The 57671-nt window shown below is 56.3% G+C and carries 51 protein-coding genes and 4 pseudogenes (1 of these 55 running past the window's edge); 25 read left to right on the top strand and 30 right to left on the bottom strand.

The features are described from left to right. Positions 1-508: 508 nt before the first annotated feature. Both LB462_RS17060 and LB462_RS17055 read right to left on the bottom strand, forming a co-directional pair. Positions 509-1699: an epoxide hydrolase family protein gene (locus LB462_RS17060; protein WP_224510509.1), complete on the bottom strand. Its 1191-nt coding sequence runs from the start codon at positions 1697-1699 to the stop codon at positions 509-511. 340 nt (positions 1700-2039) lie between these two features. Continuing rightward, positions 2040-2318, bottom strand: coding sequence for a hypothetical protein (locus tag LB462_RS17055; protein WP_224510507.1), 279 nt, complete (start codon positions 2316-2318; stop codon positions 2040-2042). Between the two features lie 166 nt (positions 2319-2484). Here LB462_RS17055 and LB462_RS17050 point away from each other — a divergent pair, with 166 nt between their 5' ends. Then, positions 2485-3213, top strand: a complete 729-nt coding sequence (locus LB462_RS17050) for a Crp/Fnr family transcriptional regulator (RefSeq protein WP_224510506.1) — start codon at positions 2485-2487, stop codon at positions 3211-3213. A gap of 547 nt (positions 3214-3760) precedes the next feature. Further along, a pseudogene (locus LB462_RS17045) lies at positions 3761-4053 on the top strand (putative quinol monooxygenase). A gap of 18 nt (positions 4054-4071) precedes the next feature. Here the strand turns inward: LB462_RS17045 and LB462_RS17040 are convergent. Continuing rightward, positions 4072-4425: pseudogene (locus LB462_RS17040) on the bottom strand (IS66 family transposase); the annotation flags it as partial. Between the two features lie 31 nt (positions 4426-4456). After that, positions 4457-5257 carry a DUF1194 domain-containing protein gene (locus tag LB462_RS17035; protein WP_224510505.1) on the bottom strand — a complete coding sequence of 267 codons (801 nt, stop codon included), beginning with the start codon at positions 5255-5257 and terminating at the stop codon, positions 4457-4459. Positions 5258-6338: 1081 nt separating this feature from the next. On the opposite strand from LB462_RS17035, the gene LB462_RS17030 reads away from it, so the two are divergent. Beyond that, on the top strand, positions 6339-6650 hold the full coding sequence (locus LB462_RS17030; protein ID WP_224510503.1) for a DUF736 domain-containing protein: 312 nt from the start codon (positions 6339-6341) through the stop codon (positions 6648-6650). A 98-nt stretch (positions 6651-6748) separates the two neighbouring features. Beyond that, positions 6749-6953, top strand: a pseudogene (locus tag LB462_RS31800) (hypothetical protein); the annotation flags it as partial. A gap of 300 nt (positions 6954-7253) precedes the next feature. Here LB462_RS31800 and LB462_RS17020 read toward each other — a convergent pair. After that, positions 7254-8456: a DUF1173 domain-containing protein gene (locus LB462_RS17020; RefSeq protein ID WP_224510488.1), complete on the bottom strand. Its 1203-nt coding sequence runs from the start codon at positions 8454-8456 to the stop codon at positions 7254-7256. A gap of 254 nt (positions 8457-8710) precedes the next feature. On the opposite strand from LB462_RS17020, the gene LB462_RS17015 reads away from it, so the two are divergent. Next, positions 8711-8935, top strand: coding sequence for a hypothetical protein (locus LB462_RS17015; protein WP_224510485.1), 225 nt, complete (start codon positions 8711-8713; stop codon positions 8933-8935). On the opposite strand, the gene LB462_RS17010 is transcribed toward LB462_RS17015, so the two are convergent. Beyond that, positions 8911-9291, bottom strand: coding sequence for a hypothetical protein (locus tag LB462_RS17010; RefSeq protein ID WP_224510483.1), 381 nt, complete (start codon positions 9289-9291; stop codon positions 8911-8913). The genes LB462_RS17015 and LB462_RS17010 overlap by 25 nt on opposite strands. 141 nt (positions 9292-9432) lie before the next feature. On the opposite strand from LB462_RS17010, the pseudogene LB462_RS17000 reads away from it, so the two are divergent. After that, positions 9433-9600: pseudogene (locus LB462_RS17000) on the top strand (thermonuclease family protein); the annotation flags it as partial. Between the two features lie 92 nt (positions 9601-9692). Here LB462_RS17000 and LB462_RS16995 read toward each other — a convergent pair. Continuing rightward, complete coding sequence (locus tag LB462_RS16995) at positions 9693-10082, bottom strand: hypothetical protein (RefSeq protein WP_224510480.1); 390 nt, start codon at positions 10080-10082, stop codon at positions 9693-9695. Between the two features lie 220 nt (positions 10083-10302). Between LB462_RS16995 and LB462_RS16990 the strand changes: the two genes are divergently transcribed. Further along, positions 10303-10776, top strand: coding sequence for a helix-turn-helix domain-containing protein (locus tag LB462_RS16990; RefSeq protein ID WP_224510478.1), 474 nt, complete (start codon positions 10303-10305; stop codon positions 10774-10776). Positions 10777-11207: 431 nt separating this feature from the next. Here the strand turns inward: LB462_RS16990 and LB462_RS16985 are convergent, their stop codons facing one another. Continuing rightward, a complete protein-coding gene (locus tag LB462_RS16985) occupies positions 11208-12194 on the bottom strand; it encodes a class I SAM-dependent methyltransferase (protein ID WP_224510475.1) in 987 nt (328 codons plus the stop codon). A gap of 257 nt (positions 12195-12451) precedes the next feature. On the opposite strand from LB462_RS16985, the gene LB462_RS16980 reads away from it, so the two are divergent. Beyond that, entirely contained in the window at positions 12452-13333 is an 882-nt protein-coding gene (locus LB462_RS16980) for a helix-turn-helix domain-containing protein (RefSeq protein ID WP_224510472.1), read from the top strand. 57 nt (positions 13334-13390) lie between these two features. Further along, the gene (locus tag LB462_RS16975) at positions 13391-14644 is read left to right on the top strand and encodes an MFS transporter (protein ID WP_224510469.1); all 1254 of its coding nucleotides are present in this window, start codon (positions 13391-13393) and stop codon (positions 14642-14644) included. Positions 14645-15306: 662 nt separating this feature from the next. Here the strand turns inward: LB462_RS16975 and LB462_RS31580 are convergent. Further along, on the bottom strand, positions 15307-15534 hold the full coding sequence (locus tag LB462_RS31580) for a helix-turn-helix domain-containing protein (RefSeq protein ID WP_224510549.1): 228 nt from the start codon (positions 15532-15534) through the stop codon (positions 15307-15309). Between the two features lie 266 nt (positions 15535-15800). On the opposite strand from LB462_RS31580, the gene LB462_RS16965 reads away from it, so the two are divergent. The 11 genes from LB462_RS16965 (at position 15801) to LB462_RS16915 (ending at position 26289) form a co-directional block, all read left to right on the top strand. Continuing rightward, positions 15801-16382, top strand: a complete 582-nt coding sequence (locus tag LB462_RS16965; protein ID WP_224510466.1) for a helix-turn-helix domain-containing protein — start codon at positions 15801-15803, stop codon at positions 16380-16382. Further along, complete coding sequence (locus LB462_RS16960) at positions 16379-17269, top strand: AraC family transcriptional regulator (protein WP_224510465.1); 891 nt, start codon at positions 16379-16381, stop codon at positions 17267-17269. The genes LB462_RS16965 and LB462_RS16960 overlap by 4 nt, the downstream gene beginning before the upstream one ends. Before the next feature lie 98 nt (positions 17270-17367). After that, a complete protein-coding gene (locus LB462_RS16955) occupies positions 17368-18177 on the top strand; it encodes an ABC transporter ATP-binding protein (protein WP_370637200.1) in 810 nt (269 codons plus the stop codon). Then, positions 18174-18851, top strand: coding sequence for an ABC transporter permease (locus tag LB462_RS16950; RefSeq protein ID WP_224510462.1), 678 nt, complete (start codon positions 18174-18176; stop codon positions 18849-18851). The genes LB462_RS16955 and LB462_RS16950 overlap by 4 nt, the downstream gene beginning before the upstream one ends. Before the next feature lie 10 nt (positions 18852-18861). Next, complete coding sequence (locus tag LB462_RS16945; protein ID WP_224510457.1) at positions 18862-19620, top strand: ABC transporter permease; 759 nt, start codon at positions 18862-18864, stop codon at positions 19618-19620. Continuing rightward, the gene (gene alr, locus LB462_RS16940; protein ID WP_224510454.1) at positions 19617-20798 is read left to right on the top strand and encodes an alanine racemase; all 1182 of its coding nucleotides are present in this window, start codon (positions 19617-19619) and stop codon (positions 20796-20798) included. The genes LB462_RS16945 and alr overlap by 4 nt, the downstream gene beginning before the upstream one ends. Then, positions 20795-21634: a transporter substrate-binding domain-containing protein gene (locus tag LB462_RS16935; RefSeq protein ID WP_224510452.1), complete on the top strand. Its 840-nt coding sequence runs from the start codon at positions 20795-20797 to the stop codon at positions 21632-21634. Before alr ends, LB462_RS16935 begins: the two co-directional genes overlap by 4 nt. Before the next feature lie 389 nt (positions 21635-22023). Further along, the gene (repA, locus tag LB462_RS16930) at positions 22024-23247 is read left to right on the top strand and encodes a plasmid partitioning protein RepA (protein WP_112532347.1); all 1224 of its coding nucleotides are present in this window, start codon (positions 22024-22026) and stop codon (positions 23245-23247) included. Beyond that, complete coding sequence (gene repB / locus LB462_RS16925) at positions 23244-24251, top strand: plasmid partitioning protein RepB (protein ID WP_224510449.1); 1008 nt, start codon at positions 23244-23246, stop codon at positions 24249-24251. Before repA ends, repB begins: the two co-directional genes overlap by 4 nt. A 159-nt stretch (positions 24252-24410) precedes the next feature. Continuing rightward, positions 24411-25691, top strand: a complete 1281-nt coding sequence (gene repC / locus LB462_RS16920; protein WP_224510446.1) for a plasmid replication protein RepC — start codon at positions 24411-24413, stop codon at positions 25689-25691. 115 nt (positions 25692-25806) lie between these two features. Next, a complete protein-coding gene (locus LB462_RS16915; protein ID WP_224510443.1) occupies positions 25807-26289 on the top strand; it encodes a class I SAM-dependent methyltransferase in 483 nt (160 codons plus the stop codon). Here LB462_RS16915 and LB462_RS16910 read toward each other — a convergent pair. Then, positions 26269-27141 carry an FkbM family methyltransferase gene (locus LB462_RS16910; protein ID WP_224510440.1) on the bottom strand — a complete coding sequence of 291 codons (873 nt, stop codon included), beginning with the start codon at positions 27139-27141 and terminating at the stop codon, positions 26269-26271. The two genes, LB462_RS16915 and LB462_RS16910, sit on opposite strands and share 21 nt — an antisense overlap. Positions 27142-27222: 81 nt before the next feature. Beyond that, a complete protein-coding gene (locus tag LB462_RS16905; RefSeq protein ID WP_224510404.1) occupies positions 27223-28959 on the bottom strand; it encodes an adenylate/guanylate cyclase domain-containing protein in 1737 nt (578 codons plus the stop codon). 164 nt (positions 28960-29123) lie between these two features. On the opposite strand from LB462_RS16905, the gene LB462_RS16900 reads away from it, so the two are divergent. Together LB462_RS16900 and LB462_RS16895 are read left to right on the top strand one after the other, a co-directional pair. Continuing rightward, the gene (locus tag LB462_RS16900; protein ID WP_224510401.1) at positions 29124-30218 is read left to right on the top strand and encodes a glycosyltransferase family 4 protein; all 1095 of its coding nucleotides are present in this window, start codon (positions 29124-29126) and stop codon (positions 30216-30218) included. Further along, complete coding sequence (locus LB462_RS16895) at positions 30208-30960, top strand: polysaccharide deacetylase family protein (protein ID WP_224510398.1); 753 nt, start codon at positions 30208-30210, stop codon at positions 30958-30960. Before LB462_RS16900 ends, LB462_RS16895 begins: the two co-directional genes overlap by 11 nt. Here LB462_RS16895 and LB462_RS16890 read toward each other — a convergent pair. After that, on the bottom strand, positions 30957-31787 hold the full coding sequence (locus LB462_RS16890) for an MBL fold metallo-hydrolase (protein ID WP_224510395.1): 831 nt from the start codon (positions 31785-31787) through the stop codon (positions 30957-30959). The genes LB462_RS16895 and LB462_RS16890 overlap by 4 nt on opposite strands. Before the next feature lie 215 nt (positions 31788-32002). Here LB462_RS16890 and LB462_RS16885 point away from each other — a divergent pair, with 215 nt between their 5' ends. Then, positions 32003-33772, top strand: a complete 1770-nt coding sequence (locus tag LB462_RS16885) for a metallophosphoesterase family protein (RefSeq protein ID WP_224510392.1) — start codon at positions 32003-32005, stop codon at positions 33770-33772. Positions 33773-33804: 32 nt separating this feature from the next. On the opposite strand, the gene LB462_RS16880 is transcribed toward LB462_RS16885, so the two are convergent. The 11 genes from LB462_RS16880 to LB462_RS16830 form a co-directional block, all read right to left on the bottom strand. Beyond that, complete coding sequence (locus LB462_RS16880; protein ID WP_224510389.1) at positions 33805-34269, bottom strand: cyclic nucleotide-binding domain-containing protein; 465 nt, start codon at positions 34267-34269, stop codon at positions 33805-33807. 88 nt (positions 34270-34357) lie between these two features. Beyond that, positions 34358-37072: an ABC transporter ATP-binding protein gene (locus LB462_RS16875; protein ID WP_224510386.1), complete on the bottom strand. Its 2715-nt coding sequence runs from the start codon at positions 37070-37072 to the stop codon at positions 34358-34360. 203 nt (positions 37073-37275) lie between these two features. Beyond that, a complete protein-coding gene (locus LB462_RS16870; RefSeq protein WP_224510383.1) occupies positions 37276-38406 on the bottom strand; it encodes a glycosyltransferase family protein in 1131 nt (376 codons plus the stop codon). Further along, positions 38403-39647 carry a glycosyltransferase gene (locus LB462_RS16865; protein WP_224510381.1) on the bottom strand — a complete coding sequence of 415 codons (1245 nt, stop codon included), beginning with the start codon at positions 39645-39647 and terminating at the stop codon, positions 38403-38405. Before LB462_RS16865 ends, LB462_RS16870 begins: the two co-directional genes overlap by 4 nt. Before the next feature lie 10 nt (positions 39648-39657). Beyond that, the gene (locus LB462_RS16860) at positions 39658-40869 is read right to left on the bottom strand and encodes a glycosyltransferase family protein (RefSeq protein ID WP_224510378.1); all 1212 of its coding nucleotides are present in this window, start codon (positions 40867-40869) and stop codon (positions 39658-39660) included. Positions 40870-40956: 87 nt separating this feature from the next. Then, positions 40957-42132, bottom strand: a complete 1176-nt coding sequence (locus LB462_RS16855) for an ABC transporter permease (RefSeq protein ID WP_224510375.1) — start codon at positions 42130-42132, stop codon at positions 40957-40959. Continuing rightward, positions 42129-43127: an ABC transporter permease gene (locus LB462_RS16850; RefSeq protein ID WP_112532361.1), complete on the bottom strand. Its 999-nt coding sequence runs from the start codon at positions 43125-43127 to the stop codon at positions 42129-42131. Before LB462_RS16850 ends, LB462_RS16855 begins: the two co-directional genes overlap by 4 nt. A 4-nt stretch (positions 43128-43131) precedes the next feature. Next, a complete protein-coding gene (locus LB462_RS16845; protein WP_224510372.1) occupies positions 43132-45057 on the bottom strand; it encodes an ABC transporter substrate-binding protein in 1926 nt (641 codons plus the stop codon). Then, positions 45051-46940: an ABC transporter ATP-binding protein gene (locus LB462_RS16840; protein WP_224510370.1), complete on the bottom strand. Its 1890-nt coding sequence runs from the start codon at positions 46938-46940 to the stop codon at positions 45051-45053. The genes LB462_RS16845 and LB462_RS16840 overlap by 7 nt, the downstream gene beginning before the upstream one ends. A gap of 194 nt (positions 46941-47134) precedes the next feature. Continuing rightward, positions 47135-48073 carry a polysaccharide lyase family 20 protein gene (locus LB462_RS16835; RefSeq protein ID WP_370637208.1) on the bottom strand — a complete coding sequence of 313 codons (939 nt, stop codon included), beginning with the start codon at positions 48071-48073 and terminating at the stop codon, positions 47135-47137. Between the two features lie 17 nt (positions 48074-48090). Next, the gene (locus LB462_RS16830; protein ID WP_224510365.1) at positions 48091-49434 is read right to left on the bottom strand and encodes an adenylate/guanylate cyclase domain-containing protein; all 1344 of its coding nucleotides are present in this window, start codon (positions 49432-49434) and stop codon (positions 48091-48093) included. A gap of 433 nt (positions 49435-49867) precedes the next feature. On the opposite strand from LB462_RS16830, the gene LB462_RS16825 reads away from it, so the two are divergent. Then, on the top strand, positions 49868-51205 hold the full coding sequence (locus LB462_RS16825) for a nucleotide sugar dehydrogenase (RefSeq protein WP_224510361.1): 1338 nt from the start codon (positions 49868-49870) through the stop codon (positions 51203-51205). A gap of 12 nt (positions 51206-51217) precedes the next feature. On the opposite strand, the gene LB462_RS16820 is transcribed toward LB462_RS16825, so the two are convergent. Continuing rightward, a complete protein-coding gene (locus LB462_RS16820) occupies positions 51218-52372 on the bottom strand; it encodes a DUF3095 domain-containing protein (RefSeq protein ID WP_224510544.1) in 1155 nt (384 codons plus the stop codon). A gap of 312 nt (positions 52373-52684) precedes the next feature. Here LB462_RS16820 and LB462_RS16815 point away from each other — a divergent pair, with 312 nt between their 5' ends. After that, positions 52685-53476 (top strand): helix-turn-helix transcriptional regulator, encoded by a 792-nt coding sequence (locus LB462_RS16815; RefSeq protein WP_224510358.1) that lies wholly within the window; start codon positions 52685-52687, stop codon positions 53474-53476. Between the two features lie 3 nt (positions 53477-53479). Here the strand turns inward: LB462_RS16815 and LB462_RS16810 are convergent, their stop codons facing one another. The 6 genes in view from LB462_RS16810 to LB462_RS16785 are tightly spaced (at most 38 nt apart) and all read right to left on the bottom strand, a layout consistent with a single transcriptional unit that may run on beyond the window. Beyond that, entirely contained in the window at positions 53480-53911 is a 432-nt protein-coding gene (locus LB462_RS16810) for a BspJ family T4SS effector nucleomodulin (protein WP_224510355.1), read from the bottom strand. A gap of 26 nt (positions 53912-53937) precedes the next feature. Further along, the gene (locus LB462_RS16805) at positions 53938-55002 is read right to left on the bottom strand and encodes an EscU/YscU/HrcU family type III secretion system export apparatus switch protein (RefSeq protein WP_224510352.1); all 1065 of its coding nucleotides are present in this window, start codon (positions 55000-55002) and stop codon (positions 53938-53940) included. 17 nt (positions 55003-55019) lie between these two features. After that, positions 55020-56048, bottom strand: coding sequence for a flagellar motor switch protein FliG (locus LB462_RS16800; protein WP_224510349.1), 1029 nt, complete (start codon positions 56046-56048; stop codon positions 55020-55022). Positions 56049-56086: 38 nt separating this feature from the next. Next, entirely contained in the window at positions 56087-56440 is a 354-nt protein-coding gene (gene fliN, locus LB462_RS16795) for a flagellar motor switch protein FliN (protein ID WP_224510329.1), read from the bottom strand. A gap of 18 nt (positions 56441-56458) precedes the next feature. Beyond that, complete coding sequence (locus LB462_RS16790; RefSeq protein WP_224510326.1) at positions 56459-56917, bottom strand: BAB2_0123 family type IV secretion system effector; 459 nt, start codon at positions 56915-56917, stop codon at positions 56459-56461. Next, positions 56898-57671, bottom strand: the 3' portion of a protein-coding gene (locus LB462_RS16785) for a FliM/FliN family flagellar motor switch protein (RefSeq protein WP_224510323.1). The gene runs 165 nt beyond the window's last position; only the last 774 of its 939 coding nucleotides appear in the window; its start codon lies off the right edge, out of view; the stop codon is at positions 56898-56900. The genes LB462_RS16790 and LB462_RS16785 overlap by 20 nt, the downstream gene beginning before the upstream one ends.

Below are 57671 nucleotides of genomic sequence, written 5' to 3'. Positions count from 1 at the left end.
TTTCGGCCACAACAACCGGAGTGAAATTCATCATACCAACAAAAAGGCGGTGGACTTTCGAGCACCGCCAATGTGGATAAGGTATGCAATGTATCGATTTCATAAATGTGCTGTAGCTGCTCTTCTTAAACGCCCGGTCAACTGGAGTCTCAAGGGTAGCTAACCTTGCTCTTGGCCTTGGGGCCCTTGCCGACGGGGGGCGTCAGCATCCTCAAGGCTAGCATTAATCAGACGACGCGAGATCGGACTAAAGGCCTACGAGCAAAAATCAAAAGACCTACACATCCTTATGTATGCGCCCTTGGATTACCAAAAACATCGGTTCTGAGAGTTCTGAAAAAGCTAACAAGCAATTACGACAAGAGCGGTATTAATTTCCCATCATTGGTTTCCACAGATTCCACAAACGGATAGGAAACTTGTCTCGGAAACCTAAACGCAAACGATTTGATAGCAACACGGGTGAGCCCAGGACGGCGTGATGTAACCCGCCGTCCCACACTTCGTGTCAACGCAGCGATCGGAATGCTGTCCAGAGGTCTTTGGACAGTAGCGTCGGCTGTTCCCAAGCAGCAAAGTGACCGCCCTTTTCAACTTTGTTGTAGTGGATTAGGTTTGGATATGCCTTCTCCGCCCAGCTGCGTGGTGTCTGGTAGAGTTCGTTTGGAAATGCGGTCACGGCGACCGGAACCTTTACGCCCTTGGGAGTGAAGAATGGAAGCTTATTCTCCCAGTAAAGCCGAGCGGCTGAAACGCCCGTATTTGTCAGCCAGAACAAAGTGCAGTTGTCGAGAACATCGTCAGGCGTCATGCCCTCAGTCTGTCCGTCGAACGAGCGCGCGATCATGGCCAAGCTCTCGTGATCATGGTCAATCAAAAAGGTTGCCAAACCAATGGGTGAGTCCGCAAATGCGACCCCTGTTTGCGGGCGCGTTGCCATCCAAAATGCATAGTAAACCTTCTTATAGAACGAGACGAGCTGATTGTATGTGCTGGTCTCCTCATCGGTAAGACCAGCCGGTGCTGGTGCTCCTCCGAAAGCTGCCCCGTTGATATCTTCAGGGACGGCTCCCGGCATGTTGACGTGAATGCCGGCCAGTTCCGGGGGAGCTCGCACACCGATCATTTCGGTAACGACTGCGCCCCAATCGCCGCCCTGCGCCACATACTTCTTGTATCCGAGCCGCTGCATTAAAGTGATCCAAGCGTCGGCGATGCGCTCTGGTCCCCAGCCGGTTGTGGTCGGCTTGCCGGACAAGCCGTAACCCGGCATTGAAGGTATGATCACATGAAAGGCATCCTCGGCACGCCCGCCGTATGCAGTCGGATCTGTCAGCGGACCGATAAGCTTCAATTGCTCGATGATGGAGCCGGGCCATCCATGTGTGATAATTATCGGAAGGGCATCTTCGTGCTTCGAACGAGCATGGATAAAATGAATATCCAGTCCGTCGATTTCAGTAAGGTAGTTCGGCACGGCGTTGAGCCGGGCTTCAACCTTGCGCCAGTCATATTTGTCGCGCCAGTGAGCCAAGAGCTGCCGGACAGTTTTGAGCGGCACGCCTTGGGAAAAGTCGTCAACGGGTTCCTCCTCGGGTAGGCGCGCCTGGGACAGCCGCCGTTTTAGGTCGGCGAGTGCCTCATCCGAAAAATTCACTTCAAACGGTCGAAGAGCTTCAACTACTGCTTGGTCTGCCATTGGTATGCTCCTGTCGGTCGGGCCAAAAACAGAGAGACATGTTCCTCACAACGAACGCCCGTAGCATCTCATGTGCTCGGTGGATGTGGCCAGTGGAGGTCCGCGCCGAGATGCTGATAGACGGTCTGAGCGGTGTGGGCAGCACGATGGTCTTCTAGTGGACAAAACACAAGGATGTTACAGTAACATCTGTGTCGAATTGGAAGTAGACCCAGCCAAGCTTTGCATAGCCTCAAAGTGCGAGAGGAACGTAAATTGGCGTTTTAAATCAATGGGCGCCACAGCGCTATGTGCGCGGAAGTAGGACCGAGGCTATAAAGGCCGTTGCAACAATCCCATTTCAAATGACAGTTCCCCACGCCTCGTTCCAAAGCGCGAGATCGTCGATAATGATGATAATCTCGCGAAAACCGTAATTGTCTCTAACGTCAATCGCCCGTTCGAGTGCCAGAGGCACGGGCGTGGCATAGAAATAGTCGCCTTTGTCGGTAAGGCTGTTTTCCGGCCACTCGACTTCGGCGAGCGGTCGTCCAGCTTTTTGGATTACCCGTATGCATACCGCGTCAAGGGGTATATCATCCTCCTTGAGGAGCCTGCGATATGTGGCGTTTCGATCCATCCTGACCTCAGGCGCGGCAGCTCCGTTTTACCGACATTCTCCGAGTGGCCTATATTCCCGGATTGTCCTCTGGAGGACATACCATTGTTCCCGGTTTTTATCTTGATATTTATAGTTTTTTTGAAAGCGCTGGATCGTCACCTTGTTCCTCGCGGGAAGGAGCAACATGACCTTGGTTCAATCCGCTGTTCAAAACAAACTCCTTAGATTGTTGTCACCGGCTGATTTCCAGCTGCTCGCTGCGGATCTCGAATACGTAACTTTTTCCCTGCGGGATCCGATCGAGAGTCCGGGGGAGCCTATTGACGCCGCGCTGTTTATCGAGGACGGCATAGCATCGATTGTAGCAAAAAGCCCTTCCGGCGGCGATATCGAAATTGCTTTGGTCGGCCTGGATGGAATGACAGGGACCTCGCTCGTCCTCGGCAGCCCCAGCGCGCCGCTCTCCATCTACATCCAACTTCCCGGTTCCGGCCACCGGATTGCTGCCGGCAGATTGCTGGCGGCGATAGAGCAAAGCCGATCGCTGCAGCGGGTGTTTCTTCTTTATGTACAGACGATGTTTGTTCAAACCGCCACGACTGCTCTGGTCAACGCTCAGGCCGAAGCGCGGACAAGATTGGCCCGATGGCTGCTGATGGTGCATGACCGCACCTCGGGCCATGATCTATCCCTAACCCATGAGTTCATGGCCGTGATGCTGGGCATGCGGCGTCCCTGGGTGACAGAAACGCTGCATTCACTTGAAGCCGAAGGCCATATCCGCGCCACCCGCGGCAAGGTCGCCATTGTTGATCGCGCGGGTTTGATGGCCGAGGCTAACGGTTTTTACGGTGAAGCCGAGCGTGAATATGAAAAACTCCTCGGAGAACGGCTGTCGCGACAACAACGATAAGGTGTGCGGAATAGCATCTTCGGCATATTCGTTCTTGACGACTTAGGACTGTGTTCTCAGTTTGTCTTATGGCAAGAACAATAAAGACATTGGGACAGGCTGCTCGCCACGGCATGCTCGTGCGATCCCGCTGCCGCAAATGCAGCGAGACAGCCAGCTTTACCGCGGGAAGCGTTGCCGGGATATTTGGCCATGGCCGCGAGATCAGAAGCGTCAAGTTCAGGTGCAAGGACTGCAACAGCACGGATTGTGAGGTGCTTCCGTACGAAGACACTTTTGAACGGAAAGCGAAGCCGCAAGCCGTTAAAGGTAACCGCGGGATCATGACCGCGATTAGGGGCACACGTTCAACGGGAGCTTCAAAGTTGTCTGTTGTTTCGACTTGAATTCGGCGTGAGCAACTCTCAATAGCGATTTGGGGCGGATTTATGGGAGTGCCGATTTCTTGGCCATTGCGTCGCTGGACTTCTATCATATTCAAAGCTAGCGGATAAAAGACAACTGTGGCAGGTCGAGTGAAGCACAACCCAAAATAAGATGGTGTAGTATGAATGACAGAATAGGTGCGGTTAAACTGTCCGGTTTCCTACGTTGCGGATCGATAAGGATATCGACCTGGTTAAGCAGTATCTTCCAGATCATCTTCGTCTTACCAGAGCGGAGCCGGGTTGCATCTCCTTTGATGTGTCGCAGACCGATGATGCTCTGGTGTGGCGAGTGGAAGAGCTTTTTATAGATCGTGCTGCCTTCGATTTCCATCAGCAACGGACCCGCGCGTCCGAGTGGTTCTCTGCTACGTCCACTATTCCGCGTGACTATAAGATCACGGCATCTGAGTAGAATCCGTAAGGAATCGGGTCATGCCGCGATCTTGATTGCAGATAGCTGCCAATTCCACGGGAGCAGCTCGCTGATCCGATTGATCGGATGGTCGGCGATACGGTTGATTACATCGGCCAGCCAAGCCTCGGGATCAAGGTCATTCATCCTAGTTGTCTCAATAAGGGTATAGATGGCAGCAGCGCGTTTGCCTCCAGCATCGGAGCCGGCGAACAGATAGTTGTTCCGGCCCAGAGCCAATGGGCGGATCGAACGCTCAGCAGCATTGTTACTCATTTCGAGACGGCCATCAGTCGTATAGCGTGTCAGTTGATCCCAACGCAGTGCGGTGTAACGAATTGCCTTTGCCAGATCGGTCTTGCCGCTGATGCGGGCAGCTGATAATCGAACAGCTTAGCGGCAATCACTTTCCAATGGCGCGCTCCTGCGACTCTTCGCCGACCAGGCAATTATAGGGTTGTGGGTGTTGCACGAATGCGGCGGCCAGCTGGCGCTCGTGAAGTTCGCTGAGCTTGAACCCCGAGATCTCGATAACGAGCTTGTTACGAATTGCCTCGGCAAATTGACTGACGTCTGTCACCTTCACCAAAAATGCCCCGTCTCCCCCGATGACACACGCCTCGTAATACGCATCAAGGTCATGGATCGCTGCCGGATCCGGTCCGGTCGTCAACATGATCGGGAGACCATCGACGGTGATTCCATCCGCAATCGCCGCATCGCGGGCAACGGGCACCGGCGCTCCGGCATTGTTGGGCCCGTCGCCCGAAACATCGATGACGTGTCGGCTCGCCGAAAATCGATTGGTTCGGATAAGCTCTCGCGCGAACGCCAGCGCATTTGAGATCGATGTAAAGGATATCCGTCTTATCGGCTGCCGGCGCAGCTCCTCGGCAAATTGGGCAGCGGACTGCGGACCGTCAATCAAAGTCCACGGCACCACCTGAACCGCTGAGCCACCCCACTCGACGAACGTCACTGCGGTCTTTCCCCGCGGTCCGCCGAGCACGGCTCTGACGACCTCGGGGGTTCCAAAGGCATTCACATAGCCTTCTCTTTGAACCCTCTGTTCCTCGCTATCGATCGAATAAGAGACATCAACCGCAATCACCAGTTCCAGATCGACGGCCACGGGAAACGGCTGGGCAAAAGAACCTCCGCTTAAAACACAAAAGCAGGCAACAAGCGGCCATTGCCGTCTCATTATCTTATCTCCAGTTACCTCATTCAGCCATCTGGCAGCAGAGCCCTTGGTGTCAAACGAGCCGCGAGCACCGAGTGTATCTCCAATTGGTAATGCTGCCAGCCTCTGTTTCATCCCAATGGAAGTCGATCATCGTGCGGCGAAGCAAGGACAAACGTGTCATTTTGACGGCCGAGCAATATCGAAGGCTTATCAGTCGTTCCCACACACAGCCCTGCGACATGTTCGAGCGCTGGAAGACATTCATTAGGAATTGATGACCGGTCTTGGCGATATTATCGGGACTGACGATGCTTGAGCCTGGGACAGATCGTCCGGTTATTTTAATCGTGGAGCCGGCAGGCGGCGGGAGAAGAGCCGGGCCGCTCGGCGAGAGCGGTTTGTGTCGTCGTTCCCACCGTCGCTGTGCCGGGCGTAATGTTTCTGTTTCACCTCACGTCGCAATTGCCCGACACCGCCCGGGTGTCCCTTGCCATCAGCCAGATCGTCGCGCCGGACTGGATTCTCCCTGCTGGATCATTCTCGACGAGTGGTCGGTTGAACTGGACAAGGCAATCGATTTCGAGACGATCACGCCGATTGGCAGCTTTAGCCCCGCCTTTCTCAAGTCCATCGCCAGCACCGTCAAACAGGCGGCGCCCCGGAAACTCGCAGGCGTGCGTCGCGCGTTGGTAATGTCAATCAGCTCGCTTCAAGGGAGGCAAAGATATCGATGGGCGGCAGAGTCGCTGGCGGAGTAACGCCGCGGCCCGCCATTGCCTCGCCTTTCTATATGGGCGTGGCACGTCCCCCGCGGTCTCGATGGGGCATGTCTGACCGAAGGGCGCCTCACGCCGTTCAGCTCGATCGGTATCCGCAACGGCCGGCTCGTTTTCTTCCCTTGGCCGCAACCACCCCACATGACAGGCCATGTGAGGACCCCGGTTCGCGTCCATTCCTCGCGAAACAAGAAAGCCTCGTCCTAAGGCCGTCCTCCACTTCGTTTCGGCCTTTTCAGGTGCGGGCCGATCGCCCCCGGTCTGATCGACAACCATCGAGGCCGCGATGGGCGCGGCCCGAGCAACTGAGAAGGATCAAGACAATGGCAACCATCGGCTCTTTCACCGCTTCGGAAAACGGCTTTTCCGGCACCATCAAGACCCTCAACCTCAACGTCAAGGCAAAGATCATCCGGGTCGAACGCACTTCCGAAGACGCTCCCGACTTCCGGGTCCTTGCCGGCAATGTCGAGTTCGGCGCAGGCTGGCAGAAACAGGCCCGGGAGACCGAGCGAGACTACATCTCGGTCAAGCTCGACGACCCGAGCTTTCCTGCCCCGATCTACGCGACGCTCACTGAAGTCCAGGGCCAGGAAGGTCTGCAGCTCATCTGGTCGCGCAACAGCCGCAGCTGATTGGCAACGAAGCCCCGCTCGATCCGAGCGGGGCTTTCATCAGGTTGCTTGTTGAGCGCATCCTTCAGCGCCTTGGCTGGTGTGAACGCCAGCTTTGTGGCGTTTCCAAAGCTGGGCAAACCGATATCCGAAGACTGCTGACTATGGGGGCCATGTCCCGTCTGAACTGGATAGGCCGAAATCGATTTCGGAAGTTCCTGGCTGGCGCAGATGATGATGCGCAAGCAGCGGATGCTCGTGGCAATCGCATCAGCCAACAAAATGGCCAGGACACAGCCTGACCAAAGGGCTGCGCAAGGCTGACGCCGGGATAAGGGGGTGAAAGAAGGCGACCCGAACGGGCAAAGTGATCGAACAGATCTGGATCAGGAAAACCAGTCAAAACTCGTGAGGACCTAAGTTCGACAATGGGATTTGGACCTGATCTGCCAATCACCATACCTGCCAACGGCTTCTGGGAATGCCGTAGATACAGGTCTTACAGAAGTCCGCACTTGATCACCCGCACATAATCAAATCTTCCTGCATCACGGGCGGCACCCACAGAAGAGTTTTCAATCGGTCGCCGGGGATCGGTTCACCGCAGTGATATCAAGACGCTTGCTACCCGATAGGAAAGGGAGGCATCTCACCTTCGGCCACACGCCATATCCAGGGTTCGACATCGGTCCGTGCCGCAATCACATCCGCCAGCGCGGCCTCGAATTCTTCGTCGGCATCCGGCGGTACGATATAGAGCGCTACCGGCGCCGGCCGACGATGGGGAAGGGTGGCCGCTGCAATTGGCTGGTTGCAGGACAGGTTGAACCGCAAGCCCTTGACGCTTTTCAGACTGAGCCGTGACAAGCGTTCGACCAGTTGTTGTTCGTAGGCATTCTCGATCGGGAGCCATTGCTCACTTGTCGACATCAGGACGATCTCGTCGATACTGGCAAGACCTGACTGCGTCATGCCGAACGTCGCGATGACGACGAGATGGATTGTGGTGTTCGCCTGCCAAAGTTGCAGCTCCGCGGCATAGCGTGACTGCAGCCGGCGCCAGACGGTTTCCTCAATCATCAATGGAAAGCCCGGCATATGCTTGACGATGATCTTCTGGCCACTGCGGGCTGACGCAAACTCCTTCACCTCGCCGATCAGCAACATCAGTTTCCTCGGCCCAGCCGCCGACGTGCGGATACCTGCAAGGGCAAGAGCCCTTCTTTTGTCGATAGCCGCCTTGTCATCCAGTCGAAAGTTCTCAGGGACGAACAAGCGTTCCGTCAGCGCCCCACCTTTGACAGTCATCGTCGCCGCCGCATCGATGAGATGGCTTCGGACTTGAAACCAGTGGCGCTTGCCGGCCCAATGCGCCGTCCACTCGGTCAAGCCTCCCTGATGCCAGAGATAATGCAGCAACGCGCGTAGCGACAGCTTCCTGATCTCGTTCTTGACCGGCCTTTCATTTTGCACTGCGCCACCCGTGCTCTTCAGCGCGCCACGCTTCGACAGGGAGAAATCGAGTTTGAGCGCCGCCATGCCCTTGTCCGGATCAAGCTGGATCGCTCCGCCGATCAGTGGACCAAGGCCTGAGAGCTCATAGGGCGGTTCATAGGATTGGCAATGCGGGTCGTGGTCAGCGCCCGATAGGGGCATGCGCTTGACGAAAAACTGCTCGCCTATGCGCGCGATATACATCGCCGCACCCTGGTCGCAGCACAGGCAGACCGGTCTTTGCCGGGCCCGATATGCTTCGGCAAGAGCGGCGCCGAAACCGGCGTCTTCCTGTGTCAGTATCGCCTGACCTATCCGGTAGCGTCCGCTCATGGCGCCTGCACCTCCAATCAATCTCTTACTTGCCGCCTTGCCTCGCCGTCCCGAGAGGTGCCACCCGAGAATATCCCTGTCTCCTGTGATCTGCGGGTGTGGCGCAAGGACAATACCGATTCAAGGTCGTGCGGCCCCTCCAATCTTGGCTGCGCTTTGTTCCGACACAATCGGCTTGAGCTCCGCCGGTCGCTGGCGCCCGGCATTCTCGACGCGCCGCGTCGGTTCCTTTCACGTACGTCAAGGACACGAAGATGACGATCGAACGCCACATCGAAGAACTGCGCGCCGAGCTTCGCAACGCAGTCGACCGCGGCCGATCGTGGCGGAACTGGCCTGACCGGGGACTCGACGTCTTGCGCGAGAACATGGTCCTTGCCTGCCTTGGCGCCAGATTCCGCCATGGGTGCGATCCCACTCCCGGATCGACCGGCGCCGGTATCGCCGGGCGGCCTCAATACCCATTCTCCGTCAGGTAGTAGTCGAGCGCTGCCTTCACCACAGCGGTCATTTTGAGATCGTTCTCTGCAGCGGCCCGCTGCAACCGCGCTTTCAATTCGTAATCGAGAGCAATGTTGATGAAGAATTTGACATTGCGCTGCTTGGAGCGTTTCAGATTTTTGAGGCTGTAGCGCGCATCCTCCTGCGCGATGGCGCGCGCCTCGGCTGTTTCACGACGTTGCGTCTCAGTCGGGTTCGGCAACATCTGTGCGGCGACTTTGTCTGCCGCTGGAGGCGTGACGGACGCGACCGCGCTGGACGCAACCCCCGTTTGCCGCTCCGCCTTACGGGGCGCGATCGACAGGTCCGATAATTCAAGCCGTGCCTTGCTCATGCAGCACCCTCTACGCGCCCGAAGCTCCTGTGTTGCTCGATTTCGTCGACCAGTGCATGAACCTCAATTCTCGCCTTGTGCACCGGATCTGTCAGTTCCTGCATTTGCAAGGTGCCAAGGCCATTTTGAATCTCCCGATAGATATTCCGTTCGTACGTCCTCGACATGACGGAGTGGCGTCAAAAGGCAGTAGACAGGACGCTCGGACGCAAACCATTTGCCGACATCAACCTGCTTTCCGAGCGCCAAAGCGAGATCACGCCTCCGTTCGCCGATGCACGCCGTCAACCAAGCCGCCGAGACCGGTAGGCCCACAACAGGTTTAGGGAGACATTTTCCATGAAATTTATCCTTGCATCAATGCTCACAATTCCATTCGCCCTTTGGTTTACATCGCCCTCTCAAGCCAGCGATTGGGGTTGTGAAGTCCTTTTATGCGCTGCGTCTTCCAACCCGTCCTGGCAGGACGTCGCCAGCTGCCGCCCCCCGATGGAGAAACTGATCACGGCCATGAAGAGGCCGGGGTTCTCCTGGCCGATCTGCCAGGGAGCCGGCACCGGAAAGCCTGGATATGAACGATACGCAGAGTGCCCGGAAGGCTGGCAGCCGATTGCCGGTGACAGTGTCCGTGATGAAGCCTCCGGGAAACTGCCCCAGTGCATGCGCCGCCAAACGACGTGCCGGCCCGGCGATCGTTCGTCGCGATACTCGGGTAGCCGAACGGCGACCTCCAACGACGATGTGACGCGGGTGTTTTCAGATGGTCGTTCCTGCGCCTTTACTGAATTCATGCAGAGGCCATTGCGGCGCGATCCGTATTATTTCGATATGAAGGAGGACATCTCAGGTCAAATCACCCGGATCTGGTTCAACTTGCGAAAATAACAGATGATCCCGACCGCTAAACGTATGGACTATCGTGATGGATAGCGCCTATTTGAATGAAATGCATAGCATTTGGGCGGCGTCGTGATGTATGACATCAGCGCAACGTTTTGGTGATTGGGGGAAATGACTAAGGATTTGAAAGAGCACATCTCGGAATTGGAACTGGTACAAACCACTGATCCCGACAATGAAAAACCGGTTTACAGAAGACCAGGTTTCGACGGTATCGCGACATTCGGAGAATTGGATGATAGGCTCGGCGAAGCACTGCGGCGCTGTCGTCAAAAACAAGGTCTTAGCAGGGCGGACATAGCGATACTCGTCGGACTGAGCGAACAGGTGTACGGACGCTATGAACGAAACTCCTCTAAAATGACCGTCAGCCGACTGATCCACCTCAGCGAAGTCCTTGGCGCATCACCACTTTCCATGCTGTTCAGCACGGCACCTCACTTGTGGGGTAAGTCGGAAGTGGAAGCTGAACGCAGATTTCGGATCATGAAATTGCTGGAGGATCTTCCTGCAGAAACGATGGCTTCCGTCACAACGCTGCTTGAGACTGTTGCAGTTCTCCAGGCAAAGGCAGGCGAGACTTAGGCGAGGCGGTTCGCAGCGTTGCCGTTAAAGAAAACATTCCACCGATCTCATGATTCGCGCAATGGTACGTTCATTCATGGAGGTTCGGGTCTTTGCCAGCATTAGACTAAGATATATCAATTTGGTTTGAGCTCCGTGGTTTGTAGACGGGCGGATGTCAATCAGATGCTTCCGAAGGAACTGTTCTTCAAGCATTTTTATCGCGAGGATGTGTCTGGCCTCGTTTGTTGCGGGCACTTTCGTTTGCAGCGCTTGGATAGATGCCGATAGACGAGCATGCCGATCCAAAATTGCCCAAAGCTCCTGGTCCATGCACCTTTCCGATATTCCTGCTGGCGCTTTGCGGGTTATCGACTGCACACCTGTTTCCCTACTCTAGCGTATGACTGCTACTCATCAGATGGATAGGGGTTAGAACCGGGAGCCTGATCTCAGGTTCTCACCCACCTCGCGAGATCGGTATAAGGCTCCGGCTCATAGACGTATTCGAGCGGTATCGCAGGATAAACCATCGATGATAGATAACGCCGAAGATTCTCTCTGCTGTTGCTGGCGGCCAGACCATAGAAGTTTCCGCTGTTCCATGTGACGATGCAGTGGCTAAATCGCGCGTATATGGCGCTCGCGATCTCTGCCAAAGTCACTTGGCTGTCGTGCATTGTTGTAAGCACGCGCTTCGTCTTCCGCGCTATCTCCTTGGCGCCGAAGTAATGCGTCTTGAAGCCAAAGTCCTTTTGAGATTCACGTCCGCGGTAGTCTTCGGGATCAACGGCCCGGAACTTCTCCAGCAACAACAGGATGCCGTCAACTTTGAGATGTTGAGCGATAAACTCGATCTGCTTTTTCCGATTGGGTGAGTACATCTGAAACGTAGTATCTTCCAAGATGAAGTCGAACCCTTCGGAAAACCGTTCAAGATTCTTGTTGGAACGGAGGTGCTCCTTGGTCAACCGATGAAAGGGACCGAGGAAAAAGCTGGCATAAGTGGGCTCCCCAAAAGCCATAAAGCATTTGTAATTCTCCTCGTTCGGGCTGCACGACAAGGATCGGATACTCCCGCAGCTCATTTCGGATAGAGTGCGAGCCATTGTACCTTCGGCAGTGCCAAGGCTGTAGAGCAACACGCCATTCGTGTTCAATTGGCTGTATCGCAGGAGTGCATGCGCCATGCGGCATTCCTCCTCCAGGCGGTACGGAATGCTACTGTGATAGTGTTGGTCGAAAAAACCTTGGCGGCGGGAATGTAGTTCGACAAACCGAAGAAGGAGTGTGTCATATGGCAAAAGCCGCGTATCGACGACGGGTTTGCGAATAGGCATTCCACCCTTGCCGGCCGCGGTCTCCGCAAAGAATCCGGCGAGTTGGTTCAAACGCGGGCCGCGGTCGCATTCTGCGATAAAGTCCGTGAAAGCTTGCATCGTGGTACCACCTCCATGATTGCACTCCAGGGTACGATGCCGCCGGACTGTAAGAGGTATTGCGCAGTCTGGTGTCGATCTGCCGCCAGCGTGTCGTCGGATAGTTGGTAGACGGCTGCTCGATAATGCGCTTTCACCGCCATGCCGTTTTTTTATGAAAGTGCCAACTTCGCCAACTGGGGGTTGCCGCCGGATTGTTTGACAACCTCAGATGAATCTATAATCCGTTGTGATTAGTTCTTTGGAGGGATCGCCTCTTGACGGAGCCATCTCAACCTCGACCCGACGACGTCCGCCGCTCGGTTCATCAAACTCTGGTCGACCACTTCATCGATTGGGGCATGGTGCGCGCCCACATCGTTAAAAGAACCGGGTTAGCGCGTCAGGAGACGCATATTGCCCGTGACCAGCATTCGTTTCTGATCAACCTGAAGGGCGGGGCATGCTCTGGGGAGGATTTCGTCGAAGGGCGTTCGATTGGGTTTACCCCGCGCCGCCCGGGCTCTGTTGTTTTCGTACCTGCTCACCGTGAATGGAAAGGATGGGATGAGGGAGACCCCATCGCTTCGTATCTCTTCGTATCTGTCGACACCACATTCATCAACCAACGGATCGATTCTAGATACCTGGTGGGTTTAAGGCCCGCTATCGGATTTAGAGACGTTATGATCGAATACTCGCTTCAACGGATCGCGGCGGAGCTCAATAACCCCGATCCCATTAGTGTTATCATGGCTGAAAGCCAGGTCATCCAGTTGTTCGTAGGGTTACTCAGGCTTAATGGCGTCGGTCTGCAGCCAGTTAAGGGTGGACTATCATCGCATAGTCTTAAGCGGATCAACGCCATGATCGAGAGCCGACCGGCGAACCCTCCTAGCGTTGATGAACTCATACGAGAAAGTGGCGCAAGTCGACGTCATTTCTTTCGCGCGTTCAAGCAGTCTACAGGCAAAACACCTCATTCATATGTTTTAACACAACAGTTGAAATTCGCGGTCGACCTTCTTCGTGCCACCGATCTTCCGGCGACCGAGATTGCACTGGAATGCGGGTTTTCGAGTTCAAGTCATTTTACCGTAGCTTTCAAACAAGCCTTTGGCGCCGCACCGTCGCGGTTCCGAAGAAGGTGGCGCTGCTGATCCGTGCGCCGGGAATATTTTGGCACAATTTCTAAAGCGCGGCACGGATCTGAAAGCGTGACTGTCTTGAATTTCATCACGATGATTGCACGACCAACTCGAAAGCTATTGATGCCACGATTCTGTTCCGTCGCAGACTATGCATCGCCGTCGTTCAACTGGTATCTCGCGAGCACGTTTGCTTCGGCCATCGGGCGGAATTCCTACAACTTTGCCTGTGCCTGGATCCTTGTTGTTTCGGGACACGGCGTATCAGCCGTAGCAGCGTTTTTCGCCTCTCTGAGCATGGCAGAGTTGATCGCGAGCCCGCTCGCAGGATGGATGTCTGATCATTACGATCGACGTCTCCTTTGGTTGATCGCAGATTTTGTCCGCTTCTTAGCCATGCTAGTGCTCGGGGTAGTCATGACTACGTCGGATCCCCATTGGGCAATCTGGTTGTCAACGATCCCTTTCGCGATGTGTGACCGGGTCGCACTCACGGCTTCCCAGTCTATGATACCATCCGTCGGTGCTGTTTATTCCCTCTCGACAGCGAATTGCATCGTTTGCTTCTTGACGCAGTCAGGAAGTCTGTCGGCAGCAGCAATCACCGGTGTCCTACTCCAGGTCTGCACCCCGATGGTTACACTGGCAGCGTTAGCCTTGGCCTTTGCGTTATCTGTATGCTGCATGTGTTTCGTCCGACATGAACCACTTCCTGCCCAAGACGCCCGTGATATAGTCGATACAAAAGGATCCGGACTGCATTTCGATGGCCATTTGCTCTTATTGGCAACCATCTACACGCTTCTGTACGTCTGCGGCATGATGGTAAGCGTTGTTAGTCCGAGCTTTGTATTTGAAGAACTGGGAGGCAGCGCGATTGATTTTGGACAGCTTGAAAGCGCTTGGTCCGCTGGCTCCATTCTGGGTGCCATACTTCTTGTCCCGCTGATGCGGGTTATGGATATCTCAATCTTGCAATTGGTCATACTCGCCCTTGCCGCTATCTCATTTGCAGCGCTGAAAATCTTGAATTTGCCGTGGGCGCTACTCGCTTTCGCTGTACTTGGCATACTCTACAATCTGGGCAGGGTTGCCGTTGAGGTCAGGCTTCAATCAAGCGTTCCGCGAGCAGCGTTGGGCCGGGCAAAAGGCGCTTTGCATTGCAGCGGCATGTTTCTTAGTCTGATCCTTCTTGGAATGGGGGCGGTGGTTTCTGATAAGTTGAGTCCTTCTACGATATTCCTGGTGTTCGCCGGTATCCTTGCTCTCAGTACTATGGCGCTGGTCGCTTTCCGCTTGGGTCCGTATCAAAGAGCTGAATAGCTTTAAGGCTGTATTTCTCCTTCGATCATTAATCCTACAACATTTTCTCGTGGCTTTTACCGCGGCTCCAGCGCGGGCGCGCGACATAAAGTGGGGATGCGCTGCTTAGCGATATTCGCTTAACTGGTTCGGTGACAGTCCCGAAAGCCTACTTGCGGCTATATAAGGAAACCGACATCGCCTGCTTGCTTCTCCACATGAGACGGGTGCATGACCATCGTCGCGGTCTCCTAGGAGGCAGTAAGCTCCCGTGCGTGTTTGCACGTTGCCGCCTGGAACGAAACGCCGGCCGAAGGTTACTTTGCTCCGCTGGATCAGCCTGAATTGCCCGAGTAAAACAATGCGGCGTTCTTCGGTCAGTTCGGGGCGAGTGGATCCTGATAAATTCGATATTTGAAGCGTTATAGACGACTGTAACGTGGCCAGACCATCGGTCACGCGCTAAGATTCGGGACACGAATTACGTTTTGTGGGCTTGGCAACTGGCTATATCCTCTTGCTAATTTGGAGCGGAGGCGCCGTCAAGATCAGGTCGCGACCAATGTTTTCGCGTCGGCTAAAGGGCCAGGAAGACAGATACACTTAGACCAGGTGGCTTGATTGCAGAGACGTCGAATATTCGGGAGAGTTCGTCTCTGGGTTGTCCACTTAGAGCCACGAGTTTACGCGCGCGGCTTAAGCAAGTCGTGGGCTAGCATACCTAACGCATCAGCGATCCGTTGAATGGTATCGATAGACGGGCTGCGTTTATTGCGCTCGATTCCGCTCAGATACGCTTGGGATAGTTCTGCACGGTGAGCCAACTCCTCTTGCGTGATGTCCAACTCCACTCGCTTTATACGAATGTTGAGAGCCACTAGCTTGCGTAAAGCGTGAGGATCGTTCGCCATGCCACGAAAAAGCATGACTCTATGGTGGGTTTCCACGCTCTAAAGAGATTGAAAATTAAACGATAGTATATAATATAGTTATTATGAGGCCTGCGTCTTCTCGGTGTGAACCGCGAGACGATCGCGATGGGGAGGCGGGAGGTGTGCCGACACTTAGCGCGGGCAAAGCAGTTTCGCCCGGGTGCCGATCTGCGGAATCCTTTGCAGGTTCAGTCGGTCTTCGGTCGGGACGTGCGGCGAGATTTTCATTCTACGGGGAGTGACAGATGCAGCGCCGGAAGATCCAGCTGACGGAAAAGCAGCCGCACCCGCGTTACCCGCAAGCATCCGCGAGCGAGGTGCCGCATGCTGCTGATCTTTATGTCGGGCGTCAGGTTGCCGCCGTGCGCATCCATTCAAATGTGAAGCAGGCCGAGCTTGCCCACGCTGTCCAGGTAAGCCCGCAGCAACTGCAAAAATACGAGAACGGCAGAAACCGCATCAGTGCGTCCATGCTGTTTGAAATCGCGACATTTCTCGGTGTGCCCGTCGGCCGTTTCTTTGAAGGTCTGCCGGGCAATGCAAGGCTGGAAGGCGAGGTGGCCTCGCTCCCGGTCGACGAGCGGATCACATTCATAGCAAGCAGCGAGGGGCGCCGGCTGATTGAAGGGGTGATGCGGCTGCCTCCCCGCACGCGCCGCCGCGTATCCTCATTCATCGCCGCTTTAGGCGAGGAATTGGCCGCTCTGCACGGGGACGCCATGGCATGCCCGCTGCCGAAGACAGAAAACGGGTACGGCGCGTCACCGGACACATATGGGGCAGGGCGGACGGGTTCTGCACCCGATGAGGATCGGGGGCGGGCATGACGATGGCCACGCCGCAGCCTACCTTCAAGGTCGGTGACTGCCGGACAACCTCCCGTGACAAGAGGTCGTGGCATCGCGTGGAGGCGGATCTTGTCCGGCGCAACGGGCTGGCCAAGGAGGAGACGGCGATCACCTCCAGCCGGCACGTCGTCCTTCTCAATGTGCAGGGCAACTCAGAGCGTGGCCAATACTTCATAGATGGCAGGAACGCCGGATTTGTACCCCGAAAGCCAGGCGCAATCCTGTTTGTTCCCGCCGGATGCAGCTGGCGGGGCTGGGAAGCCGGCGCCTCGACGGCGGCCTATCTGGCGATCCAGGTCAAACCGGCACATGTGGCAGAGCTTCTTGCCGGGATGCCACTCGAGGCGCTGCCGTCGCTCTCGCCGGATCTCGGCTTCGAGGATCCCATCATCCTCAACGCAGCGCGCGGGATAGGCGCAGAGATCCGTGACCGCAATCCTCTCAGCGCCATGCTGGTGGAGAGCTATACGGCCACAATCTTCGCCCAGCTGATGCGCAGGCAAAGATATCCGGCCGCTGTCCGCAAAGGCGGGCTCGCCCCGATGAACCTTGACCGGGTGATTCAGAGAATTGATGATGACCTCACGGCGGACTTGTCGCTGTTGCAACTGGCCGCGCTTGCCGGTTTGAGCGTTCCGCACTTTTGCCGGGCGTTCAGGCAAACGCTTGGCTGTCCGCCCTATGCCTTCATCATCCGGCGCAGGATCGAGCGGGCAAAGGACTTTCTGCGCCATTCCTCGATGCCGGTCACCGATATCGCGCTGTCATGTGGCTTCTCCAGTTCGAGCCATTTTTCCAATGCCTTTCGCCGGGAAGTGGGTATGACCCCCGTGGCCTATCGCGGCACCTGGCCGTGCAAGGCATAACCATGATTTACTGATCAGATCCCGCACCTGCATCAATTTACTGCAAGCACCCTCGCGCTGGCTGTCGCATCTTCGCGAAAAGCAAACGAGGGTCTCCAGTGCATACGCAATCTGACAACGGTCAATTTCAGCCCCTCATTTCTGACATCAACGCCCCGCTGCGCGTCAAAAATCTGAAGAAGCGCTTTGGTACGCTCGAAGTCCTCAAAGGGATTTCCATGACCGCGCAGCGCGGCGATGTCATCGCCGTCCTTGGGAGCAGCGGTTCTGGAAAAAGCACTTTTTTGCGCTGCCTGAACTTTCTGGAAGAGCCTACGGAAGGTGAAATCTGGATTTCCGGCAGACGCGTCAGGAAGGGCGGAAGTCTTGCAGGTTACCAAGCGGTCAACGCCATACGCGCCAAGCTGGGAATGGTCTTCCAGCACTTCAACCTCTGGTCGTGCAAGACTGTTCTGGAGAACATCATCGAAGCACCAATCCATGTTCTTGGCATTTCTAAAGGGGAGGCGTGCCTGCGGGCAGAGGAGCTGCTCCTGAAAGTGGGCCTGGCCGACAAACGAAACGATTATCCAGCTCATCTTTCCGGCGGGCAGCAACAAAGGGTGGCGATCGCACGTGCTCTGGCAATGCAACCGGAAATCCTTCTGTTTGACGAACCGACCTCGGCGCTCGACCCGGAACTGGTCGGGGAGGTGTTGAAGGTCATTCGCGCGCTCGCCGATGAAGGACGCACGATGCTCATCGTTACGCATGAACTCGGATTTGCCCGTCAAGTATCCAGCCACACCATATTTTTGCATCAGGGACAGATCGAAGAGGAGGGCAATCCGGGTCAACTCTTCAGCAAGCCTTCCTCGCCGCGGTTCAGGCAGTTTCTCTCAGCGCATCTTGAGGGAGGTTGCCAATGATCGAATTGCAGGGCTTTGGCGAGCAAATCGCCCTTGGCGCATTCACGACACTTCGCACAGCAGTCACCAGTCTGGCGCTGGGTATCGGCGTCGGTCTCTGCGGAGCCTTGGCCAAAGGCAGCCGGTTTCAGATTATCCGGTGGCTCGCTGACTGTTACACCACGCTTGTTCGCGGTGTTCCCGAACTTCTGATTATTCTTATCCTGTATTTTGGCGGTACGGTTGCGTTGACAACTATGTTCGGTCGCTACGTCGAGGTCGACGCATTTGCCGCCGGCGTATTTGCACTGACGATCGTTTTTGGCGCCTACGCGACCGAAGTCTTCAGAGCAGCGATTCAGGCAGTGCCTTCAGGGCAAATCGAGGCGGCTCAGGCTCTTGGTCTGTCGAGATTTTGCATGTGGCGCCTCGTCATCCTGCCCCAGATGTGGCGTTACGCGCTGCCTGGGCTCGGCAACCTTTGGCTCACACTGCTTAAGGATACGGCGCTGATTTCCGTGGTCGGCCTTGAAGATCTGATGCGCAAGACCAGTATCGCTGCGGGATCAACCCATGACCCCCTGACGTTCTATTCGATCGCTGCCAGCCTCTATCTGTTGTTCACCTCCGTTTCGCTGATTGGCCTGACATGGCTTCAGCGGCGCGCCGATCGCGGCGTGCGGTTCGCGCAATGAGACGGTCGTCATGAACCTGCACCTGATTGTCGAAGTTCTGCCCCTGCTTTTCGAAGGGATGCTGCTCACGGCGCAATTGACGGCAGCTTCCGTTGCGATCGGCCTTCTCCTTGCGGTTCCCCTTGCGCTGTTGCGAACATCGCCGTCTTCCGTTCTCTCCTATACCATTGTCCTCTACACGTTCGTGTTCCGGGGCACGCCCCTGCTGGTGCAACTGTTTCTCCTCTATTACGGCGCCGGCCAGCTTGAGTGGGTACGCTCAAGCGCCGCCTGGAGTATACTGAGAGAGCCTTACTGGTGCGCACTCATCGCGTTCTCCCTGAACAATGGCGCCTATACCACAGAGATTTTGCGTGGAGGAATTCGGGCGGTTCCCTCTGGTGAAATCGAAGCTGCAAAAGCACTCGGCATGTCCTACGCGCTGCGCATTAGACGGATCGTTCTTCCTGCCGGCTTTCGGCTCGCCCTTCCGGCGTACGCAAATGAGGTCGTCTTGATGCTGAAGGCGAGTTCTCTCGCCAGCACCATCACTCTCATGGAATTGACCGGGACGGCTCGCAAGATCGTGGCGCAGACCTTTTCCCCGTACGAGGTCTTCATATCGGCGGCCCTGATCTATCTCGGCTTCACATTCCTGATCGTTCATGTCTTTGGCCGGTTGGAAAGGCATATGGCAAAGCATCAGCAACGCGCCAAACTCAAGAACCACAGCCGACCACGTGACAGGGCAGCCGCAAAAGTCTCCGCATCGCAGAAAGTGGCACCATGAGGACCGTTGCGTTGCCCCGATCAGGCGTACACGCTGCAGATCAGGCCAGCGCCGCAATGTTGCGCGGTAGCTGGTACGAGATCGACCTTGATGCCATTTGCCACAACTACCGGCAACTTCGCCGCCATCTGCCTTGCCACGTTAAGGTTTATGCCTGTCTGAAACGCAACGCATATGGATGCGGCGCAGGGCCGGTCGCTTCTGCTTTGGCCAAGGAGGGGGTCGATGGTTTCGCGGTGGCTTCCCTGCTCGATGCAATCGCCATTCGCCAGCAAGGGGTATCCCAGCAGCTTCTGCTCTATCCAGGTGCCCTGCCTGCGGCCGCGCCGACCATTCAGTCGCTTGATCTGACCGTCAGCGTTTCGAGCATTGAAGAGCTGGAGCAATGGCGGGCTGCCATCCCGAGATTGCGTGTGTTCATAAAAGTCGACCTTGGGTTCTTCCGCGCTGGGGCCACGCCTTTCGATGCGGGAAAACTTCTGGCCGCAGCGGCAGGTCTTGCCGATGTGCAAGTCGAGGGCATTTACGCCCACATGAGCGAACTGCCGACCGTGCAAGGTTCAGATGCGGATGAGCAACTTGCCAGAATGCAGGCGATCTTGCGCGAGGCCAGCGGTTTCGGTTGGCGCCCCGCCGTGGTGATGATGTCCAGTACAGAGGGCGTGCTAAACCATCCGGACCTGGACTTCGATGCCGTTGATCCAGGAGCGCTGTTTTTTGGACTGCCCGAGTCCGACAAGCCGACCCGCCCGGTGATACTGCGCCCGGCACTGAAATCCATTTGTTCAAGCCTGGTTTCGGTCAAACGTCTCGATGCGTCACTCGGACCCGTACCGGCCATTTTCGGGAAGACTCCGGGGATGATCCTCGGGGTGATTGGCATGGGGTGGGGAGACGGGCTTCCCCGGGAGATTCCAAGCGGTGCGGTGGGCCTCATACGGGGGCAGCGAGCCCGGTTGCTGCCTCCCGCCCACCTGGAACATATCCGGATCGACCTGACCGATGTTCCGGAAGCCCGCTATGGGGATCAGGTCGTGCTGCTCGGCCGTCAGGGTGATCAATCCATCACGCATGAAGAAGCAGCCACATGCTGGGGGACCGATATCGTCGGCCTTTATGCGCAGCTCAGAGATCATATCCCGAGGATTTACACGCAAAGCAAGGGGAAACCACAATGAATAGGTTCAAACTACCACTGTCTTTCCTTCTCGCTGCCTTGATGTTCGGGCAGGCCAGTGCCCAGGACGGCAAAACGATCAGGATAGCCACGGAAGGCGCATTTCCACCCTGGAATTCCGTCGACACATCTGGAAAACCGCAAGGTTTTGACATCGATGTCGGCACGGCGCTTTGTCAGCGGGCCAAATTAACATGCGAATTTGCGACGCAGGCATGGGACGGTATCATTCCCGCTCTGAACGTCGGCAAGTTCGATGCCATCATGGCCGGAATGTCGATCACCGAAAAAAGAAAGCAGGTTATTGCCTTCTCCAAACCCTACGCCCTGACCTCCAATTACTTCGTTGTCAGAAAGTCGCTCGGTCTTGCGGAGATGGCCAGCCATTTGAAAGTCAATCTCTCGTCGCAAGCGGAAGAGGAAAGAGGCATTCTGCAAGCCCTGAAGGATGCACTCAAAGGAAAAATCATCGGCGTGCAGGGATCGACGAACGCCGAAGCATTCGTCCGCGAGTATTTTGGCGATACGGTTGAAATCCGCACATACGACAAACAGGATAATCTCAATCTTGATCTGGTTGCAGGCCGCATTGATGCTGGATTGGCAGACTATTCCGTCTGGAAGGCTTTTCTGGGGTCCAAGGACGGTGCGATGGCGGCGCTCTACGGTCCGAGAATTTCGGGCGGCCTCTTCGGCCCAGGTATCGGCATCGGCTTGCGCAAGCAGGACAAGGAACTTGCCGAACGCTTCAATGGTGCTATCGAAGCAATTGAAGCGGATGGTTCACTGAAAGCGCTAAGCCTCAAATGGTTCGGTGCGGATCTGGTGTCGAACTGAACCATTTGAGGTGGATTGGCCAAGGGTTGGCAAGCGACGGGCAGCAACGGCATTAGAAAGCACTCTCAAGGTGGTAATGCCAGCCCGTCTGACCAGCGGCACCAATCAAGGCGATGCTTGAACACGGGTGGCAACCCTATGAAGGTGCGAGGCATCTTTTCAGACTTGAATGCTCAACGATCACCTGTTGATCCATGCCAGCCGATTGAGTGGCCACCGTGAGGAGACACAGGTATGGGTCCGCGTGCGGCTTCATCAGAACGCATGCTGCCCGCGAGGGAGGCGGAACTATAAAGCCGTGCACAGGCGTTAACCTTTAATTGCTTGACGACTCACGCAGACTCAGTTGAATTTACGCTTTAATCTCAGAAATTGGATTTAGAGCGTGTATGTTGTCTCCAGCTGAAAAAGACCAGAGTCACCGGACCGGTAAGAAGGTGCGCTCGCTGACGCGTCTGATCGAGGCGGATGCTGACCTGCTCAGCGCCCAATTGCAAGAGTTGCGCTCGCGCGCTTTTCCGCCGACAGCCGTAAAGGAATTGCGCAAATTCACCTCCGGCGAGGCCGCCAAGCTCATCGGCATCACCGACGCTTATATCAGGCATTTGTCATTGGCGGGCGAAGGTCCCGAGGCGGAAAAGACGTCCGGCGGGCGCAGGCTCTATTCGCTTGAGCAGGTGCATGAAATCCGCCGCTATTTGGCCAAGTCGAAGAAAAGCTATCTGCCCGTTCGCCAGGGCAATGAGCATATGCAGGTCATTGCCGTCACCAATTTCAAAGGTGGTTCCGGCAAGACGACGACAGCGGCTCATGTCGCGCAGTACTTTGCCATGCGCGGTTATCGGACGCTGGCGATCGATCTCGATCCACAGGCATCGCTGTCGGCCCTGTTCGGAATCCAGCCGGAATTCGATCTGGAAGACAACGACACGATCTATGGCGCGATCCGCTATGACGATCAGCAGCGTCCCCTCGCCGACATCATTCGCAAGACGTATTTTCATGGACTCGATATCATTCCGGGTAATCTGGAACTGCAGGAATTCGAGCACGACACGCCGCGCATCCTTGCTGAAAAACGCCGTGGTGCCGAGCGGCTGTTCTTCTCGCGCATTGCCGCGGCGCTGGCGACAGTCGATGACCGCTACGACGTTGTCGTGCTCGACTGCCCGCCATCGCTGGGCTTTCTGACGCTATCGGCACTGTGCGCGGCGCGCAGCGTTCTTGTCACCATCCATCCGCAAATGCTCGACGTAGCGTCCATGTCGCAGTTTTTGCACATGACAGCTGGCTTGCTCGATGTGGTGGAGCAAGCGGGCGGCGATGCGGATTATGATTTCTTCCGCTACGTCATTACCCGTTATGAACCCAGCGACGGTCCGCAAGGACAGATCGTCGGCCTGATGAAGAGCCTGTTTGGCGAGCGCGTTTTGACCAACGCCTTGCTGAAATCGACGGCCATTTCCGATGCGGGGCTGACCAAACAGACGCTCTATGAGGTCGGCCGCGAATTTTTCACCCGCGCCACCTATGACCGCGCCATCGAAGCGCTCAATGCGGTCAATCTGGAGATCGAGGATCTGGTGCGCGAAGCATGGGGCAGGTCGCCATGAACAAACGCAGAGACGCTTTGAAAGCCATGATGACGCCGATCAACGAGGCGTCGCAGAACGAGCATCGGCTGGCGAAACCCGCGCAGAAGTCCGGCTCGCTGAAAGCCATGGGGCTGTCGCTGCAAAGCCTTTCGGACGACGCCGAGGATGCGCAGGCTCTGCGCGCCCAGCTCCAGTCCGGCGAATACGTTATCGACATCGAGCCTGGTCTGGTCGATGTCTCGTTCATTCGCGACCGCCTTGATGATCTCGATACGGTGGATTTCGAGGAACTGAAAGCAAGCATTGCGGAGCACGGTCAACAGGTTCCGATCCTGGTCAGGCCCAGCCCGCAAGACGCTGATCGCTATCAGGTCGCCTATGGCCATCGTCGCCTTGCCGCGTTGCAGGCTCTCGGCCGCCCGGTGAAAGCGATCGTGCGCGATCTTTCCGATGAGGACCTGATCGTTGCCCAGGGCAAGGAAAACCTCGAGCGCAAGGACCTGTCCTTCATCGAGCGGGCCCTGTTCGCGGCCCGGCTTGAGGCGCATGGCATTGAGCGGCACGCGCTGATGGCGGCACTGTCGGTTCACAAAGGCAATTTGTCGACCATGATCGCCGTGGCCAACTCCCTGCCGCTGGATTTGATCCAGGCGGTCGGAGCTGCACCCAAGGTCGGCCGCCCACGCTGGGAGCAGCTGTCGCAGCTGCTGCAGGAAACGCCAGGCTCCTGGAAGGAGCGGGTGGACATGCAGCGCTTCATGCGGCTCGACAGCGATGCGCGATTTGCGCTGCTCCTGAAAAGCCTGACCCCGAAGCGGAAGGCCGCTCCCTCTGTCTACCCGCTCAAATCCAGCGCAGGTGTGCCCTTTGCCAGGATCGAGCAGAATGATGGCAAGACGAAAGTGACCGTTGACGAGGCAACAGCGCCGGAGTTCGGCCACTATCTGATAAGGCATTTGCCGGAAATCTACGCTGCGTATCTTCGCAGCGAGGAGAGTGAACCGCGTATGAGACAACTCTAACTGGAGAGAGAGATCACAAAAGAAAAGGCCCCCGAAACAAGTCCCGGAAGCCCTCTCAAAGTCTAAGCAGCTTGAGAATCGCATTTCCGAGAATCACTGTCAAGCACTAAGCGTCGTTTCGGCGAGCAGATTTCTTTTGCCTGATTGAAGGTGAAAGCTATGAACAGGGAAATCACAACGACGCCTTTCGGGCGGCGGCCGATGTCGCACGCCATGCTGGAGGCACAGGCTGCGGCGCGCGATTGTCCGGCTACGCAAGTCGCCGACAAGTGGAAATTGTTCCGTATGATCACCGAGGCGCGCCCAGCTCTTGGTGTATCCGATCGGTCGCTGGCGGTACTGCATGCGCTAATGAGCTTTCACAAGCCGGGAGAACTCGACAGCGAAAGCAATCTCGTTGTCTTTCCGTCCAACCGCGAACTTTCGATGCGCGCCCATGGCATGGCGCCGGTAACATTGCGCCGGCACCTGGCGGCATTGGTCGAGGCTGGTCTCATCATCCGCCGCGACAGCCCCAACGGTAAACGCTATGTGCGCCGTGACCAGGAAGGCGACGTCAAAACCGCTTTCGGCTTTGATCTGACGCCGCTGGTGGCGCGGGCAGGGGAGCTTGAACAACTGGCCGCCGCCATCCGCGCCGAGGATCTGGCAAAACGCCTGCTGCGGGAACGTATCAGCCTGCATCGCCGCGACATTGCCAAGATGATTATTTTTGCCGAGGAGCAGGAACTGGACGGGCCCTGGAGCGCCATCAGCGAGCGTTTTATCCCCTTGGCCCGACCCCTGTTGCGTGGCTTTGACCGCGCCGGGCTCGACGCATTGGCCGCAGCGCTGGATGATCTACGCTTGGATGTCGAGAAGTTATTGGAAATTCACGTTAATTGTACAAAATCAAACGCCAGTGACGTTCAAAATGAACGGCACATACAGAATCAAAATCCCGACTCTTCATTTGAACTTGAACCCGGCTTTAGAAAAGACCAGGGGGCAAATACCGAAGCTGACTGGAACGATGACAGCGAAGTGGAAAGCAGTGAAAGGGGTGATGGCGGGCTGGCCAACCACCCGATACATTCCCGCAACAAATTACCGCCAAAAGCCTTTCCGCTCGGCTTGATCCTGAAGGCTTGCCCGGACATTGTCGATTACGCCCTGCGCGGCATCGAGAGCTGGTCGGACCTGGTGCAGACGGCCAATCTGGTCCGGGTGACGCTCGGGATAAGCCCTGACGCGTGGAACCAGGCGGTCGAAACCTTTGGTGCCAATGAAGCGGCAATTGTCGTGGCCGCGATCCTGCAAAAGGGGGAGGCCATCACGAGTCCTGGCGGCTACCTCCGGTCGCTTACCGACAAGGCCCGTTCCGGTTCGTTCTCCGCGGGTCCCTTGCTGATGGGATTGTTGAAGGCAAACCAGAAGCAGCAAGAGGCGAGGGCAGGGTGAAAAAAACGATGGTTAACAAAAGCTTGATGGTCCCCGCGGCATCCCAGGCATCGACCTCGCAGCGATCCGGTGCTAAGCCCGCATGATCTGCACAGAATCACGGACATGGAATTTTATGAGTCGTCTCGACAGCTTCATCCGCCGTATGACGGCACAGCGCGATGTTCTCAATCACATTGGCGAGAAGGTGAGGGAGTTGCATGGGCCGGTACTCGAGCTTGGCCTTGGCAACGGTCGCACCTTCGATCATTTGCGAGCCCAGTTTCCAGAACGCAAGATCATCGCTTTCGACAGGGCCGTCGGTTCCCACAAGACCTCGACCCCTGAACCGGAAAATCTGATTGTCGGCGAAATACGTGAGACCGCGCAGCAGTTCGCAGGTATCAACGCTGCTCTTGTGCATGTGGATATCGGGACAGGCTATGAGGAGAAGGATGCCATAACCCTGACATGGCTGCCGCAATTGGCGGTAGCGCTGCTTGCCCCGAATGGCATCGTCGCCAGCGGGCTCGAACTCAACCATCCGCAGCTTGAAAGCCTGCCGCTGCCACACAACGTCAAGAAGGGCCGCTACTTCCTATATCGCCGCGTCGAATAACAGGACGTCGAACTGTTTTTCGTTGATGGGAATTTCCCTGACCTTCGCCGGTGTACCCTCATCCTCCCGGAAAATCAGGCAATCCTCGTAGAATTCTGCAAGAAATTGCACGAAGGCGGTGGATTGGTCCGGTCCGTAAAATGTCGGCGAAAATTCCATGTAAAGTGGGATCTTGCGGGCGAACAGGGCTTGCATGGAGTGGCAGGCGAGAGGTTCGTATCCCTCGATATCCATCCAAATCAGACCGACGTCATCGGGATTTATTGCAGCTTCGTTAAGGATTGACCCGACCGGCCTGACCGGAACGACAATCTTGCTATCGGATGTATTGTGCCGGATGGCGCTGCTCTTGCCATGATTGCTCTGATGCTGAAAGAAGTCGATCTCGCCCGCGTTCGCTCCAGCGGCGCAATTGACCAGGATTACACAATCCTCCAGCCCGTTCTGCGTGACATTGGTGCGAAGCAAATCGAAATTGCGCGGATCCGGTTCGACACTCACAATGCGGGCGAACTGCCCGCTCAGGGCAAAATAGATGGTTTGGCTGCCGATATTTCCGCCAAGCTCAAGCAGCGTGGTGCCTTGGCGCAGCAGACGGCGCTCCTTTAAAATACCAAGCAGCCGGTCCACATGCTCGCGCTCGAAGTGGCCCTTCCGGAAAATTTTCTTGCCGATATAATCGCCGGGCGAAAAACTCATGACGTGATCGCCACAATCGAGTGTCATCGTTTGAACACGCGGGCCAAGCGAATTGATCAACAAATTCCGACCGTAGCGCGTGTCGAAAAGCCTGGAAGCCAGATTATTTCTGGCTTTTCTAAGATGGCGGCGGATCGATTTTGTGTCCAGCATTGATTGAGCCCTACCCAACATCACTCCTAGCGCAATGCCGAGACATGTAAAGCCCGGACACGTCCTGGCCAACTGCCCGGGTCAGACAAACCTCGCAGTCAATTCCTGGTGAATGATATAGACACGCAGTGGTTCAGCCCGGCCGCGAATCGAGATTTCCTGGCTTTCGAGATTGGCGGTGTCGGAACCGGCCAACTGGATGGTTGGTTCCGACACGACCAGCGTGGAGTCGAGCTCCTTGGCGATGGTTTCCAGCCGGCTGGCAACATTGACCGTATCGCCGATGGCGGTGAGGTTCTTCACATTGCCATAACCCATCGCACCGACAATGGCCGGACCGCTGTGGATGCCGATGGCAACACGAAGCGGCATCGAAAGCTCGGCGGACAATTCATCATTGAGCCGTTCTATTTCGCTGACGATCCTGGCGGCTGCTTTGAGCGCGTTGCGGCAGGCGTCTTCCGGTGAACCTTTCAGGCCGAAGAGTGCCATGGCGCCATCGCCGATGAATTTGTCGAGACGTCCCCCGGCGTGCTCGACCGCCTGACCGACAATGGCAAAATAACGATTGAGCAGGAAGACGATATCGTAGGGAAGCTGGGCCTCGGTCAGCATGGTGAAGCTGCGGATATCGCAAAAGAGAATGACGATCTCCTGTTCGCGCCCGGGATTGATTTGCTGGCTGCCGACGGGAAGCGCGCCTTCCGTCGTTGGCACAAGCAGTGGAACGACGCTGATGTCGTGTAGCGGCCGCAACTGGCAGGCGAGGCGCACGCCGGGATCTGCGTTGATGCGGTGGAGCGTTGTCTGTTCGGTTGATTCAGGTTTCGGCAGCGATGCCGCACCCTCAACGACCTGGACACGGCAGGTCGAGCAGCGGCCTTTGCCACCGCAGACCGCATAATGCGGGATCCCCCCGAGCCGGCTCGCTTCAAGCACACTGAAGCCGCGCGGAACGTTGACGATTTGCCCCTCCGGATAACGGATTTCGATCTGGTCTGTCCGTTCGCGCCGGCTGCGCCGTGCGCGCATGGCAAAAACAGTCAGCAACGTGCCGGCAAATCCGCCATAGAGTGCGTATTTCGTCATCTGCACCCGTTCCTTGCGCACTGCGGTCGGTGCAAACGAATATGCGGCGTCATCGCTCTTCGAACCGCCGTAGCCGGTGCTCGTCCCCGCCGGGCCGTACCCGCTGCTGGATTGCGGTGGCTCGCTGGCGAGTAGGCGCCCCGTACTGGCAAATCCAAGCAGGGCCAGCACCGGCAAGAGAATGGCAAAGGTCAAAAGGAACGGGGCGACCTTGTCGTACCACGGCCGATAGCGCAGCCAGAAATGGACTCCTATACAGCCATGCGTCCAGACCACGACGAGGGCAATCGATTGGCGCAAACCGTTCATCGGTGCGTTGATCCATAGCGAGCGGATGACAAACGCATAGACGTCCGGCGTACCCATGATTTGCGAGCTGATGCGTGTTGCAAGCACATGTTCAATGATCAACAGCGGGATAAGAAGGCCGAGAACAATCTGCAGCGCTTCCCGAAATGGCATGACGAGGGTGCGGCGCTGATAGAGTGAACGCATGACAAGTGCGATGTGAACGAGAACCGAGCCATAAAGAAGGACGGTGCCGACCGGATTGCGCCAGAGGGCGGTGAACCACAGCCGGCCTTTTTCCGCAGCATCCAGAGAGATCAGGTTCAGTGCGTGATTGGCAAGATGCAATGTCACGAAGACCAAAAGGATCAGTCCCGACATCAATCGTGCCCTGCGCAGGGAACGCTCGGACAAAAGGGGCGCTGTGTCGATTGATGTCATGAATACCCGGATTATATTCTAGCCGAATCAATTTAAGCGACGAATGGTGATTTGGCGAGAAGATCAATGCCGCCGCAAAAATGGCGAGATGAAGCCGCGCTTGCAATTATTGGCGGAACATTTGAAAGCTTGTTCCTATACGTCGTTTGAAGCACAAAGAGACAATGCAGATCGCCTTCTATGCCCCGCTGAAATCACCCAGTCATCCGGTGCCATCCGGCGATCGGCAGATGGCGAGATTGCTTGTGGCCGCGCTTGAATTGGCGGGTTACGATGTCGACGTGATATCGCAGTTGCGCAGCTTTACGGCGACGCCCGAAGCTGCCGGACGCGAACGCGTTGCAGAACTGGCAAAACAGGAGATCGAGCGGTTGTCACGGCAATGGCGGCGCGAGGGAAAGCCTGATCTATGGTTCTGCTATCATCCTTACTATAAAGCGCCTGACCTGATCGGCCCGCCGCTCGCCGCTGCGCTGGGTATTCCCTATGTCACCGCTGAAGCGTCCTATTCGAAGCGGCGAGATGACGGCGGCTGGGCCGAGTTGCAGTCCGTGGTGGTGGATTCAGTGCGCCAAGCGGCAGTCAACATCTGTTTGACCAAGCGCGACGCGGTCGGACTGGCCGCACATTATCCCGAGGCGCGGTTAGCGCGGCTGCAGCCCTTTATCGATGCATCGGCGTTTCGTGCCGAACCCGCAGCGAATGACCCGCACCGACTGGTGACGATCGCCATGATGCGGGCGGGCGACAAGCTCGAAAGCTATCGTATGCTCGCCGAGGCACTGGCCTTGCTCGGGGAGAAGCCGTGGAAACTGAGCGTTATAGGCGATGGACCGGAGCGCGTGGCAGTGAAGGCGATGTTTGCGGCGTTTGACGCCGAACGCATCGAATGGCTGGGCGAAAAGCGGGCCGGGGAAGTTGTGGATTTGCTTTATCGTGGTGGTACCTTTGTCTGGCCGGGGACGGGCGAAGCCTACGGCATTGCCTATCTGGAAGCGCAGGCGGCGGGATTGCCGGTTGTGGCACAAAAGACCGCGGGGGTGCCCGAGGTGGTCAAGGACGGCGTGACGGGTAGCTTGACGCCGGCTGGGGATATAAGCACCTTTGCCGATGCCATTGTGCAGATGATTGACAATGAGGACCGCCGCCTTTCCATGGGACGGGCGGGACGACGTTTTGTAATGGAAGAGCGATCGCTCGAGATTGCGTCAAAGCGGCTGGGCCAGCTGTTGCGGAAATATATGGTGCATGATGGATGAAGCCGCATGGCAGCCATTGCGAGAGGAGCTCGCGCGCTGGACAAAAGCCAATCGCATTGCCCGATTTTGGCTGCGCGACGATGACGCGGTCGCGCCGACCGCTGCGCTGGAACGGCTTCTGGTGTTGCGCGAGGAGTACCAGGTCCCGCTGACGCTCGCCGTAGTCCCTGCCTATGTGCAAGAGCCGCTTGCCCGACGATTGGCGGGCGAAGTCGGTGTGACTGTCGCGGTGCACGGCTGGTCGCACGAAAATCACGCAGCGGCAAACGAGAAAAAGCAGGAGCTCGGACCGCATCGAGCGCTTTCTGTGATGTCGGCGGAACTGGGTGAAGGATATAGACTGCTTGGAAAACTGTTTCCCGACCGCTTCGTACCGGTGCTGGTGCCGCCATGGAACCGGATCGATCCGTTGCTCCTGAAGGAATTGGCAAATCTCGGTTTCAAGGCACTATCGGTTTTCGGTCGGCCAAACGAGACGTTCACGGCTGTCCTTCCGGTCATCAACGCGCATGTTGATCTGATGGACTGGCACGGAACGCGAGGCTGCAGGGACCATGGGCAATTGGTTGAAGCGATCGTCAGGGAGTTGCGGCTGCGCTTCAGGAGCCACGATGAGCCTGTCGGCATCCTGACGCACCATCTTGTGCATGATGAATCCGCCTGGGAGTTTTTGCGGAGATTGTTCGCAGTGGTGGCGGCAACGCCGGCTGGTCGCTGGGTTTCGCTGCGGGGATTGCTCTAAAGATCGATCACCTGAAAATCCCGCGCGGCAAAGGCGCCGGCAAAGCGTTCTTTCGCCAGGCGCTCGAATTCGTCGAGTTCGTCATCCGTGCGATCCGGCGCGTGATGAAACAGCGCCAGTCTGCCGATCCTGGCTGCCTGCGCCAAGAGGGCGCCATGCTGCCACGTCGAATGGCCATAGCCGAAACGCCGCGGCATCTCGTCTTCTGTGTAGGTGCAGTCATAGACGACGAGATCGGCGTCTTTGATGAGCGTCAGAACGACCGGGTCAAGCTTGCCGGCTTCATGCTCGGTATCATAGATCAACGCCAGGACTCGGCCAGCAAATTCAACGCGGTAGCCGATGCAACCGCCCGGATGATTAAGGCTGCCGGTGCGGATCGTGACCCCGTCAAATGGTGTCAGCACGTCGCCGGAACGAAAATCGCGAAAAGCGAGACTGGCCTTGCAGATTTCGGGCTCGACAGGAAACCACGGCGGGCGCATGAACTGCTTGACCATTTCACGCGTCGTCATGATCCCGGCCAGATGACCGGACCACAGCCGCACATTCATCATCGGATTGTAAAGCGGCATAAAGTAGGGGAGGCCAATGATATGGTCGTAATGACAATGGGTATAGAAGATGTCGAGGTGGTCAACGCCTTCCAGTGCCAAAGCATCGCCCGCCTGCCTTATGCCGGAACCGGCGTCGAAGATCATCCGGTGCTTGCCGCATTGAACTTCGATACATGCGGTATTGCCGCCATACCTTTTGAAATCGGGACCCGATACGGAGACGCTTCCCCGCGTTCCCCAGAATTTCACCCGAAACACTTCGTCGTTCATTATGCTCTTTACACCCAATTCCCCTTTTTCAGGGCATCGTATCCAAACTGCAATCCTTATGCGAGGCTTGGATTTCGATTAATTTAGCAGCGGCGCAATAAAAATCTGCGTCAGATCATATGTAAGCGATAGCGATTTGGATTTTAAGCTTTATGACAATTATTGATACAAACGTATAAATCTGCCGACTTTCTTCACCACGGAACGGATGATTCATGTCTTCTTTGACGTTTCCGCCGATTGCTGTCATCGCCGATGCGCATTTCCACGATCTTTATGGGGACTATGATTTCGACGGCATCGATGTTGGCGGGCGCAAAATGACAGCGCGACGGCTGACCGACACGGTGCGCTCTACCCGGGTGTTCAACGAGAGCTACTATGCTCTGCGAGGGGCCCTGGACGAGGTCGTGACCCGCGGCATCAAATATGCCGTTCTGCTCGGCGACTATTCCGATGACGGCCAGATTGCGACGCTTGAAGCGTTGCGGCACCTACTTGACAGCTACACCCGCGAACACGGAGTTGTTTTTATTGCTACCCCCGGCAACCACGATATCTTCGGCCCGGATGGCAAGCACCACGCCAAACGCCTGCTTAATCCCGATGGCACCTATACGATCGTCGCCAGCGACGATGAATTCGTCGATGACGATGCAGACGGTATGGTGGTTACCAACAAGATGTATTGCTCGGGATACCCCGCTGGATTGCTGGCCTTGCCGGATATCGGCTTCTTTCGCAGGCCATCGGATTTGTATTGGGAGACACCGTTCGGGATCCATGACGATCCAGCGAAGCGGCTTTATTGCGTGTGTTCGGATGACGGACTGAATGAGTATCGGTTAATGGATGCGTCCTATCTGGTCGAACCGGTTGCGGATCTCTGGCTTTTGATGATCGATGCCAATGTGTTCGAGCCGCGCAACGGTGTCTTTGCCAAAGGGGATGCGGGGGCATTCTTCGACAGCACCAATGCCGGCTGGAATGCATTGCTCAAGCACAAGCGCTTCGTCTTGCATTGGGCGAAAGATGTGGCCGAGAGAGCCAGGCGAGACGGCAAGCGGCTGCTGACATTCTCGCACTATCCGCTACTGGATATGCTCAATGGCACAGCAGAGGACGAGCGGTCGCTGATAGGTGAAACGATATCCACGAAACGGACACCGACAGATGCGGTGGCGCGTGCGGCCATTCATGCAGGCATCGGCGTTCATTTCAGCGGGCATCTTCACATCAATGATACGGCGCTGGTGCGCCGCGGCAAAGATTTCCTCGTCAATATCGGCGTGCCGTCGCTTGCAGCCTTTCCACCGGCCTTCAAGGTGGTAACGCTGGGCAATACAGAGTTAAGGGTTGAAACGGTCAGCATCGAGCACCTGCCGGTCGACCCTGTCATCAATCGACAATATCGTACCGAGATCAATGTCACAGGCAAGAACACCGGTCGTATGCTGGATGCCACTGATTATGGAGATTTCCTGTCGGAACATATGGACCAGCTGGTTGTGCATCGCTATTTGCGCCGCGAATGGCCCAACAACATGGCGAGAACCATGTCGCGGCTCAATCTTGGCGATTTGTACGTGCTCAGCCAATGGGAGCAGGCAGTTCCGATCGAGAACGCCGAGGCAGTTGTTCAAGCGCAACGCGCCTTCAAAACCTCTGGCGATTATAGTGCAAACGCGCTTGGACAGCTTGATTTTATCCCGGTACTCAGTCTGCTTGGCGATTGGTATCGGCTGCGTATGGGCAGTGAACTGGCATTGGATCGCATATCGCCGGATCGGCTTGCGGCCTATCGTTTGCTGATCGAGATGTACGCAAGCTCTTGCGCACTTGAGACTGGCGGCGCTCAGGAAAAATTCGCGCGCCTGTTCCGCATGATGGGGCAATATCTGTCGGACCTGCCCTCGCGTGACTTCCGGATCAATCTCACCAGCGGGTCAATCACGCGCAACGAAGACCAGTCAGCCGATGATTGAAGGCAGGTGAAGGCAGCATCAGCTGAGCCCCGCTATTTCGCCGCCTGCTTCTGCTTGCTGCGCGCTTCGCTGAGTTCGGTTGTTGTGTGGCTCAGGCGGTCGGCAAGAACACGCATGATCTCGATGGTCATCTCCGGATAGTCACTCAGGAGCTTGAGAAAGTGATCCTTGCTGATGCGCAAGGCCTCGAGTGCGGAGTTTGCCCGGACCGTCGCAGTTCGCGAAACGTCACAGAGGATTGCGATTTCACCGACGATGGAATCGTGCTCTATCTCCGCAACCTTGATTTCACCGCTGGGGGAATCTGACAGAATATCAGCACCGCCAGTGAGGATGACATAGGCTGCATCGGCTGGATCACCCTGGCGAAACAGGATCTGGCCGGATTTGTAGCTGACGCGCTCGGATGTGAAGGCCAGAAGCTTGAGCTTGGCTGGCGCAACGCCCGAAAACAGCGGTACCCGCCGCAACATTTCAACTTCATCTTTCAGCAGCATGAACGTCCACCACCCCCTGATAGAGACTTTTCGATAATTTCAGCCAGACGGGCGTAAAGCTGAATTCTCAAAAGATCTCCTGTTCCCCTTATGACACCAGCTCCTTGAATATACCGTTTTTCTCAAGGAGAGTCGCGTGTGTTCCATCTTCGACCAGTGTTCCCTTGTCGAATACAATCACGCGATCGAACAGATTGGCAAGTGCAGTGTTTGACAGAACCCAGATGATCGCAGGCGCGTGGCCCTCTTCGTGCAGGTCCTCCATGATGTTGTGTGTGATGTGGTCTTGCACGCGTTGATCAAGCGCGGGCAGTGGACGATTGAATATCACGTAGTCAGCACGCTTGAGCAGGGCTCTGGCAACATTGAGCTTCTGTCGCTGCACATTGGTCAATCGCTTGCCACCTGATCCGACATCGAAATCCATGCCAATCGAAAGGACGCTTTCGAACAGTCCGAGACGGTCGAACAGGTCGCGCAAAATGGTGCGTAGGCGATCCGAACCATCGGCCTGGGTGAAGCCGATCCTGCCGAAAAGGACATTATCGAGAAGCGTGGCCGTTGAGATAAAACGTTCAGGATCATAGCGTTCAATGACTGCTTTGAGATCGTCCGGCATATTCTGGTGGAAACGTGCGCGCGCATCGACGATCTTGGCCATGAGCTGGCTGTTCAGAAGACCAAAGCGATGCCTTGGCTCGATGTAGGAGAAGCTCAGGCGGATTATGCTTGTTCGTTCGTCTGCCGACGCCGCGTCGATACCGCGGCCCTGCAATTTTTGCAGCAACACCTGATAGGCCGGGATGTCATCGGCGGTCATGAAGGTCAGCTGCTGGAAGAACGGATGATCCGGCGGCAGATCCTCGAAGAGCTCGACGGCATTGGCCGCGATCTCCAGACCCATATTGTAGAGATCGATGTAAAGGTCGTTCTCACGCAACACCGAGCGGAAATAGGGATGTGCGGCCAGTTTGCGGTTCGTCATCATCGGACGTCTCATGCTGCCGAACAGCAGATTTTCACCAACGGTGGCTTGAGGATTATATTCATCCAGCTTGAACGGAACGACGAGATCGTCGAGATCTTCCTTCTTCAATCGTTTGCGCAGCGCCTGACGCAATTCGACAATGCGATCGGTCAGATCAGCGTGTGTCTTGATGTCGACATTAGAACGCAGCGCCATGTCGAGAATGTCCTGGGAAATCAGAACGGCATCGAGTACCGGACGCACCACCTTGAATAGATCGTCGGGCCCTGTCACGCCCGCGGAGACGTAATCGACCCAGTCGCTGTTAACGTCGAGTTCGGGATTGCCCGCGCGGCGCGCTTCGTTGATGTTCCATTTGTTCTTCGCAGCTTTCGCTCCTTCATACTCGACCTTGGTCAGGGGCGCATGCTTGAGGCCATAAAGCAGATTATCGCGCAAGGTTCCGTGGAAGAAGTAGGTATCGGATGCCGCATAGGCGATGCGGCGGCCGGTTACTGATTCTGGCAGTTCGAGGATGTCTTTGCCATCGATGGTGATGCGACCCTGCTCCGGCCAGATAAGGCGTGCGAAGGCTTCGGCAAGGGCCTCGGCGCCGCTTCCGCTGTTGCCAACGATGGCGGCAGTCTCGCCCGGTTTGATCTCCAGCGTGACATGTCTGAGCAAGGGCGCACCGCTGTCATCGGAAAGTGTCAGGTTGACCGCGTGCAGCGAATGCTCAAGGCGGTTGACGGGATCGGGCGCCAGAGCCTGGATTCTTGGATCAACGAGCATGTCGACGTTGAACTGTTCTACCACCTGGTTGTACTTGACCTGGACATCCTGACGGGCCTGGTCCCAATCGATCAGCTCTTTCAACGGCCCCGGCAGGTCCTTGTAGGCATTGATGACGGCAACGAGCTGGCCGATATCGAGTCTTCCCTGCAACGCCAGAAAGCCACCGATCGAATAGAATAGAAACGGAGTGACCTGTGCGAGGAAATTGTTGATGAATTTGACCAGGAACTTCCATTGATAAAGATCGTACCGTATCGAGAAGATCAGGCCCAAACGCGAGGCGATGTCGGCCCGTTCGAAGTTCGATGTGTCATTACCGTGAATGGTACCAATGCCATCGACGATCTCACCCACACGGCCAGACAGTTCGCGCGCCGTGAGCTGACGTTGGCGTCCGAGTTCAAGCAACCGTTTGCGCATGCGGGGAATGACCACGCCCTGGACCGCGACAATGCCTGCGGCAATCATACCAAGCCAGAAATTCTGCATGATGATGAAGACGAGAGCCGTGATAGCTTGTCCGCCTAACAATGCCGGCTGAACGAAGGCGTCCCCGGTGAAACCGCCCATGGGTTCGACTTCATCCTTGATCATCGTCGCAATTTCCGCGGATTTTACCCGCTTGAATTGCGCCGGCGGAAAACGCAGCACGCGGTCAATCAACTCGAAGCGAATTCGTCGCAACATGCGCTCGCCGAGACGGCCCTTGTAGGTGTTGATATAAAGCTTGAACAAACCGTTGATGATGACGAGCAGCAGGAAAACCAGGCTCAACGCCATCAATGTCTGGAAACGCGTGAGTTCAAGGCCGTCGAAAAACACCACCTTGCCGAAAGCGGGGACGTCATATTCGAGATGCATGAAGGTGCGCGTCGCGCCCGGGGTCTCGAAACCGTTACCCTGGATGGGACCGTTGACGATCTGTTTTGGCAGGTCGAAAGACATGAAATACGGAATCATCGAGACAGCTACGACGAACAGAATCCATATCTGCTGCAGCCGCGTGTTCGACCAGATATAGCGTGTTAGACTTGTTTCCATGGGCGACCGTGGGCTGTGAATTCAGCTGGAATTTCAAATACTGAAACGTTTGAAGAGTACATGGACGAACTCCATGATTGAATCGTCCCAGCCTACAGCATCGGGTTCGTGAAGGCTATACGACATGGGGACGGAAGGTCGCGTTGTCAATTGGCAGGCGTCGGCATCTGGTTGTGGTGCTGTCGCTGAGGGACATTGCCTGCCTAGAGGAGGTGTCGCAACACCTCAGCCGTGCGCTCGGCGCCGCCGAGATCAAGCATATGTGATGATGGCTTTGGCTGCGCCAGCGCGGCCGCAAGGGCATTGCCGAGAATATCGGCGTTGAGACTGTTTTCGGGCAAGGCGATGGCGAGGCCGAGGGTGTCCAGCCGTGCGGCCCGTACACTCTGTTCCGTTTCGCCACCGGCCGCGAAAGGGACAAGGATGGACCGGCACTGCGCCCGCAGAATATCGCATACCGTGTTGTATCCTGCCTGCGAAATTGAAAGCTCGGCTCCTTTGAGCAATGATGGAAAATCCGCGCGGAAACGGACGACGCGCACATTGCCGGGTGCCTGTGCCGACAACGCCTTGAAATCGCGTTCCGGCAGATTGGGTCCGGTAATCAGGCACCAGGATCCGCCGAAGGCCGATTGCTTTGCCACTTCCAGACTTGAGCGGATCAGATCGAGCCCCACGGCGCCGCCACCGGCAGACACAACGATATCAAAGACTTCCGATGGCTCGGCCGGGTCAGGGCCCGCAACCAGACCGGTATAGATAATCTTGTCGGCGATCTCCTTTGCCAAGGGAAACGTATCGGCAAGCGTTGCAAATGACGGGTCGCCATGCACCAGGATATGGTCGAACTGTGCTTTGATGATGCGAACCGTCTCTTCATCACGCCCGGGCTTGGTGCGCTCCTGCAGGATATCACGGACGGAACTCAGAAGCTTCGGCCGCGGCGACATTGCCTTAATGGCATCCAGCAATGGCAAAAGTTCGAATCGCATCTGCCTGCGTCCAAAAGGGAACGCTTCGATGATGACCATAGATGGGTTGATTTGGTGAAGCGCTTCGAGCAGGAGATCGCGGCGGCGCGCCAGAAATTCATCGTCAACCGCATTACCAAACTCATCTGCCAGACCTGAAAATCCGGCATTGCCCGCAAGCACTGTGGGCAATGCGACAGATTTGACATCGGGTCCCGGAAAACCTGAAACCTTCGATCCACCCGTTACCACCGTGACATCGAACTTGTCAGCGGCGAGCGCCGCGGCTACGCGGCTGGCGCGGGCGAGATGACCTATGCCAAGCAGATGCTGGACGTAGAAAAGGACGCGCGGTTCGCTCATGGTTTTTGCCATTCGCTCTCAAAAAGGCGGGTCAATTGGCGGATGCTCGCATTATGGTCGAAGTGTTCGCGTACCCGTTTCTCGGCGGCCTTGCCCAAGCGGTATCGAAGGTCGGGTTCGCGGATTGCGCGTTCAAGTGCAACCGCCAGCAGCCGGGGATCTTCCGGAGGGACGACGAAACCGTTTTCTCCGCCGGTCAGAAGCTCGGGTATGCCGGAAATATTCGTTGAGATGCAGACAAGGTTTTGACTGGAAGCCTCAAAAAGGACATTCGGTAAGCCGTCGCGGTCTCCATCTGCCGCAACCCGGCAGGCGAGGGCAAATATATCGGCGCTGCGATAGTGGCCAAGGACATCCTCCTGCGCAAGCGCGCCTTTCCAGCTGATGCGGTCGGCGATGCCGAGCTTGTCGGCAAGGGGTTTTAACCGCGCCAGTTCATCGCCGCCGCCAATATGCACGAACCTCCAGTGCAGACGGGCAGGCAGCAGCGCCAGTGCTTGCAAAAGGATGTCGTAGCCCTTCTTCGGCACGGCACGGCCGACGCTCAATATCTGCACGGGATCCGTTCTGTCCGCACCGTCGCGGCTCGGACGGACGCCAGAGAAATATCCGAAGCGGGCAAGATCAAGACCATGATAACTCAGATGCACCTGTTCCTTTCGATTTGTCAGCGCGCGCATGTGTTCGAAGCCCGCGCGCGTGCAGGTGACGCTCCAGCGCGCCGCGCCGAGTTTCTCGATCAGTTCCCAGTCGGGAGAGGTCCATATGTCTTTGGCATGGGCCGAACAGGTCCAGGGCACATCAGTCATGATGCTGGCATAGCGCGCGACGGAAGCCGGCGTATGAATAAAATGGGCATGCAGCCATTCGCCCGCGTCCGGCCATTCATGGGCAAGGACAAGTGCCTGGCCGAGACGACGGATGCGGTTGCGCGAAATATCGCGACGCAGGTCGTTCCAGAATCGCCGGAGAAGTGGCTTGAAATTGGGCTTTTTCCGCGCTGCCATGAGGGCACGAAAGACTCGGATTGGTTCTTCGTGAAGATATTCGGGCAGATAGACGACACGCGCCTTGATCTCATCATGGATCGGGTGACGTTTCCTGTCCGTCGGCTTGCGCATGGAGATCAGCGTCAGGTCGAAGCCTGCCCGCTCCAGTCCGAGCAGTTCCTGTGCGATGAATGTCTCCGAAAGGCGCGGATAGCCCTTCAGAATCACCAATGTCTTGCGGCGTACTGACAAGTTTATTCTCTTATTCCGCGACTGCGGGCAATGGTTGTTCGCGTTCGTCCAGCCAGTCGCCGACGATCTCGGAAATATGCACGAGACCCTCCAGCCGCATGCCTTCACCCTTGCCGGTTTGCGATGGCGGGGGACGGTCCGGCAAGCGCTTGAGCACCTGTGCAAAGCGCAAGGGGTCCTCGGCTTCCTCTGGCAGCAGCATTTCGATGAGACCAAGTTCGGCGGCGCGCGTGGCCCGGATCAGTTGCTCCTCGCGTGGCAGCACGCGGGGCACGATCAGTGCCGGCTTGTCGAAAGACAGAATCTCGCAGTAGGTGTTGTAGCCGCCCATGGCCACCACAGCCTTTGCGCCCGCGATCAGTTCTTCCATGCGATTATCGAACTCGATAACCTGGATATAGGGAATTTTGCCCCCCTTCCTGACCAGTTTTGCCCGCTGCTTTGCCGGCATATACGGGCCGAGCACGATGAATGCCTTGTGCTGGAGGGTCGGATCCTGCTGATAGGCGTGGATGACGTTATGCACGAGGTCGGCCCCGTCGCCGCCGCCGCCCGTTGTCACCAAAATATAGTCGCCCTCGGGAACATGGGTCGGGGTGTTGTCGTTCGACAGGCTGCGTTGCAGAAACCCGACAAATTTCATCTTGTCACGCAGGGTGACCGGCACATCCAGATCGACGAGTGGATCGTAAAAATCCGGCGGGCCATAGACCCAGACCGTGTCGTAGAACTGATCGATCTTCCGCATCACATTGTTGTTCTTCCACTCGGCCTCGAGCAGATGCGGCGCGTCCATGACCTCACGCAGGCCCAGCACGAGTGTCGTGCCGCGAGATTTAAGATAGGCGAGGGTTTCCTCCACTTCGCCCTTCAGCCCCATCGGTTCCTTGTCGACGATAAAAATATCGGGTTGAAAGGTCTCGGCCGTATGCCGGATGATCGACTGGCGCATCTTCAGTGTTTCATGCAGATCGATGTGGCGGGCGAGCGAGGTATATTCGCCATTGCGAAGCTTGATTACGCTCGGCACTTTCACGAAATCAACGCGGGCGCGATAGTCGAATGCGCCGGCGATCGTTGCGCCGGATATAATCAGGATATTGAGCCCGCGGTAGTCCTCGACCAGCGAATGGGCAATCGTCCTGCACCGCCGCAAATGGCCAAGGCCGAAGGTGTCGTGGCTATACATCAAGATCCGGGCATCTTCGAAACGCCGCATCATGGTCAAAACCCCCTGTTTTGCGGTTTGACCCGCGCAGTGCATTCGAAACGATCGTGAGAACACGAACCCATCGGATTCTCATTTGCCTTATCTGTAGGGATCGGCGGCGTCACGCAACCCATCTCCCAAGAAATTGAACGCCAGGATAACAAGTATGACAGGAATCATCGGAAACAGCAGCCAGGGATAAAAAGCGATGACGCTGACGCTGCGCGCTTCGGTCAATAAAATACCCCAACTGGTGATCGGAGGCCTGAGCCCAAGCCCAAGGAAACTCAGTGCGGTTTCGCCGAGGATCATCCCAGGTATGGAAATGGTGGCCGTGGCGATCAGGTGCGACATAAAGCCGGGCACCAGGTGCCGCCCGATAATCCGGCCGCTCTTGGCACCCATCAACTGCGCCGCCAGCACATAGTCTTCCTCACGCAGCGAAAGGAGTTTGGAGCGCACGGAACGGGCGAGCCCGGTCCAGTCCAGCATGCCGAGGATGATGGTGATGCCGAAATAGATCAGGATAGGACTCCACGTCACCGGCATGATAGCCGCCAATGCCATCCATAGCGGCAGGCTAGGCAATGATTGCAACACTTCGATGACGCGTTGCACCAGCAGATCGAACAAACCGCCGTGATAGCCTGCAAGTCCGCCGATCACGATGCCGAGAACGAAACTGATGGTTATGCCGATAAGCCCGATCGTCAGCGATATGCGCGCACCATAGATGATGCGGGATAAGACGTCACGGCCAAGACGATCGGTGCCGAGCAAGAACATCTGGCCGTCCTTCGCCGGACAGACAAGATGGACATTACCCTCGATCAGGCCCCAGAAACGATAACTGTCACCACGACAAAAGAAGCGAAGCGGCTGAACATCGTTGCGATTGTTTGTGTACAGACGCTTGAGCGACTCCATATCCAGTTTCATTTGCCGGCCATAAACGAACGGACCAACGAAATTTCCGTCGTGGAACAGATGCACCCGCTGTGGGGGCGAATGGATAAAGTCGACATTGCGCGTGTGCAAATTGTAAGGTGCCAGGAATTCGGCAATAATGATCATGCCGTAAAGCAAGAGCAAAAATATGCCGGATGCCAAAGCGAGCTTGTGCCGCTTGAATTTCCACCACATCAAACGCGCCTGCGATGCAAGATGGATTTTCGCCTGCGCATCGGTCATCGCCTCGATCGACATTGGATCGAACGGGGCGGTGGAAACGTAATGTTGCAGGGGCGCGCCGGGCGGGGGAAGCGGTGCCGTCACTTGGTACTCCTGCCTTGCAAGCGAATGCGCGGATCGAGAAAGGCAAGCGCAATATCCGATATGAGCACGCCGATGACCGTCAGGAGTGCCAGGAACATCAAAAAGGAGCCTGCAAGATACATATCCTGACTTTGCAACGCCTTGATGAGCATTGGCCCGGTTGTCTCCAGTGAAAGAACGATCGCGGTGATTTCAGCGCCGGAGATGATCGAGGGCAATATGGAACCGATATCGGAGACGAAGAAGTTCAGCGCCATGCGCAGCGGGTACTTGACCAGCGTGCGAAACGGGTGAAGTCCTTTGGCGCGCGCCGTCATCACATATTGCTTTTGTAATTCGTCCAGGAGGTTGGCGCGCAAGCGCCGGATCATGCCGGCGGTGCCCGCGGTGCCGACGATAATGACCGGAATCCACAGATGGGAAAGAATAGACCGCGCTTTTTCCCAGCTCATCGGTTCGCCCAGAAACTTCTGATCCATCAGATGGCCAATCGATGTGCCGAACCAGATATTGGCGAAGTACATCAGTATAAGCGCCAGCATGAAATTGGGGATGGCAATGCCGAGAAGCCCGAACAACGTCAGCCCATAGTCGCTCCAGCTATATTGATGTGTGGCTGAGTACATGCCGATAGGAAAGGCGATGACCCAGGTGAACAAGATAGTGACGAAAGAGACGAGGATCGTCAGCCACATCCGTTCTCCCACCACCTCGCTCACCGGCAGCTGGTACTCGAAGGAATAGCCGAAATCACCCTGAAGCATGCCGCCAAGCCAATGGAAATAACGCAGCACCGGCGGTCGGTCGAAACCGTATTGATGGCGCAGTTCCTCAATCTCCTGCAGATTGACGGTTTCACCCTGGGCACGGAGCTCCGCAATCTGGCTTTCGAAGAAATTGCCGGGCGGCAACTCGATAATGGTAAAGACCAGGGCCGAGATGACCAAAAGGGTGGGGATCATCGCAGCAATACGCCAAAGGATATAACGCAGCATTTCTTTAGACCTGCTCCCCGCTCAGCCAGAAAGTATCAGGCATGTAAATGCCGAGATAGGATGTGGGATCAAAGCCGTACAGGCCCTTTTCGGGAACGTTCTGCAAACGTGATGTACGCACGATCGGTTGCAGCGTGCCATTGACAAGCCCGATCGAAAATACCTGCTGGGTATAGATGGCCAGCATCTGCTGCCAGATTTCGGTGCGCTCCGCCATGTGGGCGGATCGCTGCCAGCGCCCCAAAAGTTCAGTGAGCTCAATCGCTTCAGGAAGGTCCGCTGCCTTGCCCTGGCTGCCATGCGACAGGTAATGCATTCCCCAGAGCGGCCATTGCAGCTGATCGTCCATCGTGGGCGCCAGCTGTCCCGGGTTCATGTCGGCAGTTGCCACGCCGTTGTCCATGCCATACCAGATCGACATCATGATGCGCCCGCCCATGGCACGGCTGCGGAAAATGTCGCGCTGGGATGTGCGAATGAACAGCGCGATGCCGATCTTGCGCCAGTGATCGGTGACGAGTTCAAGCACATCCGTATCCACGGAGCTCTCGCCCGGCGTTTCGATTGTGATCTCGGCCAGCCGGCCGTCCGGGAGCAGGCGAATGCCGTCCTCATCGCGATTTTGCAATCCGGCCTCGTCAAGAAGCGCGTTGGCCTGTTGCGTATCGTGATCGATCCACGCATTGGCATATTCGGGCTTGAACAGGGGACTTTCGGGCAAAAGGGTATCAGCACTGGGAACGCCGAGACCGTAAAACACCGCCATATTGATTTCATGCCGGTCGATGGCAAGCGACAAAGCCCGTCGCACCCGCACGTCACGAAACAGCCCACGCCAGACGTCATCGCCGCAATTGAGATTCGGCAGGATTGCGACGCGCGAACCGCGCGTCATTTTCCACAAATCAACCTTCACAGGGTAGCGGTCTTCTGCGTCCTTCAGAAAGGTGTAATCGGCAAAATCAATGCCGGTTGCCTGCAGGTCGCTTTCTCCCGCGCCGGTCTTGGCGGGAATGATGGAGGACGAACTGACATTGAGCACGAAGCGGTCGATATAGGGAAGTTGACGGCCGTTCTCGTCGACGCGGTGGAAGAACGGGTTGCGTTCGAAGATGAATTGCTCCGCCGGCGGCGCTGTCATGTTTCGCCAAGGATCAAGCGTTGGCAGCTTGGGATTCTCCGGCCGGTACGTCCGTGACATTTTGATATGCAGGTCGGCCCACTTCTTCACCCGCTGTTCCTTCATCAAGGCGGAAAGCCTGAATTGGTCCTGATACTCCTTGTGGAACTGCTTGAGATAGGCTGCAGGCCCGACGAGGACCAACGGCTGCGGCCCGGCGAGATTTGGCAGGAAATCCGGATTTGGCTTGTCCCAGGAGTAGCGGATGGTCCATTCATCGAGAACTTCAAAGCGCGGCAGATTTCCATCGACACGCAACACCATGGAGCCACCGCCAGGTGTCAGATCCTTGTTGAGCAGGACGTCCTCCCACCAATAGCGGAAATCATCGACGGTAAATGGAGACCCGTCCGACCATTTGTGGCCATCGCGAAGCGTGAAAGTGAACACGGTGTCGTTTTCGGACTGAAAGCCCTCAAGAATATCAGGCTGGAAAACCAGACGTTCGTCATAGCCAATCAGCCGCGCATAACCGTAAATGGTCATGAACCGGATGTCTTTGGCACTGCCGATGATCGTGCGAACCGTTCCGCCATATTGCCCGGGGGTACGTCCCATTTCCTTAAGGCGCACAATGCGCGGCCGCTTTGGCAATCGTTGCGGAAGCGGAGGCAAACTGCGCGCACGCAATTGATCGGCAAGATATTCCGGCTCAATATCGCGGTCGGCAGCACCTGTCAGGTCCGGCAGCATCGCGCAACCCAAAGCACCGAGGCCGAAAGTACCAAGGATAGTGCGGCGCGTTACCACGAACGTAACTCCCTTGCATCGGCATTGCGGCGCGCCAGGACGAGATGGCCGCCACCAAGATCGGCTGGAGCCAGTGTCTCGCTGTCGCCATCACCGGCGAACTGGGCACCCCAGGAGTGTTGGTCCGAAGCGCCACCCATCTTCAATGTTTCGAAGTCAAGCGGCCTGTCCAGATCGGGAAAAGGCACAGCCGCCAGCAGCGAGCGCGTGTAGGGATGAACCGGGTCACGAAGTATTATTTCGCGCGGTGCTATCTCGACAATCCTGCCTCCACACATGACGGCAATACGGTCCGCCATATAGTCGACAACGGCAAGGTTGTGGGAAATAAACAGATAAGTGAGCCCGAGTTCCTTCTGCAGGTCCTTGAGAAGATTGAGGATCTGCGCCTGAACTGAAACGTCGAGTGCCGAGACGGGTTCGTCGCAAATCAAGAGTTGCGGCCCGAGCGCTAAAGCACGGGCGATACCTATGCGCTGGCGCTGACCGCCGGAAAAACTGTGTGGATAGCGGTTGAGATAGCGCTGGTCGAGGCCAATGGCCTGCATCAGCGCGCGTACCTTCTCCAGACGGTAAGCATTGTCGCCAAGTCCATGGATCTCCAGCGGTTCACTGAGGATGTTCTGCACTGTCATGCGCGGTGAGAGCGATGAGACCGGATCCTGAAACACCATCTGGATGCGGGTGCGCAACTCCATGAGCTCGTCGCCCTGCGCCTTGAGAACATCGATCTTGCCCCTGCCGTCATCAAAAGTGACGGAGCCGCTGTCAGGTGTGATAGCGCGCATCAATATTTTGCTGACCGTGGTTTTGCCGCTGCCGCTCTCGCCGACAAGACCGAGGCATTCGCCGCGCCTGATATCGAAGCTGATGCCGTCCACCGCTTTGACCAAGGTCTTGTCCTGCTTGCCAAACAGGCCCGATTTGCGGATGCCATAGGCTTTCACCAGGTCGCGAACGGAAAGAAGAATGTCCGGCGCGTTTTCGATCTGCTTTTTCTTTGCCCACAATGTGTTCGAATTGACGGGGACCTCGCGTAGTGCCTTCAGGCGTTCACCAGGCTTCATGTCAAAATGCGGTACGGCGGCCATGAGGCCTTTCAGATAGGGATGCTGCGGCTGACGAAAGATTGCGTCGACCGGTCCTGCTTCCATGATCTCACCGTGATAGATGACCACCACCTCGTCGGCCATATTGGCGACGACGCCGAGATCATGGGTGATGAGCAGCATTGCCATGTTCAGCTTGTGTTGAAGATCGCGCAGCAGTTCTAGGATCTGCGCCTGGATCGTCACATCGAGCGCCGTCGTCGGCTCATCGGCGATGAGGAGGGCAGGGCGGCAGATGAGCGCCATGGCAATCATGGCCCGCTGGCGCATACCACCAGAAAGCTCGAACGGATACATGTCATAGGTGCGACTTGGCTTGGCAAAGCCGACGAGACCAAGCATTTCTTCGGTTTTGGCCCGACGCTCGTCCTTTGTCGCGTCGGTGTGGATGGCTAGAACTTCGCTGATCTGATTGCCAACGGTGTGCAGCGGCGACAGCGATGTCATCGGCTCCTGAAAGATTTTCGCCATGCGGCTGCCGCGTAACGCCCGAATTTCAGGCCCATCCCGTGACAATTGCAGAATATCCGTGCTTCTGCCGTCGATTGGATCAGTGAACAGTATTTTCCCGGTGACCTTTGCCGTATTGGGCAGGATTCCCATAACTGACTGACTGATAACAGACTTTCCCGAACCGGATTCACCGACGAGAGCAGTGACTTTTCCCGGGAGAACGCGCAGGTTGGCGCCCTTGACGACTTGCAAACGTCCGCCAAGCATCGAAAACGAAATGCCCAGATTTTCGATACGCAACAGATCAGATTCCGACTTCATGCCAGCCAATTGTTCCCTCGGAGCCTTGTTCGTTGCTCACTTGAAATTGAACCTATCGCACGGCCTTGGGGGAGTCTAGCTGGCTCTATGTGACGATGACATCGCATACCTTTGGCGGAGGCTTGCGGTGATCAGCTTTGCCCGCAATTCAAAGCGATATGGCGTCCTGGAGATGCGAGATGCAATAAGAACAATCAAGGTGCGGGACAAATCCCCGGACCAAGCACGTCTTCACAGCGCGGCGAACGGCGGAAATTATCATAATATAGGGTCCACTCGGTCTTGTCGGCAGCTCGATAAGGACCAAATTTGAAATACTGATTTTTACCAAGGCCGTTGTCGCCGTGACCGATATGCCCTTTGACTGTCACGATCCATTTCTTGTTGGCGAAAATCTCGATGTGGCCAGACCCGTCAGGACCGGGCTTGGTGTAAATGGCGAAATCAATCCAGCCGGAATCTGGCGAAGGCAGTTTGTTGCCATGATCGGTCACGGTGATCGCATCGGTGCAGCTGTTGAACTGGCTACCGTCCTGAGGTGTCCAGGACACGTCAGTCGCTATGAGCGCGCGCATCTGGTCTGTGTCCGGCCGGAACCAGACCGGCGTTTGGTTGTTGGCGCAGGCCTGGACAGTACTTGCCCCTTCCGCTTTGGAAGGCGCGACATAATTGGTCTCGACGGTCGCGAACAGCTTGCCCTGGTTCAGGCGCAGCGCCAGGAAAGGACTGAAATCACCCACCGCGTCGGGCCCGATCTCACGCTTCCATTGCGCGATAAGATAGCGATGGTCGCCTTTTGGAATTGGATCGGCAAACTTGACGGCAAAACCATACCAGACGCCTTCCGTATAGGGCACACGACGGTCGGTTTTCTCCCAAATCTCAGCCCGTTCGCTGCAGTTCTGTTTGACGTTTGGGCAAAATGGCTTGACGCTCAGCTTCAGCGCGCCCGTACCGGTCTGCTTGACGTCGGACTGGAACTCGAAACTACCCGCGCGCTGCTCGAAATTCTTGCGGTAGTAAAGTCCGCTGCTTGCGGCAAAATCCTTGCCGTCGAAACCATCAAAAAGCGTGTCGCTTCCTGGCTCTGCTGCCGCATTAGTCAGGTTGAGAGTTGCGGCAAGGAGAGCCATGGCGACGATCTTTCCTGTCATTGCATGAATTTGTCTATCATGGGCCGCCGTTCCTGGGTCTTGGCATCGCGATGCAACAGCATAACCTGTTCTGCATCTGACAGGCCATCATAGGTGACCTGATCATATGCATCGTCAAGCTGGGCTGTTTGTTCCGACGTTTTTGGCAATAGAACCGTGACTTTCTGTCCAACACCGCGCAATTTTTCCTCGCCCAAGGTGACCCAGTCGCCACCACAATAGGTGGCAAATGCCTGACTGGCGATAACCTCGCGCGAATATTTTTTGGTGAGGCCCTGCAAGCGCTGCACTTCGTTGACGGCAGAGCCGAAAGCCGAGAAGGTCAAGCGGTCTTTCAGACCGACATTGCCAAACATGACGTTACCGACGTGCAGGCCAATGCCATAGCGAATATCGCCAAGACCGTCCTTGCGCCGCTCCTTGTTGAGTTCTGCGACACGTGCCTGCGCCTTGAACACCGCATTGAGAGCGGTTTGGCAAGCAATCTTCGACGGATCCTTATGACGACCGCAGGGATAGACCGCCAAAAAGCCGTCGCCCATAAAGCTGAGAATTTCGCCGCCACCCCGATTGAACGGGGCCGCAATGGCATCAAAAAAATGATTGAGCGTATCGATATAGGCTTGCCTGCCCTCTTTTTCGGCCAGGACGGTAGACTCGCGCATATCGCCCATGACAAGGGCGGCCCGGATCGTGTCGCCATCACCACGCCTGATCTGGCCGTTCAGGACGCGCTTGCCGGCATTGCCACCGAGATATGTGGTCAGCATGTTATCCGCGAGTTTGCCGAGGACCGCCATTTTAGCGGCAACTGCCAGATGGTTCTGCAGTCGCAGGAGCGCCGCGATCATGGCATCGCTGAACCCTTCCTTGCTGTCGGTTGACCAGGAACCCATCATGCCTTGCGTCGACTGACCGCCAAAAGGCTGCAAGAAAGCGAGATAATCGGTGACGCCTTCCTGTTTCAACTCGTCGAGAACGGGGAATTCAAGTTGTCCATCGACGTCGATGCGTCGCCGCAAATGTTCCAGATTGTTGCTGAGAAGATAGAAGTAGGGGCTCAAAAGGAAGCGTTCAGGCTTTCCGGCTGGGTCGTGCCGGTAACCTTCAACACTCATGCCACTTGCACGTTTCCAGGTGAATCCCAACGCATCGTAGAGTGGATGCAGCATGGAAAACGAGAGATTGACGCGGGCGATCGGCAGGCCCGCCGCCGCGATACGTTCGCAAAAGCCACGGACAATAGTCTCCAGATTTGCCCCGGCAAGCGACGTTTGTGTGAGCCAGTCGGCTACCTTGTCGAGAAGTATGCTGGATACGTCAAATTCGCTCGTGCTCATCCGGTGTCGTCCTTGCAAATGCGAGCCACGTCCACTTTCCCGCACCCAGTCGTTGCTCCCAAGCAAGCGTGATCGATCGCACGGACCTGTCAGACAACGGGAGGAAGATGAGCGAATCGGATAGTGGTGTCAACGTCGGCGACAGGGGTGATAACACCGCAATCTCACCGGTCCGATACAGCTCAGGCGGGTCGTTCGGCGGGAGGTCCTCTGTCAGTCATTGTTTCCATTTGCTCAAATGGGCATGTTGCCCAATCGAAACAATAGGCAATTGTCACTTGATTGTGAGCTGCCTGTCGACAGACATGTGGTTTGGTTTATTGAAAAATCTTCGAGACAGGTCGCGACCGTCCACGCTTGACAGCCAACGTCGTAGCGGCCATCTAAAACTGACCCGATAGCCGGCAGCGGCGCTTGTACAAGAAAGAACATATTGGCTTCGTCCCCTTTTTCCGACCTCTCCGCTAAAATCTCAACGCGGCAGGCCCACGCCGGTGTTATAGGGCTTGGCTACGTCGGATTGCCGCTGGCGATTACTCTGGCGCGCAGCGGTTTTGCCGTTACCGGTTTCGATATCGATCCGGACAAGAAAGTCTCGCTCGATGCGGGGCGCTCCTATATCGAAGCGGTAACGGACGAGGCTCTCAAAACCGAGGTGGCAGCGAAAAGATTTGCCTCGACAAGTGACTTTTCCGAACTTGCAAAGTGCGACGTCATCATCATCTGCGTGCCGACGCCCCTGACGAAACATCGGGATCCAGATCTTTCCTTTGTCGAGGCGACCTGCCGCTCGATTGCGGCGGCCTTGCGCCCCGGGCAACTGGTCGTACTTGAGTCGACGACCTATCCCGGCACGACCGACGAGGTGGTCAAGACGATCCTGGAAAAAACCGGTCTCAGATCCGGCACGGACTTTTTCCTCGGATTTTCGCCGGAGCGCGAAGATCCTGGCAATCGCGACTTCCACACTGCCACGATCCCGAAAATCGTTGCGGGCGACGGCGAGGAGGCACGCGCGTTGATGCAGGCCTTTTATGGCGCGGCGGTAAAAACCGTGGTGCCGGTTTCGTCCAATGCGACAGCCGAAGCGGTCAAGCTCACGGAAAACATCTTCAGATCGGTCAATATCGCGCTCGTCAACGAACTCAAGACCGTCTACGCGGCGATGGGGATTGATGTCTGGGAGGTCATCGAAGCAGCGAAGACCAAACCTTTTGGCTATATGCCCTTCTATCCTGGGCCAGGGCTCGGCGGCCATTGCATTCCCATCGATCCGTTTTATCTGACGTGGAAGTCGCGTGAATATGAGCTTCCGACAAGGTTCATCGAGCTGGCTGGCGAAATCAATTCCGCCATGCCGCGCCATGTCGTCAGCAAGCTTGCGGAGGCGCTGGATGTTCGGGCAGGCAAGGCGCTCAGCCGTTCTCGTATTCTTGTCCTGGGACTGGCTTACAAGAAGAATGTGCCGGATATCCGCGAGAGCCCGTCTTTGCGGCTGATCGAGATCATCGAGGAACGTGGCGGAACTGCACATTATCATGATCCTTTCGTTGACGAAATCCCGACAACGCGTGAATACATGGCGTTGAAGGGTCGCAGGTCTGTGGACCTCAACGAGACTTCAATCAGATCCTACGACGCCATTCTGATCTCGACCGATCATGATCGCGTTGACTATGCTGCTCTTGCGAAATGGGCGCCGCTCATCCTCGATACGCGCAATGTTTTCACCAGGCTGGGACTGATGGCCGGGCATGTCGTGAAGGCGTAGCCGGTTGACGTCCTAGGTCATTTTTGCTTTCAGATTGCTTGCTGCCATAGCATAGCCACCCATCGCGCCATCGATAAAGTGAATGTGGTCGTGGGCGCGTGGCGTCGGCACGAAACAGGTAATCAGCGCGGCATCCTGCCGGTGCAAGCCATATTGAACGATGCCCGTTTTCGCAGCGTTTTCGAGCAGCATTTCGATGCGGTGCGAACGCTGGCCATCGATGTCGATGGTCATCTTGAGGCCGTCGTCGAATTTGCGGAAATCGGAATTTTGCGACAATTCGATTTTGTAACGCCTGGGATCGAAGCCGCCCGCCGTAAGTCCGAGCCTGTCGAGCAGAAACGTTAAAATAATCTGTCCGATAATCGCGAGTTTGCGGGAAATGCGTTTACCTACCGGAGCGGTGGCCCGCGCTTCCACATCGACGCCCTTGATCAACAAGTTTATCGGCGGGCCTTCGGCGGGAAGTGGGTGGGCGCCGCGGCTTTGCTCGGCTGTAACGGCAATGATATCGCTAACAAGCCTCTGGAATTCCTTGCCGGCACCTGATGGCCCCGGCACTGCGATGATTGACACGATTTCGCCGTTGCGTGCCTCAATCGGATTCCAGCGGCAGGATAGACCGGTCAGGTCAGGCCGCGTACCGGAAGGAGCCGGTTCGATTGCGTAGGCACCTGCTTTCATCTGCGCTTCCGCCCAACTCGCCCCACCTCCGGCAAACATCGCGTAAGAAACGTCGGGGCTCACCCTGAAGCGGGCGACCCGCACATCAAGGCCCTCAGCCCGGATATCGCGCATGGGGACAAGGGCGGCCCGCAGGTTCAACTGCAGTTCATCGGCAACCCAGGATTGTACAGCTGCCAGCGCTTCACGAGCGAGCGGAACGGTGAATGCCGGTAGTGCCACCAATGCCCCATCGCCACCGAAAACGAAGGGATAGTTTTTCCTGTCGAGCACGTTGAGGAGCGCAGAGATGACACTCACGCCGGCCATGTTTACAGCCTTGTAGCGTCCCGCCTTGATCGCGAGGGTCGAATCAACAATGTCGGCCGTTGCCAACACCCAGTCATCCGGGAGTGGCTTATAGTTGCCGGGGTCGGAAACACCCTCGAAGTGTTCGAAGACAGGGAGCGTTTCAAAGAAGTCGCCAGATGTTTCTGTGATCATGCGCAAGGGTTAGCACAATCCAAAGTGGCGAGCGATGGGCGAACTGCATTGGGCGATGTCTGGACTTAGAACGGAAAAAACAACGGCCTCCTAAACTGGACAATAGGATAAGGGCTATCAACTGGAGATCGCTGTTGCGTTGTAAAAATGTGACAAGAAAGAATACAATAGTTCATCGACTTGTGCTCGGGCAAAGGTAGTGCAACCATATGCATGTTATTGATTCTGTGCCTTTTCAACCTGTTCGAATTTTTAAATTTTAACGAGGATACCGGCATATTTTGCTGCCACGAGGAACGGTTCACTCCCACGATGCATTTTAATCTGGCCCACTTTCCGGATTTCGAAGAAGGTTTTATAAGTGGGGCCGTCAAGCACGACACACTTGAAATGCTTGTTGGCATCAGGCAGCAGCTGAATTGCCGTCACATCACCCATGTTGGCCATAGCGATCAGCCTGGCCCTTATCGCGGTCCTGCTCCGGATATATCTGTGCTCACCACTGTGCCGACGGAATGGGTGATGCGCTATGCAGCCAAGAGCTACTTCGCCATCGATCCAATCATGCATGCCGTAAGGGCATCCAGACAACATGGAAACGCACCTGGCACCATCCGCAACCTCTCGGCAGAGGGTGGATTGTCGATAGAGGCGAGACACTTTCTGCGCGATTGCGAGTTGCGTGGTTTGGGTAATCTCTACCTAATGGTCGATGTTTCGAATGCACATGGTTTCCGCGGCGTTACGCTTTTTAGTTTCGACATTGAACCGGCACATGAAGTGGTATTCGTGGACGGGATGCGAAAGCGGTTGGCGACAGTTTCCACGCGCCTGCACAACGTGCTGCATGGCAATCGTAATCCGGGTCTTGCAGCGGTCGTCGCGAAGCAGTTGACGAAACGCGAAATGGATTGTTTGTACTGGGCCGCCAACGGTAAAACCGACGGTGAAATTGGCGAGATTCTCAACATCGCCCGCTGGACCGTAGTGACCTATCTGCAGAACGCCAAGAATAAGCTTGGTTGCTCCAATCGCACTTCAACGGTGGCGACAGCGCTGGCCCTGGGTGTCATCGAGATGCCAGCCATTGCCAGCAGGTTCTAGAACTTATTTGGGTGTCGTCAGTTGTGGCAGCCGGGCGTTGTCGAATGCTGCCGCGAGCAGCGCCGTATTATCGGCCGGACTTTTGCCCGTTTCGGCGAATCGAACATGATGCAGGTCGATCTCGGTTGAATCGGACGACAAGGTCAATCTGAAATAAGCATTCACGCCCATATTGCTGAATTCCAGATCAAGCATCACTTTTGGCGTTGAATTCCAGTCGAGTAAATACTCGCCACCGAGGCCGAAGGTAAGCGTATTCGGGTAAAAGGTCAGTTCCGTCGCAGAATTGACGATGTCGGCAATATTGCCGAACAGTTCGCAACGAATGAAAGCGATATAGTCTGCTACATCCACCAGGCAAAGATCGTGTATGACTTCCTGCAGATGCGCGGAGATGATCCCGACGCGGGCAACGGAAAATTGTGTTCTCTTCATATGCTGATCCGCTTGAATGTAGGCAATTATTGACGGCGTCCATTAACAAATTGAATAAGTTCGGCGACCGCCTTATAAAATTCCGGAGCTATCACGTGATTGACCTGGACCTGTTTATAAAGTGACCGCGCCAACTGGATATTCTCGAATATGGGTATGTCATGCGCCTCGGCGATCTCCCTGATCTTTATGGCGATGATATCTTGACCCTTTGCCACAACGACGGGTGCCCCGTCTTTGGCAGGATTGTAACGCAGAGCAACCGAGAAGTGTGTCGGATTTGCGACGATCAGTGTGGCAGTCGGTACTGAAGCAATCATGCGCTGACGCGCGCGGTCCCGGCCAAGTGAACGCAAGCGCGATTTGAGCAGTGGGTCGCCTTCCGCCTGTTTGTGTTCATCTTTGATTTCCTGGCGTGTCATGCGAAGTTCGCTACGCCAATGAATACGGGTCCAGGCAAGGTCGAATGCTGCAAGCACGGTGACGGCAATCGCTACGGAGGAAAGCAGGCGCACGATATGCGTGCGGATGAGTTCGGGCAACTGGCCAGGCTCGGTGATGATAGCGTCGACGAAGAAATGGCTGTCTTTAAAGAAGATCATGAAGACGATGATGCTCGCGGCGGCAAATTTCAAAGTGGATTTGAGGAACTCGACGCGGCCTGCTGAACCGAAAAGACGAGACCAGCCTTTTACAATGGAAACACGCGACGCTTCCGGCTGGATGCGGTCGAAGACAATGCGAGGCGCGTTTTGCAGGACAGATGCAAGGATACCGGCGCCAGGGACAATGATGAGGACCGGCAGCAAGGCCAAGCCGACGGCTGAGCCGATAATGCCAAACAATTGTCGCGCGTCGTCGGCACTGCTCAGCCGCCAATCGTCCGATTTATCCATGAGTTCGGAAAGAAACGAAGCAAGTTTTGCGCCGCTGGGTACAACGACGAACACCATGATGATGAGAAAAGCGAGGATCGAAGCGAGGATTGGCGCTTCCCGTGAGAAAGGAAGATTGCCCTTTTCGATGGCATCACTGATTTTTTTCTCAGTGGCTTCCTCGGTTTTGCTTTCCTTGTCGGCCGTATCCGCCATTGGCTAGCGAACTCGTCTCACGCTGCGGGCTCTTCGGCTTCGAGTTTGAGGTCACCGCGGTCTGCGAGCACAATAGCCGTGCGGGCAATTGCACGCCGTGCTTCTGTCACCGCATTGGCGTTGACGTTGGTCTGGCTGGAAAGTTCGGTTTCCACCATGCGCCGCCCGCGGGTGGACAGTGACTGCAGGATGAGTTCCTGTAACTGCGGTTCGCAGCCGTGCAAGGCTGTCGTGACGACGTCGGTCTGGATTTCATCGAAAAGAACGAGCCGCGCGCGCTGCGATATGCGGACGATATCCTCGAAGGTGAACAGCTTGGCTTTGATCTTGGCGAGATCATCGGCGTGAAGATCGGTTAGGCCCGCAAGCAATTCGTCGATCTCGGATTTTTCCAGCTGATTGATTATATTGGCGATCGTTCCATGATGGCTCTTTTCGGAACCCGTGTTGTCCTTGCCGGTGACTTCGCGCTGCAGGATGCCCTCCAGCATTGTCGAAACGGCTGCACCAACCTTACGAATGTGCAACGTGCGCTGGATGATGGCGCTGCGCTCACCTGCATCGAAACGAACCAGGAGTTTGGCAGCAATATCGGACGGCAGGCGGGAAATGACATAGGCGCTTACCTGCGGATGTTGTGCGGTCAGATAGGCATGAAGCACGTCGGCTGGAATGCGTGGCAGCTGGTCCCACACCGACTCCTGCGTCACCAATTCCGGACGGCGGTTCTCGATGACAGCGCTGGCCTCGTCGGCTGAGAGCGTTTCGCGTAACAATCCTTCGAAGCGCATCCCGGCCTCGGATACCGGCGCGCCGTCGGCGAAGGCGTTTTCGAACTGCTTGACCAGCTCTTCGAAATCACCCGGCGTGATCGGTTCGAGCTTGCGCGCGTGGCCGGCTAGCGAACGCAGATCATCGGCGGTGAAATGCTTGAGAAGCCGCGATGCGGATGGTCGCCCGATGGCCACGAGCAATGCCGCCACCTTTTCGGGACCTGACAGATCCATGATGGCGCTTGAACTTTGAGGTATTTCTTGATCGCTCATGCGGCCCGGCTTCCAAGAGTTGTGGTATGAATTTTCGATCAGATGCCGCTGCCGATAACCTCGGTGAGGCTGACGCCGAAGCGAGAGGAATCATCCTCAAGAACGATTACTTCGCCGCGGGCGATAACCCTGCCATTGACAACGATATCGACCGGATCGCCGATCTGCTTGTCCAGGGTGACAACGGCGCCGCGGCCAAGCTTCATAAGATTGGCGACGGGCATCGATGTACTGCCGAGCACGACCTGGACATCCACCGGGATGCCCATGATGAGATCGATGTTGGGCTTCGTGCCTGCCGATTTGCGGTTTGGCTGCGCATCATCACGCTTCAAATCTTCGATCGCTTCGTTGAGTTCGTCTTCAATGGAGTTCTTGTCGGATATGGCCATGATTTGGAGAGCCCAGAGTTAGAGGACGGCGCTTGCCACATCGGCACTGCGCACGATGCGGTTGACGAATACGGGGAGATTCTTTGCGGGAGCCACAGGTACGGCCCTTGCAATAGACGCGGGCGTTGCCGGGGCAATATCTGACTGCTGGACAGGTGTCGGCATCACCCTGACATTGTCCTTGAGATCATTTTTGGCACGTTCGACGAGGTCGATGGCGCGGGTGATTTCGGAACGCACACGATCCGAATCCTTCAGCCTGGCCTCAAGCCGGACGCTCTCGTCGCGGCAGGTTTCCCGCTCCGCCTGCAGGATCGCGAGCGCCTGCTGCAGGTTTGCGGCAGAGCTGGCAACCTGATGCGCCATGCTGCGGCTCATAGTCGTGAGGCGGTTGGCCCTGCGCAGCGCCGCAAAGAAGACGACGAGCGAGACCGCGGTCAGCGCGATCGAAATGAAATTAATCAGCGGCAAGCTCATCGAGGAGATCCTCTTCTTCATTGACGGAATCGGTGATCCGTACGGTGAATGCGCTGCCGGCCTTGCCAAGCCGACATTTGTAAAGCGCCTGTTTGCCGCTGCGCAGACGGACCTGATCGATTGCATCCTTGGGCAAATACAGGACCTGACCGGGGTGCAATAGGGCGACTTGCTCGAGCGTCATCGAACCTTGCTGCAGATAGGCTTCAACATCGATGCGGGCGCGGCTGACTTCGAGCCGCAGTTTCTTGGCCCATGCAGGATCGGAGTGATGGGCAGGCTGGCGAAGCAACCGGGCAATTGCTTCCTGCATCGGCTTGAAACTGGACCGCGGCAAAAGGATCAGGATGTGACCGGAGCGTCCGGTCGCCTTTAACGCGATCGTGCAGCAGATCATGCGTGTTTCCGTGACCGCTCCTGGTGCAAGATGCTCGGTCTCGACGAGGTCGCCGATCTGGAACAGCGGCTCACCGCCGGCCGAGAAGATATGATCGAGCGAAGCGGTAACATCGCTGAATATCTGTCCGGCGATGCCAAGGTCGACGGAGGTCAGCGGGCGCGCCGCAGCGCCAGTGTCGTGACTCGCGCCGGAACCGAACAGCGCTTCTACACCGCAATCGATAAAGTTGCGATCTGCAGCAAGCATCAGCCGCGATCCCCACTTGGCAACCGGAACCATCCCGACAAGGCTGGCGCGCAGGAGATTCTCGCTGATCGCATCCTTCTCAAGTGATTCAATGCCGATGAATTCCGC

It is taken from the genome of Phyllobacterium chamaecytisi, from assembly GCF_020164455.1.
Classification (GTDB): Bacteria; Pseudomonadota; Alphaproteobacteria; order Rhizobiales; family Rhizobiaceae; genus Phyllobacterium; species Phyllobacterium chamaecytisi.
Note: the sequence above shows the minus strand (reverse complement) of the source record. Positions and strands in the feature narration are given on the sequence as shown.

Bases quoted from the DNA above. Each gene is read 5' to 3' on its own strand.
- LB462_RS17060 (WP_224510509.1), bottom strand. From the start codon at position 1,699: ATGGCAGACCAAGCAGTAGTTGAAGCTCTTCGACCGTTTGAAGTGAAT.
- LB462_RS17055 (WP_224510507.1), bottom strand. From the start codon at position 2,318: ATGGATCGAAACGCCACATATCGCAGGCTCCTCAAGGAGGATGATATA.
- LB462_RS17050 (WP_224510506.1), top strand. From the start codon at position 2,485: ATGACCTTGGTTCAATCCGCTGTTCAAAACAAACTCCTTAGATTGTTG.
- LB462_RS17035 (WP_224510505.1), bottom strand. From the start codon at position 5,257: ATGAGACGGCAATGGCCGCTTGTTGCCTGCTTTTGTGTTTTAAGCGGA.
- LB462_RS17030 (WP_224510503.1), top strand. From the start codon at position 6,339: ATGGCAACCATCGGCTCTTTCACCGCTTCGGAAAACGGCTTTTCCGGC.
- LB462_RS17020 (WP_224510488.1), bottom strand. From the start codon at position 8,456: ATGAGCGGACGCTACCGGATAGGTCAGGCGATACTGACACAGGAAGAC.
- LB462_RS17015 (WP_224510485.1), top strand. From the start codon at position 8,711: ATGACGATCGAACGCCACATCGAAGAACTGCGCGCCGAGCTTCGCAAC.
- LB462_RS17010 (WP_224510483.1), bottom strand. From the start codon at position 9,291: ATGAGCAAGGCACGGCTTGAATTATCGGACCTGTCGATCGCGCCCCGT.
- LB462_RS16995 (WP_224510480.1), bottom strand. From the start codon at position 10,082: ATGAATTCAGTAAAGGCGCAGGAACGACCATCTGAAAACACCCGCGTC.
- LB462_RS16990 (WP_224510478.1), top strand. From the start codon at position 10,303: ATGACTAAGGATTTGAAAGAGCACATCTCGGAATTGGAACTGGTACAA.
- LB462_RS16985 (WP_224510475.1), bottom strand. From the start codon at position 12,194: ATGCAAGCTTTCACGGACTTTATCGCAGAATGCGACCGCGGCCCGCGT.
- LB462_RS31580 (WP_224510549.1), bottom strand. From the start codon at position 15,534: ATGGCGAACGATCCTCACGCTTTACGCAAGCTAGTGGCTCTCAACATT.
- LB462_RS16965 (WP_224510466.1), top strand. From the start codon at position 15,801: ATGCAGCGCCGGAAGATCCAGCTGACGGAAAAGCAGCCGCACCCGCGT.
- LB462_RS16960 (WP_224510465.1), top strand. From the start codon at position 16,379: ATGACGATGGCCACGCCGCAGCCTACCTTCAAGGTCGGTGACTGCCGG.
- LB462_RS16950 (WP_224510462.1), top strand. From the start codon at position 18,174: ATGATCGAATTGCAGGGCTTTGGCGAGCAAATCGCCCTTGGCGCATTC.
- LB462_RS16945 (WP_224510457.1), top strand. From the start codon at position 18,862: ATGAACCTGCACCTGATTGTCGAAGTTCTGCCCCTGCTTTTCGAAGGG.
- alr (WP_224510454.1), top strand. From the start codon at position 19,617: ATGAGGACCGTTGCGTTGCCCCGATCAGGCGTACACGCTGCAGATCAG.
- LB462_RS16935 (WP_224510452.1), top strand. From the start codon at position 20,795: ATGAATAGGTTCAAACTACCACTGTCTTTCCTTCTCGCTGCCTTGATG.
- repA (WP_112532347.1), top strand. From the start codon at position 22,024: ATGTTGTCTCCAGCTGAAAAAGACCAGAGTCACCGGACCGGTAAGAAG.
- repB (WP_224510449.1), top strand. From the start codon at position 23,244: ATGAACAAACGCAGAGACGCTTTGAAAGCCATGATGACGCCGATCAAC.
- repC (WP_224510446.1), top strand. From the start codon at position 24,411: ATGAACAGGGAAATCACAACGACGCCTTTCGGGCGGCGGCCGATGTCG.
- LB462_RS16915 (WP_224510443.1), top strand. From the start codon at position 25,807: ATGAGTCGTCTCGACAGCTTCATCCGCCGTATGACGGCACAGCGCGAT.
- LB462_RS16910 (WP_224510440.1), bottom strand. From the start codon at position 27,141: ATGCTGGACACAAAATCGATCCGCCGCCATCTTAGAAAAGCCAGAAAT.
- LB462_RS16905 (WP_224510404.1), bottom strand. From the start codon at position 28,959: ATGACATCAATCGACACAGCGCCCCTTTTGTCCGAGCGTTCCCTGCGC.
- LB462_RS16900 (WP_224510401.1), top strand. From the start codon at position 29,124: ATGCAGATCGCCTTCTATGCCCCGCTGAAATCACCCAGTCATCCGGTG.
- LB462_RS16895 (WP_224510398.1), top strand. From the start codon at position 30,208: ATGATGGATGAAGCCGCATGGCAGCCATTGCGAGAGGAGCTCGCGCGC.
- LB462_RS16890 (WP_224510395.1), bottom strand. From the start codon at position 31,787: ATGAACGACGAAGTGTTTCGGGTGAAATTCTGGGGAACGCGGGGAAGC.
- LB462_RS16885 (WP_224510392.1), top strand. From the start codon at position 32,003: ATGTCTTCTTTGACGTTTCCGCCGATTGCTGTCATCGCCGATGCGCAT.
- LB462_RS16880 (WP_224510389.1), bottom strand. From the start codon at position 34,269: ATGCTGCTGAAAGATGAAGTTGAAATGTTGCGGCGGGTACCGCTGTTT.
- LB462_RS16875 (WP_224510386.1), bottom strand. From the start codon at position 37,072: ATGGAAACAAGTCTAACACGCTATATCTGGTCGAACACGCGGCTGCAG.
- LB462_RS16870 (WP_224510383.1), bottom strand. From the start codon at position 38,406: ATGAGCGAACCGCGCGTCCTTTTCTACGTCCAGCATCTGCTTGGCATA.
- LB462_RS16860 (WP_224510378.1), bottom strand. From the start codon at position 40,869: ATGATGCGGCGTTTCGAAGATGCCCGGATCTTGATGTATAGCCACGAC.
- LB462_RS16850 (WP_112532361.1), bottom strand. From the start codon at position 43,127: ATGCTGCGTTATATCCTTTGGCGTATTGCTGCGATGATCCCCACCCTT.
- LB462_RS16840 (WP_224510370.1), bottom strand. From the start codon at position 46,940: ATGAAGTCGGAATCTGATCTGTTGCGTATCGAAAATCTGGGCATTTCG.
- LB462_RS16835 (WP_370637208.1), bottom strand. From the start codon at position 48,073: ATGGCTCTCCTTGCCGCAACTCTCAACCTGACTAATGCGGCAGCAGAG.
- LB462_RS16830 (WP_224510365.1), bottom strand. From the start codon at position 49,434: ATGAGCACGAGCGAATTTGACGTATCCAGCATACTTCTCGACAAGGTA.
- LB462_RS16820 (WP_224510544.1), bottom strand. From the start codon at position 52,372: ATGATCACAGAAACATCTGGCGACTTCTTTGAAACGCTCCCTGTCTTC.
- LB462_RS16815 (WP_224510358.1), top strand. From the start codon at position 52,685: ATGCATTTTAATCTGGCCCACTTTCCGGATTTCGAAGAAGGTTTTATA.
- LB462_RS16810 (WP_224510355.1), bottom strand. From the start codon at position 53,911: ATGAAGAGAACACAATTTTCCGTTGCCCGCGTCGGGATCATCTCCGCG.
- LB462_RS16805 (WP_224510352.1), bottom strand. From the start codon at position 55,002: ATGGCGGATACGGCCGACAAGGAAAGCAAAACCGAGGAAGCCACTGAG.
- LB462_RS16800 (WP_224510349.1), bottom strand. From the start codon at position 56,048: ATGAGCGATCAAGAAATACCTCAAAGTTCAAGCGCCATCATGGATCTG.
- fliN (WP_224510329.1), bottom strand. From the start codon at position 56,440: ATGGCCATATCCGACAAGAACTCCATTGAAGACGAACTCAACGAAGCG.
- LB462_RS16790 (WP_224510326.1), bottom strand. From the start codon at position 56,917: ATGAGCTTGCCGCTGATTAATTTCATTTCGATCGCGCTGACCGCGGTC.